Genomic DNA, 41001 nt, shown 5'->3' on the forward strand with positions numbered 1-41001 from the left:
AGGGCTGTCGGGGCGCCGGGTCGGACCAGCCGTCGTGCGGGAGCTCTTCAGGGTGCCAGGGCCGGTGCCGGTGCCAGAGCCAGAGCCAGCGCCAGGGCCGGTCGTGCCGGCCGCCGTGCCGGGGCCCCCGGTTCGCCGGTCATACTGGCCGCCATGCGCGTGAACATCGATCCCGAACTGACCGACCGCACCTCCTTCTACCGGCTGCTGACCGCCACCGTCGTCCCCCGGCCCATCGCCTGGGTGTCCACGACCTCGGCCGACGGGACGGACAACCTCGCCCCGCACTCCTTCTTCACCATCTCCTCGGTGAGCCCGCCGGTCGTCCAGTTCACCTCGGTCGGGCGCAAGGACTCCCTGCGCAACGTGGAGGAGACGGGGGAGTTCGTGGTGAACCTCGCCCCCGAGGGACTCTTCGAGCGGATCAACGCCACCGCGACGGACTTCCCGCGCGGAGTGAGCGAGTTCGACGCGTGCGGCATCGAGCGGGAGCCGAGCCTGCGGGTGAAGCCGCCGCGGGTCGCCCAGTCCCCGGTGGCCCTGGAGTGCGCGCTGCACAGCACGCTGCGGATCGGCGACTCCACGGTCGTCTTCGGCCGGGTCGTGCACGCCGCCGTCGACGAGTCCGTCATGGTCGACGGCCACCCCGAGATGACCCTGATGCGCCCGCTGACCCGGCTCGGCAAGAACGAGTGGGGCACCCTGGGCGGCATCGAGGAGATCGCCAGGGTGCCCTACCGGGGCTGAGCCGCGTCAGCCCGCGGACTCGCCGGCGTGCGGGCTCAGCACGCCGGCCGAGACCAGCACGATGAGCAGGATGCCGAGCAGGATCCGGTAGATCACGAACGGCATGAAGGACTTCGTGGTGATGAACTTCATGAACCAGGCGATCACCGCGTAACCGACGGCGAAGGCGACGATCGTGGCGAAGAGCGTCGGGCCCCAGGAGACGTGGCCGCTCTCGCTCGCGTCCTTCAGCTCGAACACGCCGGAGGCCAGCACCGCCGGGATCGCGAGCAGGAACGAGTACCGGGCCGCCGCCTCACGGGTGTAGCCCATGAACAGACCGCCGGAGATCGTCGCGCCGGACCGGGAGACGCCCGGGATCAGGGCCATCGCCTGGCAGAAGCCGTAGATCAGGCCGTCCTTCACACTCAGGTCCTTGAGCGTCTTGCGCTCGCGCATCGCGCGGTGCCGGCCGCCGACCTCGTCCCGGGCGGCCATCCGGTCGGCGACGCCGAGGACGATGCCCATCACGATGAGGGTGGCCGCCGTGATCCGCAGGTCGCGGAAGGGGCCCTCGATCTGGTCCTTGAGCGTGACGCCGAGGACACCGATCGGGATGGAGCCGACGATCACCAGCCAGCCCATCTGGGCATCGTGGTCGGACCGCATCGACCGGTCGGTGAGCGAGCGGAACCAGGCCGAGACGATCCGCGCGATGTCCTTGCGGAAGTAGATCAGGACCGCGGTCTCCGTGCCGATCTGCGTGATGGCGGTGAAGGCCGCACCCGGGTCCTCCCAGCCGGCGAAGGCCGCCGTGAGGCGGAGGTGCGCGCTGGAGGAGATGGGAAGGAACTCCGTCAGCCCCTGGACGAGTCCCAGGATGAACGATTCGAACCAACTCATGGGGCTAGGGCCGTCCCGTTATGTACGTGTGCGGTCAGAAGGTCGTGCGCAGAGTACATGCCGAAGATGACGTGCTCGTGGCGAGGACCGCGGCCCTCCCTACGGAAGGGCCGGCTCCCGCACCGGCTCGGGCTCCGGGGCCGCGGCCCGGCCCGCGGCCCGCAGCCCGTGCCGCTTGCGCCAGGCCACCACCGCCGCGCCGAGGCCCGACAGGACGATGAACCCCGCCGAGAGGAGGAACGCCGGAGAGCCCGGCTCACCGGCCTGCGCGCCCGCCACCACGTACGCCGCCGTGTTCGGCAGGGAACCCAGCGCCGTCGCCACGAGGAACGGCACGTACCGCATCCGGGAGACGGCCGCGCAGTAGTTGGCCGCCGCGAACGGCACCCCCGGGAACAGCCGGATCGCCAGCATCGAGCGGAACCCGTGCCGGCTCAGCTGCCCGTCCGCCGCCGTCAGCCAGCGGCCCCGCACCAGCGGCCGCAGCGCGTCCTGCCCCAGGAACCGGCCGAGGGTGAACGCGATGCCCGCGCCGAGCACGGTCCCCGCGAGTGCGCCCGTCAGACCGGCCGCGGAGCCGAAGAGGGCGCCCGCCGCCAGATTGAGCACCGGACGCGGGACGAAGGCCGCCGCGCACACCCCGTACGCGAGACCGAAGAGCAGCACCGCCCCGGCGCCGCTCGTGTGCGGCGGCCAGCCCGACGCGAGCATCCGCTGCGGCTCGTACAGCACCACCAGGGTGGCCGCCGAGAGCAGCAGGACGGCGAGCAGCGAGAGCCGCGAGCGGGGGGAGAGCAGGGCCCGGGAGCAGCGGACGGCGAGGGAGCCCGGCGGCCGGGGCGCGGGAGCGAGCATTCGGGGAGAGTAACGGACGCGTCCGTAGGAGCGCCGTAATGTGCGTCATGTCCGTCCGGGCGCGCACCCGGGGCGCGCCGCGACCGAGAGGGCCCCATGACCGACACCGCGCCGCCCGCGAGCGCCCTCGCCGACACCGTCCTGGCGCGCCTCACCACGGCCTACCCGGCCGCCGGGAATCCCTTCCGGGCACAGGAGATGGTCGCGTACATGAAGGGCGTGGCCCCCTTCCTCGGCATCCGCACGCCCGAGCGCCGCGCCCTGTCCCGGACCGTTCTCGACGGCACCCCGCGCCCCGGCGAGGCCGACTGCGCGGCGATCGCGCTGCGCTGCTTCGCCCTCCCCGAGCGCGAGTACCACTACTTCGCCGTCGACTACCTGCGCCGGCACGTCAGGAGCTGCTCGTCCGGCTTCCTGCCGGTCGCCCGCCGGCTCGTCACCACCGTCTCCTGGTGGGACACGGTCGACCACCTCGCCGCCCACGTCGTCGGCGGCCTGGTGGCGGCCGACCCCGCCCTCGCCGGCGAGATGGACGCGTGGATCGACGACGAGGACCTGTGGGTCGCCCGCACCGCCCTCCTCCACCAGCTCCGCTTCAAGGACGCCACCGACGCCGACCGGCTCTTCGCCTACTGCCTGCGCCGGTCGGCCCACCCCGACTTCTTCGTCCGCAAGGCCATCGGCTGGAGCCTGCGCGAGTACGGCAAGACCGCCCCCGCCGAGGTCAGGGCCTTCGTCGCCGCCCACGGCTCCCGGCTCGCCCCCCTCTCGGTCCGCGAGGCCCTCAAGAACCTCTAGGGGGCCTCGGGGTGCCGTGCCCACCCCGGGCACCGGACGGCCCAACTGCTTTGTCAGACTCGGCACATGACGGAGACGGGGAAGCGGGCGGGGAAGCGGACGGCGCTGGTGCTCGGATCCGGCGGGCTCGTCGGAGCCGGGTGGGAGGCGGGGGTGCTGCGCGGGCTCCTCGACGCGGGGACCGACCCGACCACCGCCGATCTGATCGTCGGCAGCTCCGCCGGCGCGGTCGTCGGCGCGCGGATCGCCTCCGGACGGGCCGGGCTCGACGCGCTCTACGAGGAGCAGCTCGACCCGGAGGCCACCGAGCCCGCCGTGCGGCTCGGCGTCCCGACGATCCTCCGCTACGCCGTCGCCGTCCTGCGGTCCCGTACCCCCGAGGAGTACGGGCGCAGGCTCGGCCGGATCGCTCTGGCGGCGCCCACCGTCCCCGAGGCCGACCGCCGCGCGACCGTCGCCCGGCGGCTCGGCGGCGCCGCCGCCTGGCCCGCCCGGCCGCTGCTGGTCACCGCGGTGGACGCCGCGACCGGGGAGCTCACCGCCTTCGACGAGGACAGCGGGGTCCCGCTGGCCGACGCCGTCACCGCGAGCTGCGCCATCCCCGGTGTCTGGCCCCCGGCGACCCTCGGCGGACGCCGCTGGCTCGACGGCGGCATCCACTCCACGGCCAACGCGCACCTGGCCGCCGGGTACGACCGGATCGTCGTCGTCGCGCCCAGCGCGCGGGGGAGCAGGGTCGTGCCCTCGCCGGCCCGGCAGAGCGCGGACCTCGCCGCCGGCGGGGCGCGGGTCGAGGTGATCACCCCGGACGCCGCCTCGCGCAGGGCGATGGGCCGCGACGCCCTCGATCCGGCCCACCGCGCGGCGGCCGCCCGCGCGGGGCGGGCCCAGGCCGCCGTCCACGCCGCGGCCGTCGCCGCGGTGTGGACGGACTGACGGTCCGCTCCCCGCGCCGGGCCTCCGGCGGAACCCGCGCCGGGCCTCGGGCGGATCCCCCGGCGGTCGCCCGCGGGAGGGGCGGCACAATGAACGCGTGAACGAGCACATCCCCGTCATCCGCGAAGTCGATCAGGGCACCGCGCGCCTCATGCCCGACGTGGACCGGGAGCGGGCCTGGCTGCTCACGGTCGACGGCGCGCCCCAGTCGTACGTCGACCTGGACGATCCCGCGTACCTGGAGTTCGAGTACGCGCGCCGCCTCGCCCACGTCGTCGACGGCGCCGCCCGGCCGGGGGAGCCCCTCGACGTCCTGCACCTGGGCGGCGGCGCGCTCTCGCTGCCCCGGTACGTCGCCGTGACCCGGCCCGGCTCCCGTCAGGACGTCGTCGAGGCCGACCGGGGGCTGCTCGCCCTCGTCGAGGAGCACCTGCCGCTGCCCGAGGGATCGGGGACCACCGTGCACGGAGCCGACGCCCGCGCCTGGCTGGAGGCCGCGCCGGACGCCTCGGCCGACGTGATCGTGGGCGACGTCTTCGGCGGTTCGCGGGTGCCCGCGCACTTCACCTCCGTCGAGTACGCGCGCGAGGTACGGCGCGTGCTGCGGCCCGGCGGGCTCTACGCCGCCAATCTCGCCGACGGGGCGCCGTTCCCCTTCCTCCGCTCCCAGCTCGCCACCTTCGCCGCCGTCTTCCCGGAGCTGGCGCTCGTCGCGGAGCCCGCCGTGCTGCGCGGCCGGCGCTTCGGGAACGCGGTCCTCGTCGCCTCCGGCCGGGAGATCGACATCGCCCACCTCGCGCGGCGCGCGGCCGCCGACGCCTTCCCCGCGCGCGTGGAGCACGGGGAGACGCTCGGCCGCTTCACCGGCGCCGCGGAACCCGTCCTCGACACCGGGGCCGTCCCGTCACCCGTTCCCCCTGAGGGCGCCTTCGGCATCGGCTGAGGGGGCCGCGGCCCCCGCGACCTCCTTGGTGTGCGGGCGCCGCGTCAGGTTCCGTACGTCCGGCACGAACAGGACGAGCGCGGTGACGAGCACCATCAGCGCCGCCGCGCCCCACAGCGCCTCGCTCCGGCCGAAGGCGCTCTCCGCCGGGCCCGCGAGGGCCGTGGACAGCGGCAGCAGGGCCGTCGACCCGAACCAGTCGTACGCGGAGACCCGGGACAGCTTCTCCTCCGGGATCTCCTGGTGCATGGTCGTCATCCACGAGACGCCGAAGACCTCGATCGCGACGCCGCTGACGAACATCGCGGCCGTCAGGCCCGCCGCGTCCAGCGGCACCGCCAGCGCCGCCGAGGGCAGCGCGATCGGGAAGACGCACAGGGTCCCGACGAAGAGCATCCGGCGCGGCTTCCACCGGGTCATCAGGACCGCGCCCGCGACCGTCCCCGCCCCGTACGCGGCGAGCGCGATGCCCCAGGGACGGGAGCCGCCCAGCTCGTCCCGGGCGACCAGCGGTCCGTACACCGCCTCGACGGCGCCGATCAGCCCGACCACCACCGAGAACTGGGCGACGATCGACCACAGCCAGGGCCGGCCGACGAACTCCTGCCAGCCCTCCCGCAGATCCGCGAAGAGCCCGCCGCCGGGAGCCCGGTCCGGGATCCCGCTCACGTCGAGGAAGGCCCGCAGACCGCCCGCGACGGCGAACGCGACGGCGTCGATCGCGAGGACCCAGCCCGGTCCGACGAAGGCGACGAGGGCGCCGCCCAGCGCGGCCCCGCCGATGGCGGCGCCGTGCATCGCCATCCGGAAGACGGCGAAGGCGCGGCCGGCCTGTTCCCCGCTGACGGTGGCCATGAGCATGCCCTCGGCCGCCGGGTTGAAGAAGGCCTGGCCGGTGCCGCAGAGGGCGGTGAGCACCATCATCTGCCAGATGCGGGCCTCGCCCGAGAGCACGAGGACGGCGAAGGCGGCCTGCGAGACGCAGTTGAGGGCGTTGGCCGCGACCATGACCCGGTGCCGGGGGACCCGGTCGGCCACCGCGCCGCCGATGAGCAGGAAGAGGACCAGCGGCAGGAACCGCGCCATGGCCACGAGACCCACGTCGCCCGCGTCGCCCCCGGAGTCGAAGACCGCCCAGGTGGTGGCGATCAGCGCGCCGTGCGTGCCGAGGTTGGTCACGACGGTGGCGGCGGTGAGGAGGACGTAGTTGCGGCCCGCCCACTCGGGGCGGCGGGAGCGGAGCGGGGCCTGGCGGGGGGAGGCGGCGGGTGTGGTCACCCCGGGACTATCCCTGGCCGCTCCCCGTACTGCCAACCCGATATCCGGACGGTCCGTCAGGGCGGTCGCCGCACCCCGGGACGGACGGGAGCACCGGGACCACCGGGACCGGCGTGGCCGGGCCCGGTGGGCGGCGGGTCAGGCGGCGGGGGCGAGCCGGACGGTGGAGAGGATCTGCCGGATCGTCGCCTCGGGGAGCTCGTCCTTGACGCCGTCGGCCCCGTAGAGCACCCAGGTCGAGAAGTCGCCCGCGGTGTTCTTGAAGGTGAAGGCGTAGGACTTGCCGTCCGTCTCGCACTTGTTGCGCTTCTTCACGCCCGGCGCCGTGGCGGTCGCCAGGCTGCCGGTGAGACCGGACTTCGTCGTGTACGGCACGGGCTTGGTGATCTTGATGGTGCTCTGCGGCATGTGCTGCGCGTAGCCGCCCCACACCCACGTGCCCGCCTCGCCGCGCGCGGCGGACGCGGTGTCCTTGGCGCCCTGGCCGCCCTTCGTGCCCGCGGCGGCGAGGTCCCACTTCTCCTCGGTGCCGTTCTTGTCGACGTCGTACGCGCACCAGTTGCTCTTCAGGCGCGTGGGCGAGGACATCGTGACGAGCGGGCTGCCGTCGCCCTTCTTGTCGTCCTCGAAGAAGTAGATCGACCCCGGCTTCAGGACGTCCCACTCCGGTGGTACGTCGAAGAGGGTGCCGTACTTCGGGTTGTAGACGACCTTCCAGCCGGGGACCGTCGGCTGCTGCGCCGCGCCGTCGCGCGGGTTGGCGATCCCGGAGGACTGGCTCGGGGCGGGCGCCGGGCCCGACGAGGGGTCCGCGGAGGCGGTGGCCGTGACCGACGGCTTGGAGTCGTCGGCGGTGTTCTTCTTGTCGTCGTCCTTGCCGAGCACCAGGAATCCGGTGACGCCGGCCGCGACGACCACGGCGGTGGCGGCGACGACCGCCACGAGCGTCGTCTGCTTCTTCTTCCCGCCGCCGGGCCCGCCGGGCTGTCCCGGGCCGGGCACCGCGTACTGCTGCGGCACGGTCGGCTGCTGGTACGGGTTCGGCTGGCCCGGCTGCTGGGCATACCCCTGCTGCGGGTAGCCGGGCTGCGCGGGCGGCTGCTGCGGGTAGCCCGGCTGCGCGGGCTGCTGCGGGTAGCCGGGCTGTGTCGGCGGCTGCTGCGGATACCCGGGCTGGGTCGGCGGCTGCTGATACGGGTTCGGCTGCTGGTACCCCGACTGCTGGTAGGGGTTCTGACTCTGGTCCTGCGGGTTCTGCTCGCCCCCGGGCGGCTGCTGTCCTGGCCACATGGCCAGTAACCATAGAGGTGCGGGCGCCGCTCGACCACGCCCGCCCCCGACCGGGGGATGGCCAAGGCTGCTACTCGCGGGTAACATCACGGTCCATGAGCGCAGACCAGATGTCCGTCGGCGAGATGCTCGCCGCCACGGTCCCCATGGCCGGGACCCTGAAGCTGGAGTTCCTGGAGACCACCGCCGAGCGCGCCGTCGTGCGCCTCCCGGACCAGCCCGCCTACCACAACCACCTCGGCGGCCCGCACGCCGGAGCGATGTTCACGCTGGCTGAGTCCGCCAGCGGCGCCATCGTGCTCGCCGCCTTCGGCGACCAGCTGGGCCGCGCCGTGCCGCTCGCCGTCAAGGCCGAGATCGGCTACAAGAAGCTGGCCATGGGCGTCGTCACCGCCACCGCCACCCTCGGCCGCCCCGCCGCCGAGGTCGTCGCCGAACTCGACGCCGGGGAGCGCCCCGAGTTCCCGGTGCGGATCGACATCACCCGCGAGGACGGTGCCGTGACCGGCGAGATGACCGTCGTGTGGACCCTGCGCCCGAACTCCTGACCCCGGACGCCGCGTACCGCCCCCGCACCCGCACCGGGTGCGGGGGCGGCCGCGTCCCCGGGGGCGCCCCCGCGGATTCGCGGTCCGTCCACGCCGACCGGGTAGGCTTCCCCGGCATGCCCGCCGACCTGCGTGCCGGGCCATCGAGCAGCTGAGCAGCCGACACGGGAGGAACCGCGTTGCACGTCCAGGAGTGGCTGGAGACGATCCCCGCGGTCGCCGTCTACCTTCTCGTCGGAGTGGTGATCGGGCTGGAGAGCCTGGGCATCCCGCTCCCCGGCGAGATCGTGCTCGTCAGCTCGGCGCTGCTCGCCTCGCAGCACGGCGACATCAATCCGTACGTGCTCGGGGCCTGCGCCACCGCCGGCGCGATCATCGGCGACTCCATCGGTTACGCGATCGGGCGCAAGGGCGGACGGCCGCTGCTCGCCTGGCTGGGCCGGAGGTTCCCGAAGCACTTCAGCGAGGCGAACATCGGGCTCGCCGAGAGCTCCTTCCAGAAGTGGGGCATGTGGGCCGTCTTCTTCGGCCGGTTCATCGCCCTCCTCCGCATCTTCGCGGGGCCGCTCGCCGGCGTGCTGAAGATGCCGTACTGGAAGTTCCTCGTCGCCAACGTCCTCGGCGGCATCCTGTGGGCCGGCGGCACCACGGCCGTCATCTACACCGTCGGCGTCGTCGCCGAGGCCTGGCTCAAGCGCTTCTCCTGGCTCGGCCTGGTCCTCGCCGTACTGATCGGCATCGCCTCGATGCTGGTGGTCAGGAACCGCGCCAAGAAGGCGGCGGCACAGCGCGCCGAGGCGCCGGAGCCCGAGCCGGTCCCGGCGGCGGACTGAGCGCGCGCGGACGCACGTGACGGAGGGCGGCACCCGGGGGACGGGCGCCGCCCTCCTCGCGTACGGCTCAGTCCTCGAAGGCCTCGGCGTGCCCCTTGGCGAGCAGCAGGTACATCTCGGCGTTCAGCAGGATGCCCGCCTTCTCCTCGTCGGTCAGCGGGCGGCGCACCTTCGCGGGCACCCCGGCGACCAGCGAGCCGGGCGGGATCTCCATCCCCTGGGGGACCAGCGCCTGCGCCGCGACGAGCGAGCCGGCGCCGATCCGGGCCCCGTTGAGGACCGTCGCGCCCATGCCGACGAGCACGTCGTCCTCGATGACGCAGCCGTGCACGGTCGCGTTGTGGCCGACCGTCACCCGGTCGCCGATCGAGACGGGGAAGCCGGGGTCGACGTGGACCGTGCAGTTGTCCTGGATGTTGGAGTCCTCGCCGATCGCGATGGGACCGCAGTCCGCCCGCAGCACCGCGTGGTACCAGATGCTTGCGCGGGCTCCGAGCGTGACCTCGCCGAGCACCACGGAGGTCGGGGCGGTGAAGGCGGTCGGATCGATGTGCGGCTCCTTGCCGCCCACTGCCTTGATCAACGCCTCTGTCATGGTTCGCTCCTGATCGTCTGCCGTCGTGTCACGCCCGGGGGTGCCCCCGGGCGCAGCCTATGCCGTGCTCATGACGGACATCACAGCGCACCACGGTGATCAGGCACGACGGCGCCGACTACGGTGGCCGGGTGCCCAGGAACAGAAACACGTTCTCGTCCCTCGCCGCCTGGCGGCGCCGGGTCCTCGCCCGTGCGGTGCAGGGTGGCTGGCGCTGGGTGCAGCAGGCCGGCTCCGTCACCGCCGAGCACCCCGGGAAGCTGCGGTTCCGCCGCCTCGGCGCGGGCACCCGGCTGGCCTTCCCGCAGGGCACGGTCTTCGGTGAGCCGTGGATCGAGATCGGCGAGTGCTGCATCATCGCCGAGCAGGTCACGCTGACGGCGGGGATGCTGCCGGACCTCGACCTCGGGACGGAGACGGTCCTCACCCTCGGGGACGGGGTCGTCCTCGGGCGGGGCAGCCACGTCATCGCCGACGCCCGGGTGACGATCGGCTCCGACACGTACTGCGGTCCGTACGTCTACATCACCTCGACGAACCACAGTTACGACGACCCGGACGAGCCCGTCGGCCGCCAGTGGCCCCGCTCGGAGCCCGTCTCCATCGGACCCGGTTGCTGGCTCGGGACCGGCGCGGTGGTCCTGCCCGGCGCGCGCCTCGGCCGGAACGTCGTGGTGGCGGCGGGCGCGGTGGTGCGCGGCGAGGTCCCGGACCACTCCGTCGTGGCGGGCGCGCCCGCGAAGGTCGTCCGCAGCTGGACCCGGGAGACCGGCTGGCAGCCGCCCCTGCGCACTCCCGCCCCGGTCCCGATCCCGGAACACGTCACGCCGGAGCAACTGGCCGCGCTCGCGGCCTGGGAGGCACAGCGCGCCGGAAGCTCCGAGTCCGTACCGTCCTGATCCGGCCTGATCCGAAGGAGACGGCCTAGCCGGTCGCCAGGAGGACCGTGCCCACCAGGGCGAGGCCCGCGCCCGCCGCCTGGACGGCGCGGAGCCGTTCCTTCAGGACGCCGCGGGCCGCGAGGGCCGTGACGACCGGGTAGAGGCTGGCGAGGACGGCGGCGACGGTGACCGGGCCCTGCTGTGCGGCGATCGCGTACGTGCCGTTGGCGGCGACGTCCGCGAGGCCCACGAAGGCGAGGGCCGGGAGTGCGGCGCGGACGACCGCGGGGCCGCCCTCCGGGAGCGCGCGGCCTCCGCGCCGCACCGAGGCGTACAGGGCGCCGCCGCCGACCAGGACGTTGGTGACGCGCTGGACGAACAGGGCGAGGAACAGGCCGGTGACGGTCGTGGAGGCCTCGGCGATGAGCGCCATCACCGAGCCGAATCCGAAGGCCGCGACCAGGGTCAGCAGGACCGCCTGGCGCTGGACGGGCGCCCCGCGCAGCTCGGGTCCGCCCGCGAGCACCACGCCCAGGACCGCCACGCCGATCCCGGCGAACTGGAGCAGACCCGGCCGGTCCCCGACGAGGAGGCCGACGGAGACGGGGACGACGACGCCGAGCGAGCCGAGGGGTGAGACGACGCCCATCGGGCCGAGCGCGAGCGCCTTGTAGAAGGCGAGCATGGCCGCAGGCCCGACGACGCCCGCCCCGACCGCGTACCAGAGCTGGGGCCCCGCCTCGGTCCAGGCGCCGGTCGCGAGGACGACCGTGCCGAGGACGAGGACCGCGAGGGTCTGGGAGACCACGACCACGGTGAGGGCGGGGATCCGCCGCGTGAGAAGCCCGCCGCCGAAGTCGGCGAGGCCCCACAGAAGGCTGGTGGCCAGGGCGAACAGGGCGGTCATGTGATCCTCGCAGGGGCGTGCGGCAGTACAGTGCAGTGAACCATCGGGTGCACCTCACCGTAGTTCAGTGCATTGGACTCTGTCATCCAGAATATTGGACGGAATGTGTCGGACCTCGACCAGCTCACGCAGTCGCTCGCCCGGAACCTGAAGCGCTGGCGCAAGGAGCGGGGATTCACCCTGGACGCGCTCGCGGCGCGTGCGGGCGTCAGCCGCGGCATGATCATCCAGATCGAGCAGGCCCGGACCAACCCCAGCGTCGGCACCACCGTGAAGCTGGCCGACGCCCTGGGCGTCTCCATCACGACCCTCCTCGACTACGAGCAGGGCCCCCAGGTCCGGCTCGTCCCGCCCGGCCAGGCCGTCCGCATGTGGTCCACCTCCACCGGCAGCCACACCACCCTCCTCGTCGGCACCGAGGCCCGCGGCCCGCTGGAGCTCTGGTCCTGGAGCCTCATGCCGGGCGAGGGCAGCGACTCCGACCCGCACCCGGAGGGCACGGTCGAGCTGCTGCACGTCACCGCCGGGACGCTCACCCTGGTCGTGGACGGCGAGGACCACCCCCTGCCCGCCGGCACCTCCGCCGTCTTCGAGGCCAACGTCGCCCACGCGTACCGCAACGACGGCGACGAGCCGGCCGAGATGACGATGGCCGTCTCCATCCCGCCCGTACGCTGAGACGAGCGTCCGCACTCCGGTCGGGATTGCTAGCGTCGGGCGCATGCGCGCACCCATCGGAGACTTCGACGACGCCCGGCCCGCCCCCGACTGCCTCGACCTGCTGACCGGCCCCGTCGCGGCCGCCGTCCGCGCCTGGACGGGCCCCGTCCCGGCCGACCGGCTGGTGTACGTGGACACCGACCCGGCCATCGCCGACACCGCCGTGTTCGTGGAGCACCACGGGCCCGCGCTGCTCGACGCCTCGGCCAACTGCGTGGTCGTCGCGGGCAGGCGCGGGGAGGCGACGACGCTCGCCGCGTGCCTCGTGAAGTCGGCGACCCGCGTCGACGTCAACGGCGTCGTCCGCAAGCACCTCGGCGCCCGCAAGGCCTCGTTCGCCCCGATGGACACCGCGACCGGCGAGACCGGCATGGAGTACGGCGGGATCACCCCCGTCGGCCTCCCGGCCGGCTGGCCCCTGCTCGTCGACGCCGCGGTCGTCGACACCGAGTGGGTCCTCGTCGGCAGCGGCCGCCGCCGGGGCAAGCTCATCGTCCCCGGCAAGGCCTTCGCCCAACTCCCCGGCGCCGTCGTCCTGGACGGCCTCGGCGTCCCCGTCGGCTGACCCTCCCCGGCCTCAGCCCAGGCGCGGGATCTCGATGGCGGGGCAGCGGTCCATGACCATGTCGAGGCCCGCCTCGCGGGTGCGGGCGAACGCGTCCTCGTCGATGACGTCCAGCTGGAACCAGACCGCCTTCGCGCCGATCGCGACCGCCTCGTCGGCGACGGCGCCCGCCAGGCCGCTGTTCACGAAGACGTCCACGACGTCGACCGGGAACGGGATGTCGGCCAGCGACGCGTAACCCCGCTCGCCGTGCACCGTCTCCGCCTTCGGGTGGACCGGGACGATCCGCTTGCCGAACCGCTGGAGCACCGCCGCCACCCCGTACGCGGCGCGGGACTCGTTGGAGGAGAGGCCGACCACCGCCCAGGTGTCGCCCGTGGACGTCAGGATCCGCCGCACCGCCTCCGACGCGGAGTACGCGGCGGGGTCCGTGGTCGTGGTGTCTGTGCTCATCGCTTCTGCTGCCTCTCGTCGGCGCGGCCCGTCCTCCCTGTGAACGAGCCGCGCCGGGCCGTGATTCCCGAACGGGGAGATCGGCGCTCCCCCGGGGGATCAGCCCTCCCAGGCCCGCCGTTCGGCCTCCCGCGGCGCCTCGACCAGGGACGGCGTCCCGGGGCCGAAGGTCATCACCGGACGGGCCGCGTCCCACGGACGCCAGCCCGGGTCGCCGGTCCTCGCGAAGGCCACCCAGGCCGCGTGCATGGCCGTGGCCAGGGCCTGCGGAGCATCCGGGCCCGTCAGCGCGCGCGTCTCCGGCACGTCGAGCGTGTCGAAGACGAAGCCGAGCTCGAGCGCGTGGCAGGCGCGGAGATCGAGGACGGGGGAGGGCCAGCCGAACTCGTACAGGTACGTCCCTCCCCGGGCCGCCGCGCGCCGCCGGGCGTCCGCGACCCGGTACAGCGGGAGCCGCAGCAGCCGGTCGGTGGCGATCGCGCCGAGCACCTCGCCCGGCCTCTCCCCGGGCCGCCCCGCGCGGTACACCCGGGCCGTGCGCGCCGGCACCTTCGCCCTCCACAGCACGAGCCGCTGCGCGAGGTGGCCGATCCGGTCGGTCAGGCCGCCCGGCACGAACCACAGCCGGTACTCCTCCGAGGTCGTGCCCATCAGCAGGTCGAGCTCCGCCGAGGCGCCGGCGTCGAGCGCCTCCACCGGATCGCGCGGAACCACCTCGCCGTCCACCACGATCTGGAAGGAGTGACCGCCCGTCAGGGGCGAGCCCTTCGCGGTCACCTCCGTCTGCGCCGCGAGCAGCCGTTCCCGGTCCACGCGCGCGAAGGCCTCCGCCGTCGCCGGCACCCCCAGGCGCGCGGCCACCGCCTCCGTGGTGCGGCCGGCGCCGCCCGGCGGAAGCGCGGACGGCGGCCCGCTCTGCAGGACGGCCCGCCGGAACAGGCCTTTCGCGAGCGGCGAGGTCAGCAGGGCGGCGATCGACATCGCCCCCGCCGACTCGCCGAAGACCGTCACGCGCTCCGGGTCGCCGCCGAAGGCCGCGACGGTGTCGCGGACCCAGGTGAGCGCGGCGATCTGGTCGCGCAGCCCCAGGTTCCCCGGGGCGTCGGGGAAGACCCCGAACCCCTCCACGCCGAGCCGGTAGTTGACCGAGACGAGCACGACCCCGTCCCGGGCGAAGGCGGTGCCGTCGTAGACGGGGACGGCCGAGGAGCCGTGGAGCAGCGAGCCGCCGTGGATCCACACCATGACGGGCCGCCCGCCCTCGCCGGGCCCGTGGGCGGTACCCCCGCCCGGTCCGACGGCCGCGCCCCCCTCGCCCGGCCCCGGGCCGGCGCCCCACGGCGCCCACACGTTCAGGTTCAGGCAGGCGTCGCCCGCGACCTCGGGGTCCGGGAGGAGCGCGGCCAGCGGCGGGGCGTACGGCCGCTTCGGCGCCGTCGGCCCGAAGGCGGTGGCCTCCCGCACCCCCTCCCAGGGTTCGGCCGGTTCCGGCGCCCGGAACCGCAGCGGCCCCACGGGGGCCCGCGCGTAGGGGACGCCGAGGAAGGAGGCCACCCCGTCCTTCAGGGCGCCGCGCAGCACGCCGTACCGCGTGCGGGTCTCCGCCGCGTACTCCGTCATCCGTTCAGCACCTTCCCGGGTCGACAGGACACCGCACTCCTCAGGCCTCCGCCGTCAGCGCGCGCTTGAGGACCTTGCCCGTCGGGCCGAGCGGCAGCTCCTCGACGAAACGCACGATCCGGGGGTACTTGTGGCGGCCCAGCCGCTCCCGCGACCAGTCCACGAGCTCCTCCTCGGAGAGCGGGGCGGTGCCCTCCCGGCGCACCACCACCGCGCAGACCTCCTCGCCCCTCCGCTCGTCGGGGACTCCGATCACCGCGACCTCCGAGACCGACGGGTGCCGCACCAGGACCTCCTCGACCTCGCGCGGGTAGATGTTGTAGCCGCCCCGGATCACCAGGTCCTTCTTCCGGTCGACGATCCGCAGGAAGCCGTCCTCGTCCCGGACCCCCAGGTCACCCGTGCGGAACCAGCCGTCCACGACCGCCGCGGCCGTCGCCGCGGGGTCGTCCAGGTAGCCGGCGAAGACGTTGTGCCCGCGCACCACCACCTCCCCGACCTCTCCGTCCGCGAGCAGCCGGATCCCGTCCTCGACGGCCGCGTCCGCGATGCCCACCTCGACGCCCCACACCGGGTGCCCGACCGTCCCCGGCCGGCGGCCGATGTGCGGCTGGTTGAACGTGGCGACCGGCGAGGTCTCCGTCAGGCCGTACCCCTCCAGGACCTGGGTGCGGAAGGTCTCCTCGAAGCGCTCCAGGACGGCGACCGGCAGCGCCGCGCCGCCCGACACGGCGGCCCGCAGCGCCCCGGGACGCGGCGCGGCGGCCGAAGCCGCCTCCACCAGGGCGTGGTACATCGTCGGCACGCCCATGAAGACGGTCACGCCCTCGTCGACGAGCACCCGGAGGGCCGCGGGACCGCTGAACCGGGGCATCAGGACGAGCGTCGCACCCTGGCGGAGCGTCCCGTTCATCGCGCAGGTCTGGCCGTAGCTGTGGAAGAGCGGCAGACAGCCGAGGACCACGTCGCCCGTGCCGAGGCCCAGCAGGTCCTGGGAGGTCACCGAGGCGTTCATGACGATGTTGAGATGGGTCAGGAGGGCGCCCTTGGGGCGGCCCGTCGTCCCGCTCGTGTAGAGGATGACGGCCGTGTCCGAGGGCTCGGCCGGCTCCGGCGCGGCCAGCGGCGCGGCGGCCGACGGCGCCCCCTGGAAGGCGCGCACCCCGGCGGCGCGCGCCGCCTCGTCGGCCACCGCCCACAGCGGCCCGCCGCTCACGATGCCGACCGCGCCGCTGTGCTCCAGGACGAACCGCACCTCGTCGGCGACCAGCAGCGCGTGCACCGGCACGACCGTCGCGCCGGCCGCGAGCGCCCCGTAGTACACGTACAGGAACTCGGTGGTGTTCGGCAGCAGCACCGCCAGCCGGTCGCCCGGCCGCACCCCGGCCTCGCGCAGCCCGGCCGCGCAGCGGAGCGCCTCCGTCCACAGCTCCCGGTAGGTGAGCCGGGTCGCGCCCTCGACGACCGCGATCCGGTCGGGGAAGTGGCGGGCGGACTCGCCCAGCACGCCGGCGACGCTCAGTGACATGACACGCTCCAGGGACACGCGGGGACGACAGCGGAGGCAACGGCGCTGTCGACGATCGGCTGACACCGCACAGAATCCTGCGCCGGGACGTCCGGACGCCATGTGCAGCTGCCCACCGTGTGCGCGGCCGAGCTGGGCAGCGGCCCCGCCGTCGCGCCCGCCCCGTGGCAATCGCCAAATCCCGGCGTTACCGTGCGAGCCATGACGCACAGCTCTGCCACGGCCGGCGAGCCCGGCGGGGCACGCCCCGGCGGCACCCGCACGCCCCTGAGCGGCGCCGTCGGTTCGGGGGCGCTCCGCCGCACCCTCGCCACGGCCATGCTCGCGGACGTCGACCGGCTCACGGACCGCGCCGTCGACGACATCCGCGCCCACTCCGGTACGTACGCCTCCGGGGCCCCCGTCACGCGTGAGGACCTCTGGGAGATCTGCCGGGACAACCTGGTGCGCGCCCTGGAGGACTTCGGCGGCCTCGTCCCGACCGGCGGCGACTTCGAGTGGGCGGCTCGCCAGACCGGACGCCGCCGCGCCGAGCAGGGCGTCCCCCTCGACACCGTGCTCCAGGCCTACCGGCGCGGCGGCCGGGTGCTGTGGCAGGTCATGGCCGAGCACCTCCGAGCCCGGGCCGGGCGGGCGACCGACAGCCGCGACCTCGAACTCGACATGGCGGGCGGTGTCTGGGAGACCATCGACCACTTCTCCGTCGCGATGGCCGACGCCTACCGGATCGCCCAGCTGGAGCTGCAGAGCCGCCAGGACACCCGGCGGGTCGCCCTCTTCGAGGCCCTGCTCGACGGCCGCGCCGACGACCCGGCCGTCGCCTCCGCCGCGGCGGCGGCGCTCGGCGTCCCCGCCGTCGACCGGTACGTCGTCGTGGTCGCCGCCCAGGACCCGGCCGCCCCGCCGCACCTCGCGCCCGCCCTGGAGGCCCAGGGCCTGTGGTCCTTCTGGCGGCCCCGCTCCGGGCGCTACGCCGGGATCGTCCGGCTGCCCTGCCGCGTCACCCCCGCCGGACGGGCGCCGAGCGCGACCGGCGGCGGCGCCGACCCGGCCGTACGGACCCTCCTCGCCGCCCTCCGGGAGCGCACCGGCGCCACCGCCGGACTCTCCCCGGAGTTCGAACACCTCTCGCAGGCCGGGCGCGCCCTGCGGCTCGCCGAGCAGACCCTCCGGACCCTGCCCGCCGGCAGCGGCGAGGCAGCGGTCTTCGACGAGCGGCTCGCCGAGGTGCTGCTCAGCGGGCGCACCGACATCGCCGAGCGGATCGTGGCCGTCCACCTCGGGCCGGTGCTCGCCACCGGCGGCGAGCGGGACGCCCTGCTCACGACCCTCCGGGCCTGGCTGGACCACGGCTGCTCGGCCTCCCGGGCCGCCGAGCGGCTCTACTGCCACCGCAACACCGTGCTGAACCGGATCGGCCGGGTCGCCGAGCTCACCGGCCGCTCGGCCGAATCCGGCGAGGCCCGCCTCGGCTGGGCCCTGGCGCTGCGCGCCCTCCCGTTCACCGGACCCGGGGCGCCCGGACCGGAACCGGCCGCGGGGCCCGCGCCCGCCGCCGGGGAGCGTGAGACCGACGGGGGGTGAGACCGACGGAGCGTGAGACCGACGGGGGTGAGACCGACGACCGTCGTGAGACCGACGGGGGTGAGACCGACGACCGTCGTGAGACCGACCCGGCGTGATGCCGACCCGGCGTGATGCCGACCCGGCGTGATGCCGACGGGGCGTGAGGCGCCGGGAGAGGCCGCCGGGGAAGGCCGGTCCGGAGGGAACGTAGGCTGGTCGGATGCAGGAGCAGTACCGCACGCTCGCCCGCGAGGGCGTGCACGAGACCGAGATCAACCGCTCGCGCTTCCTCTGCGCGCTCGCCCCCGTCGCCGACGAGCGGGAGGCGCAGGAGTTCGTCGCGCGGATCCGCAGGGAGCACCCGACCGCCTCCCACAACTGCTTCGCGTACGTCCTCGGCGCCGACGCCTCCGTGCAGAAGGCGAGCGACGACGGCGAACCCGGCGGCACGGCGGGCGTCCCGATGCTCCAGATGCTGCTGCGGCGCGAGATGCGCTACGTCGTCGCCGTCGTCACCCGCTACTACGGCGGCGTGAAACTCGGCGCCGGCGGCCTGATCCGGGCCTACGGAGGGGTCGTCGGCGAGGCGCTCGACGCGCTCGGCACCCTCACCCGGCAACGCTTCCGGCTCGCCACGGTCACCGTCGACCACCAGCGCGCGGGCAAGCTGGAGAACGACCTGCGGGCCACCGGCCGCACCGTCCGCGACGTGCGGTACGCCGACGCCGTCACCTTCGAGATCGGCCTCCCGGACGCGGACGTCCCCGCCTTCCGCGGCTGGCTCGCCGACGCGACCGCGGGCACGGCCTCGTTCGAACTCGGCGGCGAGGCGTACGGCGACGCGTGAGCGGCCGGGCGATGCGTCCGCGCCGGTGCGCGGGCTGCCGCGCCCACGGCGAGGCGTACGGCGACGCGTGATGCGTCACACCCGACGTGCCGGGGGCCGCGTCACCACCGGGGGACCGCTCCCCGCGCGTGCGGACCCGCCCCGCCGACCCCGCCGCTCGGGATAGCGTGGTGGGCGCAAAGCGACGGGAACCGGCGGCGAGGAGCGGGACACATGCGGGGTGGGACGGCATCGTGAGGCTCCTGCACACCTCGGACTGGCATCTCGGCCGGTCCTTCCACCGGGTCGGCCTCCTCGACGCCCAGGCCGCCTTCCTCGACCACCTCGTGGCGACGGTCCACGCGCACGACGTGGACGCCGTCCTCGTCGCCGGCGACGTCTACGACCGGGCCGTGCCCCCGCTGCCCGCCGTCGAGCTCTTCGACACCGCCCTCCACCGCCTCGCCGAGGCCGGGGTGCCGACCGTCATGATCTCCGGCAACCACGACTCGGCGCGCCGCCTCGGCGTCGGCGCCGGACTCATCGAGCGGGCCGGCATCCACCTCCGTACCGACCCCGACGGCATCGGGACGCCCGTCGTCCTCTCCGACGCCCACGGCGAGGTCGCGCTCTACGGGCTGCCCTACCTCGAACCCGCGCTCGTCCGCGAGCGCCTCGGCGCCGGGAAGGCCGGACACGAGGCCGTCCTCGCCGCCGCCATGGACCGGGTCCGCGCCGACCTCGCCCGCCGGCCCGCCGGGACCCGCTCCGTCGTCCTCGCCCACGCCTTCGTCGCGGGCGGCGCCCCCAGCGACAGCGAACGGGACATCACGGTCGGCGGCGTCTCCGCCGTCCCCGCCGGGATCTTCGACGGCGTCGACTACGTCGCCCTCGGCCACCTCCACGGCAGCCAGACCCTCACCCCCCGCGTCCGCTACTCCGGCTCCCCCCTCGCCTACTCCTTCTCCGAGGCCGACCACCGCAAGACCATGTGGCTGATCGACCTGGGCCCCAGCGGTCCCGACGGGGCGATCACCGGCGACGTCCGCCTCGACTGCCCCGTCCCGCGCCCCCTCGCCCGCGTCAGGGGCCGGCTCGACGACCTCCTCGCCGACCCGGCGCTCACCCCGCACGAACAGTCCTGGGTGGAGGCCACCCTCACCGACCCCGCGCGGCCCGCCGAGCCCATGGCCCGCCTCACCGAACGCTTCCCGCACACCCTGCACCTGGTCTTCGACCCCGAGCGGACCGGGGACGACCCCGGCGCCTCCTACGCCCAGCGGCTCCGGGACCGCAGCGACCAGCAGATCGCGGAGGACTTCGTGGCCCACGTCCGCGGCGGAGCCGCCCTCGACGGCGACGAACGGGCCGTCCTGTACGGCGCCTTCGACGACGTCCGCGTCGACACGGCCGAGCGCGAGGTGGGCCGGTGAGGCTGCACCGCCTGGAGATCACCGCCTTCGGACCCTTCGGCACCCCGCAGACGGTCGACTTCGACGCCCTCTCCGCCGCCGGGCTCTTCCTCCTCCACGGGCCGACCGGCGCCGGCAAGACCTCCGTCCTCGACGCCGTCTGCTTCGCGCTGTACGGAAGCGTGCCCGGCGTCCGCCAGAACCCCGGCACGTCCCTGCGCAGCGACCACGCCCCCGTCGGCACGTACACCGAGGTCCTCCTCGAACTGACCGTGGGGGAAAGGCGGTTGGAGATCACCCGCCGACCCGCCCAGCAGCGGCCCAAGAAGCGCGGCGGCGGCTTCACCACCGAGAAGGCCCAGACCTGGCTGCGCGCGTACGACCCCGCCACCGGCGAGTGGGCCGGACTCAGCCGCTCCCACCAGGAGATCGGGGAGGAGATCACCCAGCTCGTCGGCATGAGCCGCGAGCAGTTCTGCCAGGTCGTCCTCCTTCCGCAGGGCGACTTCGCCCGCTTCCTGCGCGCCGACGCCGAAGCCCGGGGCAAGCTCCTCGGACGGCTCTTCGACACCCGCCGCTTCGCCGCCGTCGAGGACCGCCTGGCCGAGCTGCGCCGCACCGCGCAGCAGGAGGTCGAGGACGGGGACGCGCGGCTGCTCACCCTCGCCCACCGCATGACCCAGGCCGCCGGCGGCCTCGCCGCCGCCCGCACCCCCGTGGAGGGCCGCCCCGGCGACCCCGGGCTCGCCGCATCCGTCCTCACCTGGGCCGCCGTCGCCCGCACCGAGGCCCGCGAGGCCCTCGACATCGCGGACGTGCGGCGCGCCGCGGCCGAGGACGGCCGGGCCGCCGCGCGCGCCGCGCTCGACGCCCAGAACGACCTCGCCGCCCGCCAGTCCCGGCACGCCGACGCCCTCCGGCGCCGCGAGCGGCTCACCGAGCAGGCCCCCGAGCGCGACCGCCTCCAGGACTCCCTCGACCGGAGCCTCAAGGCCGACCGGGTCGCCCCCGCGCTCGGACTGCGCCGGGACGCCGAGCGTGAGCACGGCGCCGCGCACACGGCACGGGAGCGGGCCCGCGCCCAGCTGCCCCCCGAGCTCGCCGACGCGGGCGCCGAACACCTCTCCACCCTCGAACACCGGCTGCGCGAGGAGCTCGGCGGACTCGAGGCGGCCCGCCGCGCCGAGCACCGCGCCGCCGCCGTCGCCGAGGAGCGCGCCGTACTCGCCCGCGAGGCGCGCGCCGACGAGGACGCCCTCCGCGACACGGCCGACTGGCTCGCCGGCTGGGAGCCGCGCCGCGCCGCCCTCACCGAACGCGTCGAGGCGGCCCGCGACGCCGCCGCCCGCGCCGAGCACCTCGCGGGCCGCCTGGAGCCCGCCCGCCGCCGGCTGACCGCGGCCCGTCGGCGCGATTCCCTCGCCGAGGACGCCCGCCTCGCCGAGACCCGCCTCGCGGAGGCCCGCGAGCGCCGCAACGACGCCCACGAGAGCTGGCTCGACGTCAAGTCCCGCCGCCTGGAGGGCATCGCCGCCGAACTCGCCGTCACCCTCGCCCCGGGCGACCCCTGCCAGGTCTGCGGCTCCACCGCCCACCCGGCCCCCGCCCGCACCACCGCCGACCACGTGGACCGCGCCGCCGAGGACGCCGCCTACGCGGCCTACACGCGCGCCGAGGAGAACCGCACCGCCGCCGAGCGGGAACTGGCCGTCACCGGCGAGTCGTGGTCCGCGGCGCGCGCGGAGGTGCGGACCGGGCGGGAACCGGACGAGACCGGCCCCGAGCCCACCGTCGGTGAACTCGCCTCGGAGGTCGAAGAGCTGACCCGGCTCCACGCCGAGGCGCACGCGCTCGCCGGGCAGACGCACAGCGCCCGGGAGGCGCTCGCACGGGCCGAGCGCGAGCACGAGGAACGTGCGGCCGCGCAGCACGCCGCCGAGCGGCGGGTCGCGGCGCGCACCTCGCGGCGGGAGGCCCTGGAGCGGGAGCGGGCCGCACTCGACGAGGAACTCGCCCGGGGCCGCGGCGCGTTCGCCACCGTGGCCGAACACGCCAGCCTCCTGGAGCGGCGGATCGCCCTGCTGGTCGACGCCGCCGGGACCGCACGCACCGCCGAACTCGCCGCCCAGCGCCTCAAGGAGGCCGACGACCGGCTCGCCGACGCCGCCTACCGGGCGGGCTTCAGCACCCCCGCCGAGGCCGCCGGTGCCCTCCTCGGCGAGGGCGAACGACGCTCCCTCCAGCAGCGCGTGGACGCCTGGCGGGCCGAGGCCGCCGCCGTCGCCGACCGGCTCGCCGAGCCCGGCACGGCCGAGGCCGCCGCGCTGCCGCCGGCCGACCCCACCGGGGCGCACGCCGCGCACACGGCGGCGGAACGCACCCTCCGCGAGGCCGACACGGCCCTCGCCGCCGCCCGGGAGCGGACCGCCGGACTCGCCGGACTGTCCCGGCAGGCCGCCGTCGAGGTCCGCCGCCTCGGGCCGCTGCGCGAGGAGTACGACCGGGTGGCCCGCCTCGCCGCCCTCACCGCCGGCACCTCCGCGGAGAACGAGCGCCGGATGCGCCTGGAGTCGTACGTGCTCGCCGCCCGGCTCGAACAGGTCGCGGCCGCGGCGAGCGCCCGCCTCCAGCGGATGTCCTCCGGCCGCTACACCCTCGTCCACTCCGACGCACGCTCCGGCGGCAAGCGGTCCGGACTCGGCCTGCACGTCGTCGACGCCTGGACCGGCAACGAGCGCGACACGGCGACCCTCTCCGGCGGCGAGACGTTCTTCGCCTCGCTCGCGCTCGCCCTCGGCCTCGCCGACGTCGTCACCGACGAGGCGGGCGGGGTCAGGCTCGACACCCTCTTCATCGACGAGGGCTTCGGCAGCCTCGACGAGCAGACGCTCGACGAGGTCCTCGACGTCCTGGACTCCCTGCGCGAGCGGGACCGCAGCGTCGGCATCGTCAGCCACGTCGGCGACCTGCGCCGCCGCATCCCGGCCCAGCTGGAGGTCGTCAAGGCCCGGCAGGGCTCGGCGGTGCGGCTGCGCACCGGGGGCGACGCGCTCAGCGGCTGAGGGAGCGCCGGGGCAGGGGCGAGGAGTAGACGACGCTGGTCGTCACGGCGCCGAGCGAGGCGATCTTGCCGGTGATCCCCTCCAGGTGCTTCATGGAGCGGGCGGCGACCTTGAGCACGAAGCAGTCGTCCCCCGTGACGTGGTGCGCCTCCAGGACCTCCGGCGTCGTGTCGAGCAGGTCGTGGAACGGCTTGTAGTTGCCGTGCGGGTAGCGCAGCCGTACGAAGGCGAGGATGGGCAGGCCGAGCCGGTCCTGGTCGACGATCGCCGTGTACCCGCTGATCACCCCGGCGTCCTCCAGGCGCCGCACCCGCTCGGTCACCGCGGACGGCGACATCGACACCGCGCGGGCGAGGTCGGCGAAGCTGGCGCGGCCCTCGGCCTGGAGCGCTTCGAGGATGCGCCAGTCGGTGGCGTCGGGAGTGTATTCACTGCTCATGAGGGAGAGCCTGACGGGGAATCCCCGGCCGATCAAGTGAACGGCCGGGGATTCTCGCCACCCGAACGGTTCAGAGGCGGGAGATCTCGTCCACCAGGTCGTCCAGCCCCAGCGGGCCCTGGGACAGGGCCGCCATGTGCCAGGCCTTCGCGTCGAACGCCTCGCCGTGCGCGGCCCGCGCGTTGGCCCGGCCGAGCAGCCAGGCGCGCTCGCCCAGCTTGTAGCCGATCGCCTGGCCCGGCATCGACAGGTAGCGGGTCATCTCGCTCTCCACGAACGACGGCGGACGGCTGCTGTGCAGCTGGAAGAACTCCTGGGCCAGCTCCGGCGTCCACCGCTCGCCCGGGTGGAAGGGGGACTCCGCGGGGATCTCCAGGCCGAGGTGCATGCCGATGTCCACGATCACCCGGCACGCGCGCATCATCTGGCCGTCGAGGTAGCCGAGGCGGCGCTCCGCGTCGGGCAGGAAGCCGAGTTCGTCCATCAGGCGCTCGGCGTAGAGCGCCCAGCCCTCCGAGTTCGCGCTGACCTTGCCGATGGTCGCCTGGTAGCGGGAGAGCCGGTCGGCGACGTGCACCCACTGCGCGAGCTGGAGGTGATGGCCGGGCACGCCCTCGTGGTACCAGGTCGACACCAGGTCGTACACCGGGAAGCGGGTGGTGCCGTCGACGGGCAGCCAGGTGCGGCCGGGGCGCGAGAAGTCCTCGGACGGACCGGTGTAGTACGGCGCGGCCGCGCCGCCCGGCGGAGCGATCCGGGACTCCACCCGCCGTACGCGGTCGGCGAGTTCGAAGTGATGGCCGTCGAGCGCCTCGATGGCCTCGTCCATGAGCTCCTGGAGCCAGACCCGGACCGCCTCCACGCCCTCGATGTGCGTGCCGTGCTCGTCGAGGTGGGCGAGCGCCTCCCAGGGGCCCGCGCCCGGCAGGATCCGCTCGGCCTCGGACCGCATCTCGGCCAGGAGCCGGTGGTACTCGGCCCAGCCGTACGCGTAGGCCTGGTCGAGGTCCAGGTCCGTGCCGTTGAAGAAGCGGGTCCAGCGCTGGTAGCGCTCGCGGCCCACGGTGTTCGGCGCGCCCGCGACGGCCGGGGCGTACACGTCCCGCATCCAGTCCCGCAGCGACTCGACGGCCGCGGTGGCACCCCGGGCCGCCGCCGCGAGTTCGGCCCGCAGCTCCCGGGGCAGCGTGCCGGGGCCGGCGGCGGCGAACTCCTCGAACCAGCCCGGCTTCCCGCTCTCCCCGCCCGCCCACTCGGTGAGCTGTTCGACGAAGGTGGCGGTCGGGCGGGGCCCGGCGAAGAGCTTGCGCTCCAGGCCCAGCGCGAGCGCGGCACGGTACCCCTCGAACGCCGCGGGGACCGCGCGCAGCCGGGCGGCGACCGCCGTCCAGTCCTCCTCGGTCTCCGTCGGCATCACGGTGAACACGATGCGGACGGAGTGCGCGGGCGAGCGCATGTTGCTCACCGTGCAGAGGTTCTCCTCGGCCTCGTGCATGGCGAGTTCCGCCGTCAGCCGCTCCCGCAGCAGCCGCGCGCAGCGCCGCTCGGCGTCGCTGTCCGCACCCGGGACCCGCTCCGCCGCGTCCAGCCGGGCGAGCGTGCGGCGGGCGAGATCGGCCACCGCGCGCTGCCCGGCGGGCGAGAAGTCCGGCAGCCGTCCGGCGCTCTCCTTGACTCCCAGGTACGTACCGGTGATCGGGTCGAGGGCGATGAGTGCGTCGACGTGGTCGTCGGCGACCTGGCGGGGCAGCGGGCTGCTGGATGTGTCTGGCATGGGTGTCATCCTGGCGCCTCCGGCGGGCCCGCGTCACCCTCGTCGGGGCTCAGTCGGCTGACAAGGAAGGGCCGGGGGAAGGCGGAAGAAGAGGGCCGCACTCCCACTGCTGGAAGATCAGCCGGGTCTCCACGCGGGCCACCTCACGGCGCGAGGTGAACTCGTCGAGGACGAGACGCTGCAGGTCGGCGGGGTCCGCCACGGCCACGTGCACCAGGTAGTCGTCCGGACCCGTCAGGTGGAAGAGCGCCCGGGACTCGGGCAGGGCCCGGATCCGGTCGACGAAGGGACCGATCAGTTCACGCCGATGGGGGCGGACCTGGACGAGAAGCAGCGCTTCGAGCCCCCGCCCGAGTTTGGCCGGATCCAGTCGGAGCTGGTGTCCGAGGATCACGCCCGTGCGGCGCAGCCGCGCCACCCGGTCGAGGCAGGTGGAGGGTGCGACGCCGACCTCGGCGGCGAGTTCGCGGTACGTGCTCCGGGCGTCGTTCTGCAAGAGGCGAAGAATGTGCAGATCGACCGTGTCCAGTACGACAGAATCGGCCATCCGGCGAACGTAGCACGGCGATTTCCCGCTACTTCCCGGTATCCGTTCACAGTGCCGCCATGGACGCCATGGATCACGGCCTCTCGGTCACCCCGAGGGCCCTCGCCACCGAAGCCGTGCACGCCGGCCGCGAAGACCTCGCCGGACTCGGTCTGCACGCCCCGCCGCTCGACCTGTCCACCACCTACCCCTCGTACGACGCCCGGGCCGAGGCCGCCCGGATCGACGAGTTCGCCACCACCGGCGCCCGCCTCGACGGCCCGCCCGTCTACGCCCGGCTCGACAACCCGACCGTGGCCCGCTTCGAGGAGGCCCTCGCCCGCCTGGAGGGCGCCGAGGCCGCCGTCGCCTTCGCCAGCGGGATGGCCGCCTTCACCGCCGTGCTCCTCGCCCGGGCGAGCCAGGGCCTGCGCCACGTCGTCGCGGTCCGCCCGCTCTACGGCTGCAGCGACCACCTCCTCGACGCCGGTCTGCTCGGCACCGAGGTCACCTGGACCGACCCGGCGGGCATCGCCGACGCGATACGCCCCGACACCGGGCTCGTGATGGTCGAGTCGCCCGCCAACCCGACGCTCGCCGAGGCCGACATCCGGGCGATCGCCCACTCCTGCGGCTCCGTCCCGCTGCTGGTCGACAACACCTTCGCGACGCCCGTGCTCCAGCGCCCCGTCGAGCAGGGCGCCCGCATCGTGCTGCACAGCGCGACCAAGTACCTGGGCGGTCACGGCGACGTCATGGGCGGGGTCGTCGCCTGCGACGAGGAGTTCGCCCGTACGCTGCGGCAGGTCCGCTTCGCCACCGGCGGGGTGCTCCACCCGCTCGCCGGATATCTGCTCCTGCGCGGTCTCTCCACCCTTCCCGTACGGGTCAGGGCGGCGTCCTCGACGGCCGCTGAGCTGGTCCGGCGGCTCGCCACCGACCCCCGCATCGCCCGCGTCCACTACCCGCGGATCGGCGGCGCGATGATCGCCTTCGAGGTCTACGGGGACCCGCACGACGTGATCTCCGGGGTGCGCCTGATCACCCCCGCGGTCAGTCTCGGCAGCGTCGACACCCTCATCCAGCACCCGGCCTCCATCAGCCACCGGATCGTGGCCGAGGGCGACCGGCGCTCGGCGGGCGTCAGCGACCGGCTGCTCCGGATGTCCGTCGGTCTGGAGGACGTCGAGGACCTGTGGCGCGACCTGACGGAGGCGCTCAGCGCTCCGCCCGCCGGGCCCCTCCGGGCGACTGCTCCCGCGCCCGGTCGGCCGGCCGCGGTGCCCGGTCCAGTCGGGCGGTGATGACCAGGGTGCCTTCCTCGATCTGGTAGTCGAGGGGGAGGTTCAGCGCCCGCATCGCGGCCACCATCCCGGTGTTGGAGGACTGCGTCACGGCGTACACGCTGTCGCAGCCGGTCTCCTCGGCCATCACCACGAGACGGCCGAGGAGCTCGGAGCCGATCCCGCGCCGCTGCCAGTCGTCCTCGACCATGAGGGCGACCTCCGTCTCGTCGCCGTCCCACAGCAGATGGCCGAGGGCGACGAGCCGGCCGGAGGCCGTCTCGACGGCCAGGGTGCGGCCGAAGCGGGGGCTGAGCAGATGGTCGAGGTAGCGGTCGGCGTCGCCGACCGGGCCGTGGTAGCGCAGGCCGAGGGTGCGGGGCGAGCAGCGGTCGTGCATGGCGCGCGCCGCCGGCAGGTCGCGCTGGTCGGCGCGGCGGACGGTGATCTCGTTGCCCTCGGGCAGGGTCAGCACGGCCTGGCCGCGCGGGACGCGCGGGCCGAGCCGGGCGTCGAGCTCGACGAGGGCGTGGGCCCGGGCGAACTCGGTCGGCGTGAAGGGCAGGTACGGGCGCTCGATGATCAGGGTGCCGCCGTGCGGGTCGCGCAGCCGCATCACGGTCTCCTCCAGGACGCCTTCGACCGGGGTCTGTTCGCCGGTGGGGCGTCCGGTGAGGGAGACGGCCGGCACGGAGTGGAGCGTGCACCGGCCCAGGAGCCGGCGCAGCGCGAGGGGCAGTTCGGCCGCGTCGAGCGCCGTACGGGTGGCGAGGCCGAGGACGCGGGTGGGGGTGTCCACCAGGTCGTGGGCGTCGGCGCGCTCGGTCCAGGTGTCGCGGCCGCCCGCCGCCGCGGTCTCGCGGGCGAGGGCCCGCGCGGACAGGTCGGCCGGGGCGCGCAGCAGGAACTCGTCGACGGTGCCGTCGCCGAGCGGGTGCGTCTGGAGGGTGAGGATGTCGACGCCGAGACGGGCCAGGGCCGTGCACAGCGCGGCGAGGCTGCCCGGGGTGTCGGCGACGGTGGTCCGCATCCGCCACAGCGTCGTCTCGGCGGGCGGCGCGGACTCGTCCCGTGGGGCTGCCGTCACGGCCGCGGGTTCCGGGGCGGGGTGCCCGCCGGGATCACCGGCGGGTGGTGCGTGGCCGGCATGGCTGTGCCTCCGCGCCCACCAGGTGTGGAACGTGACGGTGGCGACCAGCGCGATCGCCGAGAAGACCAGCAGGTAGGGTCCGTCGTGGCCCTTGACGACGGTCTTGGCGATCGTGTCGGCCACCACCACGGCGGTGAACAGGGCGGCGAGCTCGATCAGGTCGTGCCGCCAGTGGTGCGGACGGCGGGTGCTCTTCGAAGACGTCACATCGGTCATGGCTTCACTGTGACCCAGTGGTGTTGCGTGATCACGAACGCTTTGTGACTGACGGGTTAAGCGCCGATCTGGTGGCTTAGCGACCGATTCAGACCGTTTGTGTCGGAGGGTGATCGACCCCCTGGCGGAGTACGTTCAGCAGCCGTCCGGCCTGCACCACCAGCTGCGTGGACGACCGCTCCGAGGCGAGCGCGTCGAGCCCGGCGACCCCGCCCCGGGCGCCGCAGCGCTCCACGCAGTCGGCCGCGACCGCGAGGACCTCACCGAGGCCCCGCACCGGTCTCACCGGCACCGTCGCCTTCGTGGGCGGCATCGCCTCGCCCGTCGCCTCCGGCACCTCCGCCGTGTCCGTCGCCCCCGTCGCCTCTGTCGTGTCCGTCGTGTCCGTCGCGCCGAGCAGGTGCGGGAGCATCGCCGAGAGGATCGCCCACACCGTCCCGTACGCCCCCGTGGCGGCCGCCGTCCGAGCCGCGTCCGCCAGCCGGTTCGGCTTGACCGAGCCCTCCGCGACCAGCCACGCCAGCTCCTCGCCGAGTCGCCGGGTGTTCAGCTCGCGCCGCGCCGCCAGGACGAGCACGGCGTCCACCGCACGCAGCCGGTCGTCCGCGTCCACACCACCGAGACCGAAGGCCAGCGCCAGCAGCACCGCCCGCCCCACCTGGCCGTCGGCCTCCACCAGCGCGGTCAGCGGCTCGGTCGCACCGCGCGCGTCCCCGTCCACGCCGTGCGCGAGCGTCGGCAGGAGACACGCGGCGAGCAGCTCACGGTCGGCCGGCAGCACCGCGGCCCACGGGGTACGGTCCTCGATCCCGTGGTGACAGCGGCGGGGCGTCGCCCCCAGGGCGCCGCCGAGCCACTGGAACGCCGGCGGGAACTCCGCGCGCACCGCTGGGTGGTCGCCGAGGTCCACCACGAGCCGGTCCATCAGCTCGTACCGCCGCAGGGTCTTGTCGTCGTCCCGCCGGAGAAGCCGCACGGTCGCCCCCACGGCCGCCTCCTCCCGCAGCCAGGAGGCGAGCCGGACGCCGGCCGGAGTGCCGAGCGCCTCCGCGTCCTCGGCGGCCCGCACCGCCGACGGGCCTGCCCGCAGCACCCGGACCAGGGCCTGGGCGAGATCGGCCGGAGCGGGCTCGACACCCGCGTCCCGGTACTCCCGCAGCCGCTCCACCAGGACCGGCGGATCGATCGCCCCCGTGAGCCGGGTCGGCGCGGCGAGCAGGAACGGCAGCGCGTCCGTGCCGGCCAGAACGGCGGCCTCCCACAACCGGGCGTCGAGGACGCCCGAAAGAACCTGATGCAGACAGAGGTCCGCGGCGTGCCCCTTGGAACGGTGGAAGTCGGCGAGCGTCGGGTTCAGCACACCGAGGAGCCCCGCCAGCACCACATGGATCCCGTGCGCCTCATGGGTGAAGTAGTGGGTCTGCTGCTCCCACCGGTGCGGCGGGAACGCCTCCCGCACCGCCTCCACGACGGCCGCCCGGTCCCGGTGGGCGTGCCGCACCAGCCCGTCGAGCGCCCGCTCGAACGCGACGGGATCCTCCGGGAGCCGCTTCCCCACCAGCTCCGCCACAAGCTCCTCGACGGTCGCCGCCGGGGGCGCCGGTCGCTGCGCCTCCGGCACCGGCGGCAGGATCTCCTCGTACGGAAGCACCGCCTCCCGCACGAGGTCCGCGCCGAACAGCTCCTCGGCGGCCCGCCGGTGCACCGGGCCCAGCAGCGCGGCGGCCTCGCCCAGCTCGCGCCGCACCTCGGGGGACACGGCGGCCAGATGACGGCCGGCCAGCCCGAGGGCCCGCTCCTGTATCCCGGTGTCCTCGCTCCCGAAGGCCTCCGCCAGGGCGGGCAGCAGCTCCCCGGCCGCGCCGGGCTCCCGCGCCAGCACCTGGCCGACCAGTGCCAACTGGGCCCGTACGAGCTTCTTCTCGGTGCGGAGCAGCACTCCGGACGTCATCTCCGCCAGCGCCCCGACGGGCAGCGCCCCCGCCGAGGCGAGCTCCGCCAGGACGTCCTGGGCGTATCCGGCGACCGGCGACGGGGCGTCGGCCGCGATGCCGACCCAGTCCGGGGCCCGCGACCGCAGCTCCTCCGCGTCCGGGGCGAGCAGCCGCACCGTCTCCAGGGTGAGGCGCAGGCTCCGGAGGGGGCCGCCGCGCAGCAGCCGGGACACGCACGTGTCCATGACCTGGGCGCGGTCCAGGACCCCTGCCTCGACGAGCGTCCGCAGCGCCGGGGGCCAGCGTCCCTCCGTCCTGCGGCCGATCGGTCCGGTCAGCCGCTCCGGGGGCTCGGCCATCGCGAGGACGTGCGCCACCAGGACCGGCGTCTGCGGATCCTCCCGGAGCCGCTCCACGAGCCGGTCACCGGTGAGGTGCCGGGTCCAGCCGGTGACGTAGCCGTCGGTCGGGGGGACCGTGTACCCGGAGCGGACCACGAGGCCGTGGAGCAGCGGGTAGCTCTCCGCCGCCACGGCCCGGCGCCGCGACAGGCGCCGGGCCAGCTCCGCCGCCCACTCCGGGGCGGGATCGCCGAGCGCCGCGAGCGCCAGGGGCCCGTCCTCCTCCCGGACCGCGAGGTCCCGTGCCTCGAGCCAGCTCGCCGCCGCCGCGGGCGTCGTGACACAGCCGGCGCCCGCCACGCACAGCGCGCTCCGGATGCGGTCCGGTACGTGGGGCGGTTCGGCCCACTTCCCGTCGCGCACCTCGGCGCGCAGCGCCTTCAGACGGGTGAGCGCGGCCTTGCGCCCGGCGGCGTCGAGCAGCGCGAGGAGCGCCGGCACCTCGCCGGTCTCACCGGCGAGCACGGCCGCGAGCAGCACGTCGACGCGGGAGCCGGGCCCCACGCCGACGGGTGCGGTGCCGGCACCGCTGTCCGTCCCGGTCCTCATCCCCATACCGTCCCCCATCCCGATCTCCGGGCGCTGGTTTTCCCTCCGCCACCGGCCGGTGAGGCCGGTGGCGGAGGGCGCGCCCGTACGGATCACGTCACGGGAACGACGTTAGGCCGCCCCACTGACAATCACCGGATTCCGGTCGGCGCACCGGACCTGACCCGGGGTCACTGCCCGACCCTCCCCGGCTGGAGCACCTTGCTGAACAGCACCGTCCCGCCCTCGGCCCGCAGCCGTACGGTCAGCTCGCCGCTGTGGCCGTCGATGTCGACCTCGCCGAAGTACTGCGGGCTCTCCATCGGCGACAGGTTCGCCCGCTCCGGCGCCCGCACGAACACCCGCTCGGGACCGAAGGTCGCGTCCAGCGCGTTCGCCGGGAAACCGCCCGCCGCCAGCGGGCCGGACACGAACTCCCAGAAGGGGGCGAAGTCCTGGAAGGCCGCCCGCTCCGGCGCGTAGTGCTGCGCCGACGTGTAGTGGACGTCGGCCGTCAGCCACACGGTGCCGGTGATCCGCCGGTGCTTCACGAACCGCAGCAGCTCCGCGATCTGGAGTTCCCGGCCCAGCGGGACACCCGGGTCGCCCTGCGCGATCGCCTCGAAGTTCGCGGCCCCGTCCGGGACGACCAGACCGATGGGCATGTCCGCCGCGAGCACCTTCCACACCGCCCGGGACGCGGCCAGCTCCCGCTTCAGCCACGCGAGCTGCTCGGCGCCGAGGATGCCGGTGGTGTCGTCGGCCTGCCGGCCGGGCGAGTTGGCGTTCCGGTACGAACGCATGTCGAGCACGAACACGTCGAGCAGCGGCCCGTACCGCACCACCCGGTGCATCCGCCGCTCGTGCCCGTCACCGCGCGCGTGGAGCGTGGAGACCGGGAAGTACTCGCCGAACGCGCGCGACGCGCGGGCCGCGAGGACGTCCACGTCCTTCTCCGTGTAGCGGGGATCGTCCAGGATCTGCCCGGGGTACCAGTTGTTCCGCACCTCGTGGTCGTCCCACTGCACCACCGACGGCACCTGCGCGTTGAACGCGCGCACGTTGTGGTCGAGGAGGTTGTAGCGGAAGTTGCCCCGGTACTCGTCGAGGGTCTCGGCGACCTTCGCCTTCTCCGGCGTCGTGACGTTCCGCCAGATCCGCCCGTCCGGCAGGGTCACGCTCGGCTGGATGACCCCGTCGGCGTAGATCGTGTCGCCGCTGCACAGGAAGAAGTCCGGGTCGAGCCGGCGCATCTCCTCGTACGCCCGAAAGCCCCCGATATCCGGGTTGATGCCCCAGCCCTGCCCCGCGATGTCCCCGGACCACAGGAAGCGGACGCCGTCCCGGCGCCGGTCCGGGGCCGTGCGGAAGGTGCCGGTGACCGGCTCGCCCGTCCGGCGCGGATCGTCCGGGTCGACGAGTGTGACCCGGTAGTGGACCTGCTCGCCGGCGGGCAGGCCGCGCAGGGCGGTGGTGCCGGTGAAGTCCGTGCCCGCGCCGATCAGCGGCCCGAGGTGGCGGCGCGCGCGGCGGAAGGACTCGGTCGCCGAGGTCTCGACGAGCATCCGCGCCGGGCGGTCCGCGCGCACCCACACGAGACCGGACGAGGCCGTGACGTCACCCGCCTGCACACCCCACCCGGCCCGGGGCCGTCCCGAGAGCGCGAACGCCGGGGCGGCGAGGCCGGTGCCGCCGAGGGTGAGCGCCGCCGACGCGGCCAGCGAGCCGCGCAGGACGCTGCGCCGCGCGGGGGAGGGGGAGGAGCCGGGCACGGGAAGGGACATGAAAGGACCTCCGGGGTCGGGTCGTTCAGGTCGTCGTCGGTGCGCCGCCCGGGCCTGACGGCCGGGTGCGCCGCCCCATGCCTAGCGGCCGGGTGCGGCGCCCGCGCGAACCCCGCGTGAACAGATCGCCCGTCCGGCCGCGCGTCACTCCCGCCCGAGCGCCTCCGCCACGAGCCGGATCCCCGTCATGACGGCCGAGGGCGTCAGGTGCGCGTACCCGACGACGAGCCGGACGTCGCCGTCGGCCGGCCGGGCCGTGCCGTACTCGTCCAGGGACCGCAGGGCCACCCCGGCCTCCGCCGCCCGCGCCAGGAACCGCTCCGGCGGCCCGAACCGCGCCGGTACGCGCGCGATGACGTGGAGCCCGGCCGCGATCCCGCTCACCCGGGTGCCGGGCAGGTGCTCCGCGAGCGCGGCGAGCAGCGCGTCCCGCCGCTCCCGGTAGGCGCGTTGGCAGCGGCGCAGCTGCCGGTCGTAGCCGCCGCGCGCCACGAACTCCGCGAGGACGGCCTGGTCGAGTACGGGATTGCCGAGGTCCATCGTCCGCTTGCGTTCGACGACCTCGTCGAGCAGTGCCTCCGGTACCAGCATCCAGCCGAGCCGCATCCCCGGGGCCAGCGACTTGCTCACCGAGCCCGCGTACGCGACCCGCTCCGGGTCGAGGCCCTGGAGCGCGCCGACGGGCGCCCGGTCGTAGCGGAAGTCGCCGTCGTAGTCGTCCTCCAGGACATAGCCGTCGACCGTGCGCGCCCAGTCCAGGAGCGCGGCGCGGCGCTCCGCCGACCAGCTGATGCCCGAGGGGAACTGGTGCGAGGGCGTCACGACGACCGCCCGTACCCCGGAACGGGCGAGCGGCCCTGGGCGCAGGCCCTCCTCGTCCACCGGCAGCCACACCGTCTCCATGCCGGTCGAGGCGAACAGCCGCCCGTGCTCGGGGCTGCCGGGATCCTCGATCCCGATCCGGCGCAGCCCGCGCGCGTGCAGCACGAATCCGAGCAGCGTCGACGCCTGGGCGACACCCGAACAGACCACGAGCCGCTCGGGATCGGCGACCACGCCCCGCCGCCGTGCCAGCAGCGCGGCGAGTGCCTCGCGCAGCGCGGGCAGCCCGCGCGGATCCGGGTAGCCGAGCACGGGGTGGGGGAGCCGGGCGAGCACGGACCGCTGCACGGCCGCCCACGCGCCGCGCGGGAACAGCGACAGGTCAGGGGTCCCCGGGCGGAAGTCCACCCGCACCCCGGGCGCCCCGGCGGTCAGGTCGCGGGCCCCGCGCACGGCAGCCCGGGCCGCCCCGCTCACCCAGGTCCCCGCACCCCGGTCGCTGCGCAGGTACCCCTCGGCCGTCAGCTGCTCGTACGCCTCGGTGACGAGTCCCCGCGAGACGCCGAGGTCGGCCGCGAGCGCCCGGCTCGACGGCAGCCGCGTCCCGGCCGCCAGCCGCCCGGCGCGCACCGCCTCCCGCAAGGCCTCCTGCAACGCCCGCCCGCGCCGCCGCGCCGGAGCGCCGGCGGCCGGCAGGAGCAGCTCCCAGGCCGCCTGTCCCTGGCTCGTCATGTCGTCTGGCCCTTCTCGCTCCGCCGGTACGGGAGTTCGCAGGCCGGCTCGGTGCGGGGGAGACGCGTCCCGCGGTCCCCGTGCGGAAGGCGCGTCGATCAGTCCCGTTCGGGGACCATGATGCCGAGCCCGTCCGCGGGTTCGTGCCGCACGTCCAGGGACAGGTGCCCCGACAGGGCGTGGAGGAAGTCCGGCGCGTCGAACATCGCTCCGGCCGAGGCGACGCCCGTCGTGCGGGTCCGGCCCGTGAGGATCCGGTGGACCGCCTCCACCGCGAGCGGCGCGGTGACCGCGTAGATGTCCTGCCCCGCGGCGACGGCCCGGCGTTCCCTGCCGCCGGAGCGCACGACGACGTCCACGAGGAAGGTCTGCGCGGACCGCCCGCGCGCGTCGACGGCCGTCGGTGCCGCCGCTTCCGGCGCCGACAGGTCCCGGGCCGCGTCGACCGCCATGTACGTGCGCACCTCGGGAACCTTCAGATGGCTGGGTACGGTCACGACGTCGGCCATCGTGAACTCGCCGATGACGGGCCGGGTCCCCAGGGGCGCGGGGAACGGCCACTCCACGACGGAGAACGCGTCGTCGTGGTACTCCAGCCGGCCGCCTGCGTAGCGGACGTGCCGGCCGTCCCGCCGTTCCCGGGAGACCTTGCCCGCCGCGAGGGTACCCGCCGTGGGGTGCCAGCTGCTCAGCCCGTACGCGACGTGCACCTCGTCGGCCGCGGTCCAGTCGCCCATGGCCGTGGTGGCGAGGAGGTCCCCGAGGCCGCCGTAGAAGGCCATCGCGGGGACGATCGCCGTTCCCGCGGCGCGGGCCCGGTCCGCGAAGCGCGCGAAGGTGTCGGCGTTCGCCTCGATCTCGGCCGCCACGTCCACGTACGGGATCCCGGCGCGCAGGGCGGCCTCGATCACGGGCGCGCCGGTCACGGCGAACGGCCCGGCGCAGTTGATCACGGCCGCGGCGCCGTCGAGCGCCCGGTCGAGCGAGGCGGGGTCGTCGGCCGACGCCGGGCGGACGACGAGCCCCTCGTGGCGCGCGGCGAGCGAGTCCAGCCTGTCGGCGTCGCGCCCGGAGAGCACCGGCGCGAAGCCCCGGTCGAGGAGCTCCGCCACCACGAAGCGCCCGGTGTGACCGTAGGCGCCGAACACCACGACCTTCTGACCCGATCCCATGACTTCTCCCGCCGTTCCCGGTCACCCGAAGGCGCCCGGTTGTCGAATGTTGAACTACCTTCATCCTGGCGGCCGGTGCGGCGGCTCGCCAGAGTCCGGAACGACATCCCCCGTACAATTACGGACATGCGTACGCTCGCACTGGCCGTCACCGACGGCATGCTGCACTTCGAACTCTCGCTCGCCCAAGAGGTGTTCGGCTCCGCCCCGGACGCCGTGGACGTCCCCTGGTACGACGTGACCCTCTGCGGTCCCGGCCCCGCGCGCGTCGAGCGGTTCCGCCTCGAACCCGACCACGGGCTCGACCGGCTCCGCCACGCGGACACGGTGATCGTCCCCGGCTGGGCCGACATCGACGCGGAACCGTCCGCCGAGCTGGTCGACGCGGTCCGCGCGGCCCACGACGCGGGCGCGCGCGTGGCATCCCTCTGCACGGGAGCGTTCGTCCTGGCCGCCGCCGGACTCCTCGACGGCCGGCGCGCCACCACGCACTGGGCGCACACCGAAGCGCTCGCCCGGCGGTACCCCCGGGTCGAGGTCGATCCCGACGTCCTCTACGTGGACGACGGCCAGGTGCTCACCTCCGCCGGCAAGGCCGCCGCGATGGACCTCTGTCTGCACCTCGTCCGCCTCGACCACGGCTCGGCGGTCGCCAACGCGGTCGCCCGCCGCCTGGTCGTGCCGCCGCACCGCGACGGCGGCCAGGCCCAGTTCGTCACCGCCCCCGTGCCCGTCCGCGAGGACCACCCGCTCACCGAGCTGCTGCCCTGGGCCGTCGAACGGCTCGGCGAGCCGCTGACCGTGGAGGACCTGGCCCGCCGGGCCCGGATGAGCTCGCGCCACCTCGGCCGCCACTTCCGGGCGGCGACCGGCACCACCCCGCTCCAATGGCTGCTCACGCAGCGGATCCGCCGTGCCCAGGAGCTTCTGGAGGCCACCGACGACAGCGTCGACGCCATCGCCGAGGCGACCGGCATGGGCACGGCCACGACCCTCCGCCGGCACTTCCACCGCACGGTCGGCGTGCCCCCGGACACCTACCGCCGCACCTTCCGCACCCGCACGGCCGACGTGCCCCGGGCGCCCTCCGCGCCCGCCCCGCCCCGGGCGCGGCGAAGTGGTCCCCGATGACGTGACGGAAGTGGACCTCAACCCGGGCCGCCCCGCTTCCTAACGTCGGGGGCATGAACGCGAACGCCCTGCGCGGGGTCCTCCTGGTGACCCTCGCCTACGCCCTCGTCGGCGCCTCCTTCACCGCCAACAGCCTGCTCGGCGCCTATCCGTACGCGGGCGGCCAGGCGCTCCGCTACGGCGCCGCCTGCCTGCTCCTGCTTCCCCTGCTCGGCCGCGGCGGGCTCGCCCCGCTGCGGGTCCTGACCCCCCGCCACTGGCTGCGGCTCGCGGCCCTCGCGGCCGTCGGCATGGTCGGCTTCAACCTCGCCGTCCTGGCCGCGGAACGGACCGCGGAGCCCGCCGTCCCCGGCGTCCTGGTCGGCTGCGCCCCGGTCGTCGTCGCCGTCCTCGTCCCGCTGACGGAAGGCCGCAGGCCCGCCCCCGCCGTGCTGTACGGGGCGCTGCTCGTCGCGGCCGGTGCCTTCACCGTCCAGGGCTGGGGGCGTACGGACCCGGCCGGGATCGGCTGGTCGGTGGCGGCGCTCGCGGGCGAGGTGGGCTTCACCGTCCTCGCGGTCCCGGTCCTGCGGCTGCTCGGGCCGAAGCTGCTGACGGCCGCCGTGTGCGGGATCGGCGCGGCCGAGGCGGCTCTCGTCGGCCTCGTGGTGGACGGCGCCGGGCTCGTCCGGATGCCGACGGCCGTCGAGGCGGGCGCCCTGGTCTGGCAGGCCGCCCTGGCCACGGTCGTCGGGTTCGTCCTCTTCTACATGGGTGTCCAGCGCGTCGGCATGGAGAGGGCCACGCTCTACACCGGGGCCATCCCGATCGCCGCCGCGCTCAGCGCCGCCCTGGTCGGAGGCGCCGCCTTCGGCCTCCCGCAGGCGGCCGGCAGTCTCCTGGTGGGCGCGGGCGCCGCCCTGGGCACCGGCCTCTTCTCACGCCGCCGGGATGCGGCGGCCGCCGTCCAGGATCACGCGCGCGACCAGGGCCGGATCGTCGTTCATCGGCACGTGGCCGCAGCCGGGCAGGCGGACCAGGCGCGCGCCGGGCAGGGTGTGCTTGGCGCGGACGCCCTGGCGGCGCAGCAGCAGCCGGTCGCGGGTGCCCCAGGCGACGGTGACGGGCACCGCCGGGACGTCGTCGCGGAAGAGGGCGGTCCGGCCCGCGGCGAGGGTCTGGTGGAAGCCGGTGGCCTCCCGCAGCGCGAGCGTCTCGGCGACGACGGCCTCGGGTGACCGGCGGCCGGGCCGCGCGTAGATGGTGCTGGTGAGCGCGGTGCGCCCGGCGGCCGTGCGCGCGAGGCGTTCGATCACCGGGACGGGCAGCGACAGGGCGGCGCCGCGCATGGCCCGCAGCGTCCCGAAGGCGTACCGCCGCTCGCCCTCGGACCAGAAGCCGGCGGGGGAGAGGGCGGTGACCGAGCGCACCCGCTTCTCCCGGCCCAGCTCCAGGGCGAGCAGCCCGCCCAGCGAGTTCCCCGCGACGTGCGGCCGGTCGAGGCCGACCGCCCGGCAGAAGGCGCCGAGCACGGGGACGACCGTGGACAGGTCGTACGGGACGCCGTCCGGCAGCCCCTCGGAGGCCCCGAAGCCGGGTAGGTCGACGGCGATCACGTCGCGTTCGGCGGCGAGGACGTCGAGGACGGGTTCCCAGGCCTGCCAGTGGTGCCCGATGCCGTGGAGCAGCAGCAGGGGTTCGCCCGAGCCCCGCCGCTCGTACGTCAGGGACGTCGTGCGGGGACCCGCCGGGGTCTCGATCGTGAACGCGGTCCGTGCGGGCATGCGGGCTCCTCGGTTCCTCGTGCGGCGCTTCGTGAACACCGGCGGGCGCCAGCTTTTAGACGTCTCGTCAGTAAGGATTACCGTTCGGTAGGCCCGAGTTCAAGACGGGAGCCGGAAACTGGACAGGGCCGGTGGCGTGGGCTGGGATGGACGGGTGCCCACCGACACCGACACGCTCACCGAACTCTTCGAGGCGCACCGCCCGATGCTCCTCGGCGTCGCCTACCGGATGCTCGGCCGCACCGCCGACGCCGAGGACGTCGTCCAGGAGGCCTGGCTGCGCTGGACCGCCGCGGACCGCGCAGCCGTCCGCGAGCCCCGCGCCTTCCTCGTACGCATCACCACCCGGCTCGCCCTCGACCGGCTCCGCCAGGCGCAGGCGCGCCGCGAGGCCTACGTCGGACCCTGGCTCCCCGAACCGCTCGTCACCGACTTCGGCCCCGCCGCCCCCGACACCGCCGAGCGCGCGCTGCTCGCCGACTCGGTCTCGCTCGCCGTCCTCGTGGTGCTCGAATCGCTCTCCCCGCTGGAGCGGGCCGTCTTCGTGCTGCGCGAGGCCTTCGGCTTCCCGTTCGGGGAGATCGCCACCGCCCTCGACCGCTCCGAGGCGGCCGTGCGGCAGCTCGCCGGACGCGCCCGGCGTCACGTCGACGAGGGCAGACCGCGCTACGACGTCGACCCGGCCGAGCGCCGCGACCTCACCGAGCGCTTCCTCTCCGCCGCCGCCGGCGGCGATCTCGGCGAGCTCCTCGCGCTCCTCGCGCCGGACGTGCGACTCGTCGGCGACAGCGGCGGCAAGTCCAAGGCGCCGCTGCGGATCATCGAGAGCGCCGACAAGGTCGGCCGCTTCCTCGCCGCCGTCGCCCAGGGCGGGGACGCACTCTACGAGGTGCGCTTCCTGGAGCTCAACGGCGCCCCGGCCGTGCTCGTCCTCGCCGACGGGAAGCCCGACTCCGTCTTCCAGGTCGAGACGTGCGAGGGACTCGTCCGGTGCGTCTACATCATCCGCAACCCCGACAAGCTCCGGGGCCTCGTGGACGCCGCCGACGCCTGACCCCGATCACGCCATGCGGCGCGATCTCGCCCCGTCTCCCGCCCGGGACGCGGGGCGTTTTGCTGCGCGGGGCTCACGGGGGCGCGAACGTCCTGTGAACGATCTAGGTCAGAGGGTCACATTCAGGGTCGTTCGACGGAGGATTGGTCTTGACCAAGGGGGTGGCTCGCCTTATGGTCGCAGAGTTAGTGCAGGAACCTTTAATAAACAAGGGCGCGGAAAAACGCCGCGGGACACGGCGAATTGCGGAGGATCAGGGTGGGGACCACGCAGCTGGCATCGGTACCGGAGCCGAAGTACCAGCACCTCAAGACAGTCATCGGTGAAGCGCTCGACTCGGACTTCGCCGTCGGCGAGATCCTGCCCAACGAGCGCGAGCTCGCGGCACGCTTCGGCGTGGCCCGCGCCACGCTCCGCCAGGCCCTGGAGCAGCTGGAGCTGGAAGGCCGCCTGCAGCGACGCCGCGGCGTCGGCACCACGGTCGCGCCGCCGCGCGTCGGCGTCGACGTCTCCACCACCCAGCACGCCTGGCCCGGTGTCGGCGACGACGCCTGGCTGCCCCAGGACTCGGCGGCCGACGTCGCCCCGGCCGCCGTCGCGCGGGTCCTGGAGACCGGACCCGACGAGCAGGTGCACGTCGTCCGCCGCCTCCGCGTCAGCCAGGGCCAGGCGGTCGCCGCGGAGCTGCTCTACGTGCCCGCCGGCTCCGTCCCGGCCCTCAGCGCCATCGACGCCCCGCCCGGGCCCGCCCGCGCCCGCGCCGTGCTCCGCGAGCTCCAGCACCTCGCTCTCGACGGCCAGGACCGCGCCGTGGAGCTCGGATCCGCCCGCGCCGACGACGCCAAGGAGCTCGACCGGCTGCCGGGCGCGCCCGTCCTCGTCGTGACGACCCGCTACCTCTCCGACGGGCGCACCGCCGCCGTCTCCGTGGCCACCTACCGCGCCGACACCTGCCGCCTCACCTTCGGCGACTCGGTCGACCTGGTGATGGCCTCGTAGGGGACCCGCCCGACCACGACGTCGGCCCGCCACCGGGAGCACTCCCGG

At 74.9% G+C, this 41001-nt stretch carries 35 protein-coding genes and 1 pseudogene; 18 read left to right on the forward strand and 18 right to left on the reverse strand.

Going from position 1 to position 41001, the window contains the following annotated elements:
- Positions 1-153: 153 nt before the first annotated feature.
- Positions 154-747: a flavin reductase family protein gene (locus tag ACFV2S_RS25325; protein WP_385563320.1), complete on the forward strand. Its 594-nt coding sequence runs from the start codon at positions 154-156 to the stop codon at positions 745-747.
- A gap of 6 nt (positions 748-753) precedes the next feature.
- Here the strand turns inward: ACFV2S_RS25325 and ACFV2S_RS25330 are convergent, their stop codons facing one another.
- Positions 754-1629: an undecaprenyl-diphosphate phosphatase gene (locus ACFV2S_RS25330; protein WP_385563323.1), complete on the reverse strand. Its 876-nt coding sequence runs from the start codon at positions 1627-1629 to the stop codon at positions 754-756.
- A 99-nt stretch (positions 1630-1728) separates the two neighbouring features.
- Positions 1729-2484 (reverse strand): TVP38/TMEM64 family protein, encoded by a 756-nt coding sequence (locus ACFV2S_RS25335; RefSeq protein ID WP_385563326.1) that lies wholly within the window; start codon positions 2482-2484, stop codon positions 1729-1731.
- Between the two features lie 96 nt (positions 2485-2580).
- On the opposite strand from ACFV2S_RS25335, the gene ACFV2S_RS25340 reads away from it, so the two are divergent.
- The 3 genes from ACFV2S_RS25340 to ACFV2S_RS25350 all read left to right on the forward strand — a co-directional run bounded on the left by ACFV2S_RS25340 (position 2581) and on the right by ACFV2S_RS25350 (position 5161).
- Positions 2581-3282 carry a DNA alkylation repair protein gene (locus ACFV2S_RS25340; RefSeq protein ID WP_385563329.1) on the forward strand — a complete coding sequence of 234 codons (702 nt, stop codon included), beginning with the start codon at positions 2581-2583 and terminating at the stop codon, positions 3280-3282.
- Between the two features lie 66 nt (positions 3283-3348).
- Positions 3349-4218 (forward strand): patatin-like phospholipase family protein, encoded by an 870-nt coding sequence (locus tag ACFV2S_RS25345; protein WP_385563332.1) that lies wholly within the window; start codon positions 3349-3351, stop codon positions 4216-4218.
- Positions 4219-4315: 97 nt separating this feature from the next.
- A complete protein-coding gene (locus tag ACFV2S_RS25350; protein ID WP_385563335.1) occupies positions 4316-5161 on the forward strand; it encodes a spermidine synthase in 846 nt (281 codons plus the stop codon).
- On the opposite strand, the gene ACFV2S_RS25355 is transcribed toward ACFV2S_RS25350, so the two are convergent.
- Together ACFV2S_RS25355 and ACFV2S_RS25360 are read right to left on the reverse strand one after the other, a co-directional pair.
- Positions 5123-6439: an MFS transporter gene (locus tag ACFV2S_RS25355; protein ID WP_385563338.1), complete on the reverse strand. Its 1317-nt coding sequence runs from the start codon at positions 6437-6439 to the stop codon at positions 5123-5125. The genes ACFV2S_RS25350 and ACFV2S_RS25355 overlap by 39 nt on opposite strands.
- A 138-nt stretch (positions 6440-6577) precedes the next feature.
- Entirely contained in the window at positions 6578-7729 is a 1152-nt protein-coding gene (locus ACFV2S_RS25360; protein ID WP_385563342.1) for a hypothetical protein, read from the reverse strand.
- 95 nt (positions 7730-7824) lie between these two features.
- Here ACFV2S_RS25360 and ACFV2S_RS25365 point away from each other — a divergent pair, with 95 nt between their 5' ends.
- Together ACFV2S_RS25365 and ACFV2S_RS25370 are read left to right on the forward strand one after the other, a co-directional pair.
- On the forward strand, positions 7825-8277 hold the full coding sequence (locus ACFV2S_RS25365; RefSeq protein WP_382869772.1) for a DUF4442 domain-containing protein: 453 nt from the start codon (positions 7825-7827) through the stop codon (positions 8275-8277).
- A gap of 179 nt (positions 8278-8456) precedes the next feature.
- Positions 8457-9110 carry a DedA family protein gene (locus ACFV2S_RS25370; protein WP_385563346.1) on the forward strand — a complete coding sequence of 218 codons (654 nt, stop codon included), beginning with the start codon at positions 8457-8459 and terminating at the stop codon, positions 9108-9110.
- A gap of 67 nt (positions 9111-9177) precedes the next feature.
- On the opposite strand, the gene ACFV2S_RS25375 is transcribed toward ACFV2S_RS25370, so the two are convergent.
- Positions 9178-9705 carry a gamma carbonic anhydrase family protein gene (locus ACFV2S_RS25375; protein ID WP_385563348.1) on the reverse strand — a complete coding sequence of 176 codons (528 nt, stop codon included), beginning with the start codon at positions 9703-9705 and terminating at the stop codon, positions 9178-9180.
- A gap of 131 nt (positions 9706-9836) precedes the next feature.
- Here ACFV2S_RS25375 and ACFV2S_RS25380 point away from each other — a divergent pair, with 131 nt between their 5' ends.
- The gene (locus ACFV2S_RS25380; protein WP_385563351.1) at positions 9837-10604 is read left to right on the forward strand and encodes an acyltransferase; all 768 of its coding nucleotides are present in this window, start codon (positions 9837-9839) and stop codon (positions 10602-10604) included.
- 25 nt (positions 10605-10629) lie between these two features.
- On the opposite strand, the gene ACFV2S_RS25385 is transcribed toward ACFV2S_RS25380, so the two are convergent.
- Positions 10630-11493 (reverse strand): EamA family transporter, encoded by an 864-nt coding sequence (locus tag ACFV2S_RS25385; protein WP_383796623.1) that lies wholly within the window; start codon positions 11491-11493, stop codon positions 10630-10632.
- A 105-nt stretch (positions 11494-11598) separates the two neighbouring features.
- Here ACFV2S_RS25385 and ACFV2S_RS25390 point away from each other — a divergent pair, with 105 nt between their 5' ends.
- Together ACFV2S_RS25390 and ACFV2S_RS25395 are read left to right on the forward strand one after the other, a co-directional pair.
- A complete protein-coding gene (locus tag ACFV2S_RS25390) occupies positions 11599-12171 on the forward strand; it encodes a helix-turn-helix domain-containing protein (RefSeq protein WP_383796625.1) in 573 nt (190 codons plus the stop codon).
- Between the two features lie 43 nt (positions 12172-12214).
- A complete protein-coding gene (locus tag ACFV2S_RS25395; RefSeq protein ID WP_385563356.1) occupies positions 12215-12778 on the forward strand; it encodes a YbaK/EbsC family protein in 564 nt (187 codons plus the stop codon).
- A 12-nt stretch (positions 12779-12790) separates the two neighbouring features.
- Here the strand turns inward: ACFV2S_RS25395 and ACFV2S_RS25400 are convergent, their stop codons facing one another.
- The 3 genes from ACFV2S_RS25400 to ACFV2S_RS25410 form a co-directional block, all read right to left on the reverse strand.
- Complete coding sequence (locus ACFV2S_RS25400; protein WP_385563358.1) at positions 12791-13231, reverse strand: CoA-binding protein; 441 nt, start codon at positions 13229-13231, stop codon at positions 12791-12793.
- Between the two features lie 99 nt (positions 13232-13330).
- A complete protein-coding gene (locus tag ACFV2S_RS25405; protein WP_385563361.1) occupies positions 13331-14851 on the reverse strand; it encodes a carboxylesterase/lipase family protein in 1521 nt (506 codons plus the stop codon).
- A 40-nt stretch (positions 14852-14891) separates the two neighbouring features.
- Positions 14892-16379, reverse strand: coding sequence for a long-chain fatty acid--CoA ligase (locus tag ACFV2S_RS25410; RefSeq protein ID WP_385563364.1), 1488 nt, complete (start codon positions 16377-16379; stop codon positions 14892-14894).
- A 201-nt stretch (positions 16380-16580) separates the two neighbouring features.
- On the opposite strand from ACFV2S_RS25410, the gene ACFV2S_RS25415 reads away from it, so the two are divergent.
- The 4 genes from ACFV2S_RS25415 (at position 16581) to ACFV2S_RS25430 (ending at position 23245) form a co-directional block, all read left to right on the forward strand.
- Complete coding sequence (locus ACFV2S_RS25415) at positions 16581-17963, forward strand: PucR family transcriptional regulator (RefSeq protein ID WP_385563367.1); 1383 nt, start codon at positions 16581-16583, stop codon at positions 17961-17963.
- 202 nt (positions 17964-18165) lie between these two features.
- Positions 18166-18792, forward strand: coding sequence for a YigZ family protein (locus ACFV2S_RS25420; RefSeq protein WP_385563369.1), 627 nt, complete (start codon positions 18166-18168; stop codon positions 18790-18792).
- A 233-nt stretch (positions 18793-19025) separates the two neighbouring features.
- Positions 19026-20204, forward strand: coding sequence for an exonuclease SbcCD subunit D (locus tag ACFV2S_RS25425; RefSeq protein WP_385563372.1), 1179 nt, complete (start codon positions 19026-19028; stop codon positions 20202-20204).
- Positions 20201-23245, forward strand: a complete 3045-nt coding sequence (locus ACFV2S_RS25430; RefSeq protein WP_385563375.1) for an AAA family ATPase — start codon at positions 20201-20203, stop codon at positions 23243-23245. The genes ACFV2S_RS25425 and ACFV2S_RS25430 overlap by 4 nt, the downstream gene beginning before the upstream one ends.
- Here the strand turns inward: ACFV2S_RS25430 and ACFV2S_RS25435 are convergent.
- The 3 genes from ACFV2S_RS25435 to ACFV2S_RS25445 form a co-directional block, all read right to left on the reverse strand.
- Positions 23235-23684, reverse strand: coding sequence for an Lrp/AsnC family transcriptional regulator (locus ACFV2S_RS25435; protein WP_385563378.1), 450 nt, complete (start codon positions 23682-23684; stop codon positions 23235-23237). The two genes, ACFV2S_RS25430 and ACFV2S_RS25435, sit on opposite strands and share 11 nt — an antisense overlap.
- A 70-nt stretch (positions 23685-23754) precedes the next feature.
- The gene (locus tag ACFV2S_RS25440; protein ID WP_385563381.1) at positions 23755-25458 is read right to left on the reverse strand and encodes a DUF885 domain-containing protein; all 1704 of its coding nucleotides are present in this window, start codon (positions 25456-25458) and stop codon (positions 23755-23757) included.
- 49 nt (positions 25459-25507) lie between these two features.
- A complete protein-coding gene (locus ACFV2S_RS25445; RefSeq protein ID WP_329852287.1) occupies positions 25508-26005 on the reverse strand; it encodes an Lrp/AsnC family transcriptional regulator in 498 nt (165 codons plus the stop codon).
- 59 nt (positions 26006-26064) lie between these two features.
- Here ACFV2S_RS25445 and ACFV2S_RS25450 point away from each other — a divergent pair, with 59 nt between their 5' ends.
- Positions 26065-27288 carry a trans-sulfuration enzyme family protein gene (locus ACFV2S_RS25450; protein ID WP_385563385.1) on the forward strand — a complete coding sequence of 408 codons (1224 nt, stop codon included), beginning with the start codon at positions 26065-26067 and terminating at the stop codon, positions 27286-27288.
- Here the strand turns inward: ACFV2S_RS25450 and ACFV2S_RS25455 are convergent.
- From ACFV2S_RS25455 to ACFV2S_RS25475, 5 genes are all read right to left on the reverse strand, one after another.
- The gene (locus ACFV2S_RS25455) at positions 27203-28633 is read right to left on the reverse strand and encodes a GNAT family N-acetyltransferase (protein ID WP_385563388.1); all 1431 of its coding nucleotides are present in this window, start codon (positions 28631-28633) and stop codon (positions 27203-27205) included. The genes ACFV2S_RS25450 and ACFV2S_RS25455 overlap by 86 nt on opposite strands.
- Before the next feature lie 88 nt (positions 28634-28721).
- Entirely contained in the window at positions 28722-31517 is a 2796-nt protein-coding gene (locus ACFV2S_RS25460; protein ID WP_385563391.1) for a DUF6493 family protein, read from the reverse strand.
- 170 nt (positions 31518-31687) lie between these two features.
- Positions 31688-33280, reverse strand: a complete 1593-nt coding sequence (locus tag ACFV2S_RS25465) for an alkaline phosphatase D family protein (RefSeq protein ID WP_385563394.1) — start codon at positions 33278-33280, stop codon at positions 31688-31690.
- 144 nt (positions 33281-33424) lie between these two features.
- Complete coding sequence (locus ACFV2S_RS25470) at positions 33425-34834, reverse strand: PLP-dependent aminotransferase family protein (protein ID WP_385563397.1); 1410 nt, start codon at positions 34832-34834, stop codon at positions 33425-33427.
- A gap of 98 nt (positions 34835-34932) precedes the next feature.
- Positions 34933-36006, reverse strand: coding sequence for a saccharopine dehydrogenase family protein (locus ACFV2S_RS25475; RefSeq protein WP_385563400.1), 1074 nt, complete (start codon positions 36004-36006; stop codon positions 34933-34935).
- Between the two features lie 126 nt (positions 36007-36132).
- Here ACFV2S_RS25475 and ACFV2S_RS25480 point away from each other — a divergent pair, with 126 nt between their 5' ends.
- Both ACFV2S_RS25480 and ACFV2S_RS25485 read left to right on the forward strand, forming a co-directional pair.
- Entirely contained in the window at positions 36133-37137 is a 1005-nt protein-coding gene (locus ACFV2S_RS25480) for a helix-turn-helix domain-containing protein (protein ID WP_385563403.1), read from the forward strand.
- Between the two features lie 53 nt (positions 37138-37190).
- Positions 37191-38027, forward strand: a pseudogene (locus ACFV2S_RS25485) (EamA family transporter); the annotation flags it as partial.
- 27 nt (positions 38028-38054) lie between these two features.
- On the opposite strand, the gene ACFV2S_RS25490 reads toward ACFV2S_RS25485, so the two are convergent.
- Positions 38055-38900, reverse strand: coding sequence for an alpha/beta fold hydrolase (locus ACFV2S_RS25490; RefSeq protein WP_385563406.1), 846 nt, complete (start codon positions 38898-38900; stop codon positions 38055-38057).
- Between the two features lie 154 nt (positions 38901-39054).
- Here ACFV2S_RS25490 and ACFV2S_RS25495 point away from each other — a divergent pair, with 154 nt between their 5' ends.
- Together ACFV2S_RS25495 and ACFV2S_RS25500 are read left to right on the forward strand one after the other, a co-directional pair.
- Positions 39055-39954, forward strand: coding sequence for an RNA polymerase sigma-70 factor (locus tag ACFV2S_RS25495; protein WP_385563409.1), 900 nt, complete (start codon positions 39055-39057; stop codon positions 39952-39954).
- Between the two features lie 258 nt (positions 39955-40212).
- Positions 40213-40953 (forward strand): GntR family transcriptional regulator, encoded by a 741-nt coding sequence (locus ACFV2S_RS25500; RefSeq protein ID WP_385563412.1) that lies wholly within the window; start codon positions 40213-40215, stop codon positions 40951-40953.
- The last annotated feature ends 48 nt before the right edge of the window (positions 40954-41001 follow it).

The organism is Streptomyces sp. NPDC059695, from assembly GCF_042733785.1.
GTDB lineage: Bacteria > Actinomycetota > Actinomycetes > Streptomycetales > Streptomycetaceae > Streptomyces.

Excerpts from the sequence above, each read along its gene's own strand:
- ACFV2S_RS25365 (WP_382869772.1), top strand. The coding sequence starts at position 7,825 with ATGAGCGCAGACCAGATGTCCGTCGGCGAGATGCTCGCCGCCACGGTC.
- ACFV2S_RS25475 (WP_385563400.1), bottom strand. The coding sequence starts at position 36,006 with ATGGGATCGGGTCAGAAGGTCGTGGTGTTCGGCGCCTACGGTCACACC.
- ACFV2S_RS25410 (WP_385563364.1), bottom strand. The coding sequence starts at position 16,379 with ATGTCACTGAGCGTCGCCGGCGTGCTGGGCGAGTCCGCCCGCCACTTC.
- ACFV2S_RS25415 (WP_385563367.1), top strand. The coding sequence starts at position 16,581 with ATGACGCACAGCTCTGCCACGGCCGGCGAGCCCGGCGGGGCACGCCCC.
- ACFV2S_RS25470 (WP_385563397.1), bottom strand. The coding sequence starts at position 34,834 with ATGACGAGCCAGGGACAGGCGGCCTGGGAGCTGCTCCTGCCGGCCGCC.
- ACFV2S_RS25440 (WP_385563381.1), bottom strand. The coding sequence starts at position 25,458 with ATGCCAGACACATCCAGCAGCCCGCTGCCCCGCCAGGTCGCCGACGAC.
- ACFV2S_RS25420 (WP_385563369.1), top strand. The coding sequence starts at position 18,166 with ATGCAGGAGCAGTACCGCACGCTCGCCCGCGAGGGCGTGCACGAGACC.
- ACFV2S_RS25450 (WP_385563385.1), top strand. The coding sequence starts at position 26,065 with ATGGACGCCATGGATCACGGCCTCTCGGTCACCCCGAGGGCCCTCGCC.
- ACFV2S_RS25375 (WP_385563348.1), bottom strand. The coding sequence starts at position 9,705 with ATGACAGAGGCGTTGATCAAGGCAGTGGGCGGCAAGGAGCCGCACATC.
- ACFV2S_RS25335 (WP_385563326.1), bottom strand. The coding sequence starts at position 2,484 with ATGCTCGCTCCCGCGCCCCGGCCGCCGGGCTCCCTCGCCGTCCGCTGC.
- ACFV2S_RS25330 (WP_385563323.1), bottom strand. The coding sequence starts at position 1,629 with ATGAGTTGGTTCGAATCGTTCATCCTGGGACTCGTCCAGGGGCTGACG.
- ACFV2S_RS25480 (WP_385563403.1), top strand. The coding sequence starts at position 36,133 with ATGCGTACGCTCGCACTGGCCGTCACCGACGGCATGCTGCACTTCGAA.
- ACFV2S_RS25385 (WP_383796623.1), bottom strand. The coding sequence starts at position 11,493 with ATGACCGCCCTGTTCGCCCTGGCCACCAGCCTTCTGTGGGGCCTCGCC.
- ACFV2S_RS25340 (WP_385563329.1), top strand. The coding sequence starts at position 2,581 with ATGACCGACACCGCGCCGCCCGCGAGCGCCCTCGCCGACACCGTCCTG.
- ACFV2S_RS25490 (WP_385563406.1), bottom strand. The coding sequence starts at position 38,900 with ATGCCCGCACGGACCGCGTTCACGATCGAGACCCCGGCGGGTCCCCGC.
- ACFV2S_RS25400 (WP_385563358.1), bottom strand. The coding sequence starts at position 13,231 with ATGAGCACAGACACCACGACCACGGACCCCGCCGCGTACTCCGCGTCG.
- ACFV2S_RS25435 (WP_385563378.1), bottom strand. The coding sequence starts at position 23,684 with ATGAGCAGTGAATACACTCCCGACGCCACCGACTGGCGCATCCTCGAA.
- ACFV2S_RS25455 (WP_385563388.1), bottom strand. The coding sequence starts at position 28,633 with ATGACCGATGTGACGTCTTCGAAGAGCACCCGCCGTCCGCACCACTGG.
- ACFV2S_RS25460 (WP_385563391.1), bottom strand. The coding sequence starts at position 31,517 with ATGAGGACCGGGACGGACAGCGGTGCCGGCACCGCACCCGTCGGCGTG.
- ACFV2S_RS25325 (WP_385563320.1), top strand. The coding sequence starts at position 154 with ATGCGCGTGAACATCGATCCCGAACTGACCGACCGCACCTCCTTCTAC.
- ACFV2S_RS25405 (WP_385563361.1), bottom strand. The coding sequence starts at position 14,851 with ATGACGGAGTACGCGGCGGAGACCCGCACGCGGTACGGCGTGCTGCGC.
- ACFV2S_RS25445 (WP_329852287.1), bottom strand. The coding sequence starts at position 26,005 with ATGGCCGATTCTGTCGTACTGGACACGGTCGATCTGCACATTCTTCGC.
- ACFV2S_RS25360 (WP_385563342.1), bottom strand. The coding sequence starts at position 7,729 with ATGTGGCCAGGACAGCAGCCGCCCGGGGGCGAGCAGAACCCGCAGGAC.
- ACFV2S_RS25465 (WP_385563394.1), bottom strand. The coding sequence starts at position 33,280 with ATGTCCCTTCCCGTGCCCGGCTCCTCCCCCTCCCCCGCGCGGCGCAGC.
- ACFV2S_RS25345 (WP_385563332.1), top strand. The coding sequence starts at position 3,349 with ATGACGGAGACGGGGAAGCGGGCGGGGAAGCGGACGGCGCTGGTGCTC.
- ACFV2S_RS25395 (WP_385563356.1), top strand. The coding sequence starts at position 12,215 with ATGCGCGCACCCATCGGAGACTTCGACGACGCCCGGCCCGCCCCCGAC.